The organism is Rhizobium sp. BK418, from assembly GCF_004341105.1.
Classification (GTDB): Bacteria; Pseudomonadota; Alphaproteobacteria; order Rhizobiales; family Rhizobiaceae; genus Rhizobium.
This window is the reverse complement of sequence record NZ_SLZK01000004.1, coordinates 403,326-460,694: the sequence shown is the minus strand read 5'-3', so window position 1 is coordinate 460,694 and position 57,369 is coordinate 403,326. Positions and strand designations below refer to the sequence as shown.

55 protein-coding genes and 1 pseudogene (2 of these 56 running past the window's edge) are annotated in these 57,369 nt (G+C 60.0%); 32 read left to right on the top strand and 24 right to left on the bottom strand.

Features of this window, described 5'->3' with window-relative positions; all coding sequences use genetic code 11:
• Together EV281_RS19050 and EV281_RS19045 are read right to left on the bottom strand one after the other, a co-directional pair.
• Positions 1–144 carry the start of a sugar ABC transporter permease gene (locus EV281_RS19050; RefSeq protein WP_132655113.1) on the bottom strand. 795 nt of this gene lie to the left of the window's left edge, so the window shows 144 of its 939 coding nt (coding positions 1–144); it begins with the start codon at positions 142–144; its stop codon lies off the left edge, out of view.
• Between the two features lie 83 nt (positions 145–227).
• On the bottom strand, positions 228–1,532 hold the full coding sequence (locus EV281_RS19045) for an extracellular solute-binding protein (RefSeq protein ID WP_132655111.1): 1,305 nt from the start codon (positions 1,530–1,532) through the stop codon (positions 228–230).
• Positions 1,533–1,736: 204 nt separating this feature from the next.
• Between EV281_RS19045 and EV281_RS19040 the strand changes: the two genes are divergently transcribed.
• The 6 genes from EV281_RS19040 (at position 1,737) to EV281_RS19015 (ending at position 6,014) form a co-directional block, all read left to right on the top strand.
• On the top strand, positions 1,737–2,936 hold the full coding sequence (locus EV281_RS19040) for an ROK family transcriptional regulator (protein ID WP_132655109.1): 1,200 nt from the start codon (positions 1,737–1,739) through the stop codon (positions 2,934–2,936).
• Between the two features lie 30 nt (positions 2,937–2,966).
• Positions 2,967–4,070: a Gfo/Idh/MocA family oxidoreductase gene (locus tag EV281_RS19035; RefSeq protein WP_132655445.1), complete on the top strand. Its 1,104-nt coding sequence runs from the start codon at positions 2,967–2,969 to the stop codon at positions 4,068–4,070.
• 19 nt (positions 4,071–4,089) lie between these two features.
• Positions 4,090–4,731, top strand: coding sequence for a ThuA domain-containing protein (locus tag EV281_RS19030; RefSeq protein ID WP_132655107.1), 642 nt, complete (start codon positions 4,090–4,092; stop codon positions 4,729–4,731).
• Positions 4,732–4,865: 134 nt separating this feature from the next.
• The gene (locus tag EV281_RS31220; protein WP_165911926.1) at positions 4,866–5,018 is read left to right on the top strand and encodes a hypothetical protein; all 153 of its coding nucleotides are present in this window, start codon (positions 4,866–4,868) and stop codon (positions 5,016–5,018) included.
• Positions 5,019–5,036: 18 nt separating this feature from the next.
• Positions 5,037–5,366: a DUF6665 family protein gene (locus EV281_RS19025; RefSeq protein WP_132655105.1), complete on the top strand. Its 330-nt coding sequence runs from the start codon at positions 5,037–5,039 to the stop codon at positions 5,364–5,366.
• A 282-nt stretch (positions 5,367–5,648) separates the two neighbouring features.
• Positions 5,649–6,014 carry a hypothetical protein gene (locus EV281_RS19015; RefSeq protein WP_245508309.1) on the top strand — a complete coding sequence of 122 codons (366 nt, stop codon included), beginning with the start codon at positions 5,649–5,651 and terminating at the stop codon, positions 6,012–6,014.
• Here the strand turns inward: EV281_RS19015 and EV281_RS19010 are convergent.
• Positions 5,998–7,335: an LLM class flavin-dependent oxidoreductase gene (locus EV281_RS19010; RefSeq protein WP_132655103.1), complete on the bottom strand. Its 1,338-nt coding sequence runs from the start codon at positions 7,333–7,335 to the stop codon at positions 5,998–6,000. The genes EV281_RS19015 and EV281_RS19010 overlap by 17 nt on opposite strands.
• A gap of 299 nt (positions 7,336–7,634) precedes the next feature.
• Between EV281_RS19010 and EV281_RS19005 the strand changes: the two genes are divergently transcribed.
• On the top strand, positions 7,635–8,852 hold the full coding sequence (locus tag EV281_RS19005; RefSeq protein ID WP_132655101.1) for an SfnB family sulfur acquisition oxidoreductase: 1,218 nt from the start codon (positions 7,635–7,637) through the stop codon (positions 8,850–8,852).
• A gap of 66 nt (positions 8,853–8,918) precedes the next feature.
• Here the strand turns inward: EV281_RS19005 and EV281_RS19000 are convergent, their stop codons facing one another.
• Positions 8,919–10,127: an acyl-CoA dehydrogenase family protein gene (locus EV281_RS19000; RefSeq protein WP_132655099.1), complete on the bottom strand. Its 1,209-nt coding sequence runs from the start codon at positions 10,125–10,127 to the stop codon at positions 8,919–8,921.
• A 78-nt stretch (positions 10,128–10,205) separates the two neighbouring features.
• Entirely contained in the window at positions 10,206–11,252 is a 1,047-nt protein-coding gene (locus EV281_RS18995; protein ID WP_132655097.1) for a substrate-binding domain-containing protein, read from the bottom strand.
• A 231-nt stretch (positions 11,253–11,483) separates the two neighbouring features.
• Between EV281_RS18995 and EV281_RS18990 the strand changes: the two genes are divergently transcribed.
• The 9 genes from EV281_RS18990 (at position 11,484) to EV281_RS18950 (ending at position 21,689) form a co-directional block, all read left to right on the top strand.
• A complete protein-coding gene (locus EV281_RS18990; protein ID WP_132655095.1) occupies positions 11,484–12,968 on the top strand; it encodes a sugar ABC transporter ATP-binding protein in 1,485 nt (494 codons plus the stop codon).
• Entirely contained in the window at positions 12,965–14,023 is a 1,059-nt protein-coding gene (locus EV281_RS18985; RefSeq protein WP_132655093.1) for an ABC transporter permease, read from the top strand. The genes EV281_RS18990 and EV281_RS18985 overlap by 4 nt, the downstream gene beginning before the upstream one ends.
• Before the next feature lie 17 nt (positions 14,024–14,040).
• On the top strand, positions 14,041–15,441 hold the full coding sequence (locus EV281_RS18980; RefSeq protein WP_132655091.1) for an LLM class flavin-dependent oxidoreductase: 1,401 nt from the start codon (positions 14,041–14,043) through the stop codon (positions 15,439–15,441).
• 121 nt (positions 15,442–15,562) lie between these two features.
• Positions 15,563–17,173 (top strand): ABC transporter substrate-binding protein, encoded by a 1,611-nt coding sequence (locus tag EV281_RS18975; RefSeq protein ID WP_132655089.1) that lies wholly within the window; start codon positions 15,563–15,565, stop codon positions 17,171–17,173.
• 40 nt (positions 17,174–17,213) lie between these two features.
• Positions 17,214–18,203, top strand: coding sequence for an ABC transporter permease (locus EV281_RS18970; protein ID WP_132655087.1), 990 nt, complete (start codon positions 17,214–17,216; stop codon positions 18,201–18,203).
• Positions 18,200–19,030, top strand: a complete 831-nt coding sequence (locus EV281_RS18965; protein WP_132655085.1) for an ABC transporter permease — start codon at positions 18,200–18,202, stop codon at positions 19,028–19,030. The genes EV281_RS18970 and EV281_RS18965 overlap by 4 nt, the downstream gene beginning before the upstream one ends.
• Positions 19,027–19,809 (top strand): ABC transporter ATP-binding protein, encoded by a 783-nt coding sequence (locus tag EV281_RS18960; RefSeq protein ID WP_132655084.1) that lies wholly within the window; start codon positions 19,027–19,029, stop codon positions 19,807–19,809. The genes EV281_RS18965 and EV281_RS18960 overlap by 4 nt, the downstream gene beginning before the upstream one ends.
• Complete coding sequence (locus tag EV281_RS18955; protein ID WP_132655082.1) at positions 19,806–20,585, top strand: dipeptide/oligopeptide/nickel ABC transporter ATP-binding protein; 780 nt, start codon at positions 19,806–19,808, stop codon at positions 20,583–20,585. Before EV281_RS18960 ends, EV281_RS18955 begins: the two co-directional genes overlap by 4 nt.
• A gap of 12 nt (positions 20,586–20,597) precedes the next feature.
• Positions 20,598–21,689, top strand: coding sequence for an aminotransferase class V-fold PLP-dependent enzyme (locus EV281_RS18950; protein ID WP_132655080.1), 1,092 nt, complete (start codon positions 20,598–20,600; stop codon positions 21,687–21,689).
• A 2-nt stretch (positions 21,690–21,691) separates the two neighbouring features.
• On the opposite strand, the gene EV281_RS31215 is transcribed toward EV281_RS18950, so the two are convergent.
• Positions 21,692–21,859 (bottom strand): hypothetical protein, encoded by a 168-nt coding sequence (locus EV281_RS31215; RefSeq protein WP_165911925.1) that lies wholly within the window; start codon positions 21,857–21,859, stop codon positions 21,692–21,694.
• A gap of 235 nt (positions 21,860–22,094) precedes the next feature.
• On the opposite strand from EV281_RS31215, the gene EV281_RS18945 reads away from it, so the two are divergent.
• Positions 22,095–22,949 (top strand): glycerophosphodiester phosphodiesterase family protein, encoded by an 855-nt coding sequence (locus EV281_RS18945; protein ID WP_132655078.1) that lies wholly within the window; start codon positions 22,095–22,097, stop codon positions 22,947–22,949.
• Here the strand turns inward: EV281_RS18945 and EV281_RS18940 are convergent, their stop codons facing one another.
• From EV281_RS18940 to EV281_RS18875, 15 genes are all read right to left on the bottom strand, one after another.
• Positions 22,950–23,765, bottom strand: coding sequence for an inositol monophosphatase family protein (locus EV281_RS18940; protein ID WP_132655076.1), 816 nt, complete (start codon positions 23,763–23,765; stop codon positions 22,950–22,952).
• Positions 23,765–24,772 (bottom strand): LacI family DNA-binding transcriptional regulator, encoded by a 1,008-nt coding sequence (locus EV281_RS18935; RefSeq protein ID WP_132655074.1) that lies wholly within the window; start codon positions 24,770–24,772, stop codon positions 23,765–23,767. The genes EV281_RS18940 and EV281_RS18935 overlap by 1 nt, the downstream gene beginning before the upstream one ends.
• On the bottom strand, positions 24,756–25,529 hold the full coding sequence (locus EV281_RS18930; protein WP_132655072.1) for a glycerophosphodiester phosphodiesterase: 774 nt from the start codon (positions 25,527–25,529) through the stop codon (positions 24,756–24,758). Before EV281_RS18930 ends, EV281_RS18935 begins: the two co-directional genes overlap by 17 nt.
• A gap of 3 nt (positions 25,530–25,532) precedes the next feature.
• Positions 25,533–26,582 carry an ABC transporter ATP-binding protein gene (locus tag EV281_RS18925; protein WP_132655070.1) on the bottom strand — a complete coding sequence of 350 codons (1,050 nt, stop codon included), beginning with the start codon at positions 26,580–26,582 and terminating at the stop codon, positions 25,533–25,535.
• Entirely contained in the window at positions 26,582–27,424 is an 843-nt protein-coding gene (locus tag EV281_RS18920; RefSeq protein WP_132655068.1) for a carbohydrate ABC transporter permease, read from the bottom strand. The genes EV281_RS18925 and EV281_RS18920 overlap by 1 nt, the downstream gene beginning before the upstream one ends.
• A 2-nt stretch (positions 27,425–27,426) precedes the next feature.
• Positions 27,427–28,728 (bottom strand): sugar ABC transporter permease, encoded by a 1,302-nt coding sequence (locus EV281_RS18915; RefSeq protein ID WP_132655066.1) that lies wholly within the window; start codon positions 28,726–28,728, stop codon positions 27,427–27,429.
• Between the two features lie 67 nt (positions 28,729–28,795).
• Entirely contained in the window at positions 28,796–30,142 is a 1,347-nt protein-coding gene (locus EV281_RS18910; protein WP_132655064.1) for an extracellular solute-binding protein, read from the bottom strand.
• Between the two features lie 514 nt (positions 30,143–30,656).
• Positions 30,657–30,884, bottom strand: coding sequence for a hypothetical protein (locus EV281_RS31720; RefSeq protein WP_245508308.1), 228 nt, complete (start codon positions 30,882–30,884; stop codon positions 30,657–30,659).
• 133 nt (positions 30,885–31,017) lie between these two features.
• The gene (locus EV281_RS31715; RefSeq protein ID WP_245508307.1) at positions 31,018–31,278 is read right to left on the bottom strand and encodes a metallophosphoesterase; all 261 of its coding nucleotides are present in this window, start codon (positions 31,276–31,278) and stop codon (positions 31,018–31,020) included.
• A gap of 217 nt (positions 31,279–31,495) precedes the next feature.
• Positions 31,496–32,395, bottom strand: coding sequence for a sugar phosphate isomerase/epimerase family protein (locus tag EV281_RS18900; RefSeq protein ID WP_132655062.1), 900 nt, complete (start codon positions 32,393–32,395; stop codon positions 31,496–31,498).
• 74 nt (positions 32,396–32,469) lie between these two features.
• Positions 32,470–33,408, bottom strand: coding sequence for an ABC transporter substrate-binding protein (locus EV281_RS18895; protein WP_132655060.1), 939 nt, complete (start codon positions 33,406–33,408; stop codon positions 32,470–32,472).
• Between the two features lie 63 nt (positions 33,409–33,471).
• Positions 33,472–34,455, bottom strand: coding sequence for a ribose ABC transporter permease (locus EV281_RS18890; protein WP_132655058.1), 984 nt, complete (start codon positions 34,453–34,455; stop codon positions 33,472–33,474).
• 32 nt (positions 34,456–34,487) lie between these two features.
• The gene (locus EV281_RS18885; protein ID WP_132655056.1) at positions 34,488–36,032 is read right to left on the bottom strand and encodes a sugar ABC transporter ATP-binding protein; all 1,545 of its coding nucleotides are present in this window, start codon (positions 36,030–36,032) and stop codon (positions 34,488–34,490) included.
• The gene (locus tag EV281_RS18880; protein WP_312862158.1) at positions 36,029–37,270 is read right to left on the bottom strand and encodes a carbohydrate kinase; all 1,242 of its coding nucleotides are present in this window, start codon (positions 37,268–37,270) and stop codon (positions 36,029–36,031) included. Before EV281_RS18880 ends, EV281_RS18885 begins: the two co-directional genes overlap by 4 nt.
• A 161-nt stretch (positions 37,271–37,431) precedes the next feature.
• On the bottom strand, positions 37,432–38,211 hold the full coding sequence (locus EV281_RS18875) for a DeoR/GlpR family DNA-binding transcription regulator (RefSeq protein WP_132655052.1): 780 nt from the start codon (positions 38,209–38,211) through the stop codon (positions 37,432–37,434).
• A gap of 198 nt (positions 38,212–38,409) precedes the next feature.
• Here EV281_RS18875 and EV281_RS18870 point away from each other — a divergent pair, with 198 nt between their 5' ends.
• The 3 genes from EV281_RS18870 to EV281_RS18860 are packed head-to-tail and all read left to right on the top strand — an operon-like array spanning position 38,410 to position 41,619.
• Positions 38,410–39,492 (top strand): class II aldolase/adducin family protein, encoded by a 1,083-nt coding sequence (locus EV281_RS18870; RefSeq protein ID WP_132655050.1) that lies wholly within the window; start codon positions 38,410–38,412, stop codon positions 39,490–39,492.
• Positions 39,489–40,769, top strand: coding sequence for an FGGY-family carbohydrate kinase (locus tag EV281_RS18865; RefSeq protein WP_132655048.1), 1,281 nt, complete (start codon positions 39,489–39,491; stop codon positions 40,767–40,769). Before EV281_RS18870 ends, EV281_RS18865 begins: the two co-directional genes overlap by 4 nt.
• Positions 40,762–41,619, top strand: a complete 858-nt coding sequence (locus tag EV281_RS18860) for a TIGR01459 family HAD-type hydrolase (protein ID WP_132655046.1) — start codon at positions 40,762–40,764, stop codon at positions 41,617–41,619. The genes EV281_RS18865 and EV281_RS18860 overlap by 8 nt, the downstream gene beginning before the upstream one ends.
• Before the next feature lie 394 nt (positions 41,620–42,013).
• Here the strand turns inward: EV281_RS18860 and EV281_RS18850 are convergent, their stop codons facing one another.
• The 3 genes from EV281_RS18850 to EV281_RS18840 are packed head-to-tail and all read right to left on the bottom strand — an operon-like array spanning position 42,014 to position 46,882.
• Positions 42,014–43,135 (bottom strand): ABC transporter permease, encoded by a 1,122-nt coding sequence (locus EV281_RS18850; protein WP_132655443.1) that lies wholly within the window; start codon positions 43,133–43,135, stop codon positions 42,014–42,016.
• Position 43,136: 1 nt separating this feature from the next.
• Positions 43,137–45,857: a ribosome-associated ATPase/putative transporter RbbA gene (rbbA, locus tag EV281_RS18845; protein ID WP_132655044.1), complete on the bottom strand. Its 2,721-nt coding sequence runs from the start codon at positions 45,855–45,857 to the stop codon at positions 43,137–43,139.
• Positions 45,854–46,882: an HlyD family efflux transporter periplasmic adaptor subunit gene (locus EV281_RS18840; protein ID WP_245508306.1), complete on the bottom strand. Its 1,029-nt coding sequence runs from the start codon at positions 46,880–46,882 to the stop codon at positions 45,854–45,856. The genes rbbA and EV281_RS18840 overlap by 4 nt, the downstream gene beginning before the upstream one ends.
• Before the next feature lie 204 nt (positions 46,883–47,086).
• Between EV281_RS18840 and EV281_RS18835 the strand changes: the two are divergent.
• The 12 genes and pseudogenes from EV281_RS18835 to EV281_RS18795 form a co-directional block, all read left to right on the top strand.
• Positions 47,087–47,818: pseudogene (locus EV281_RS18835) on the top strand (NAD(P)H-dependent oxidoreductase).
• Between the two features lie 173 nt (positions 47,819–47,991).
• Positions 47,992–48,084: a hypothetical protein gene (locus tag EV281_RS31710; RefSeq protein WP_245508305.1), complete on the top strand. Its 93-nt coding sequence runs from the start codon at positions 47,992–47,994 to the stop codon at positions 48,082–48,084.
• Positions 48,085–48,126: 42 nt separating this feature from the next.
• Positions 48,127–48,270, top strand: coding sequence for a hypothetical protein (locus EV281_RS31705; RefSeq protein WP_245508304.1), 144 nt, complete (start codon positions 48,127–48,129; stop codon positions 48,268–48,270).
• A 112-nt stretch (positions 48,271–48,382) separates the two neighbouring features.
• Positions 48,383–48,592 carry a hypothetical protein gene (locus tag EV281_RS31700; protein WP_245508322.1) on the top strand — a complete coding sequence of 70 codons (210 nt, stop codon included), beginning with the start codon at positions 48,383–48,385 and terminating at the stop codon, positions 48,590–48,592.
• Positions 48,577–49,002 (top strand): cation-translocating P-type ATPase C-terminal domain-containing protein, encoded by a 426-nt coding sequence (locus EV281_RS31695; protein ID WP_245508321.1) that lies wholly within the window; start codon positions 48,577–48,579, stop codon positions 49,000–49,002. The genes EV281_RS31700 and EV281_RS31695 overlap by 16 nt, the downstream gene beginning before the upstream one ends.
• Before the next feature lie 68 nt (positions 49,003–49,070).
• Positions 49,071–51,692, top strand: coding sequence for a magnesium-translocating P-type ATPase (gene mgtA, locus EV281_RS18825; RefSeq protein WP_132655042.1), 2,622 nt, complete (start codon positions 49,071–49,073; stop codon positions 51,690–51,692).
• 1,519 nt (positions 51,693–53,211) lie between these two features.
• Positions 53,212–53,658, top strand: coding sequence for a pyridoxamine 5'-phosphate oxidase family protein (locus EV281_RS18820; protein WP_132655040.1), 447 nt, complete (start codon positions 53,212–53,214; stop codon positions 53,656–53,658).
• A 50-nt stretch (positions 53,659–53,708) separates the two neighbouring features.
• Positions 53,709–54,038, top strand: coding sequence for a hypothetical protein (locus EV281_RS18815; protein ID WP_132655038.1), 330 nt, complete (start codon positions 53,709–53,711; stop codon positions 54,036–54,038).
• A 209-nt stretch (positions 54,039–54,247) separates the two neighbouring features.
• A complete protein-coding gene (locus EV281_RS18810; RefSeq protein WP_132655036.1) occupies positions 54,248–54,433 on the top strand; it encodes a hypothetical protein in 186 nt (61 codons plus the stop codon).
• A gap of 135 nt (positions 54,434–54,568) precedes the next feature.
• Entirely contained in the window at positions 54,569–55,648 is a 1,080-nt protein-coding gene (adhP, locus tag EV281_RS18805; protein WP_184327556.1) for an alcohol dehydrogenase AdhP, read from the top strand.
• Positions 55,645–56,418: a CBS domain-containing protein gene (locus EV281_RS18800; protein WP_312862157.1), complete on the top strand. Its 774-nt coding sequence runs from the start codon at positions 55,645–55,647 to the stop codon at positions 56,416–56,418. The genes adhP and EV281_RS18800 overlap by 4 nt, the downstream gene beginning before the upstream one ends.
• A gap of 391 nt (positions 56,419–56,809) precedes the next feature.
• Positions 56,810–57,369: the 5' portion of an ABC transporter ATP-binding protein gene (locus tag EV281_RS18795; RefSeq protein ID WP_132655032.1), read on the top strand. 376 nt of this gene lie beyond the right edge of the window; 560 of the gene's 936 nt are visible here — the first part of the coding sequence; its start codon is at positions 56,810–56,812; its stop codon lies off the right edge, out of view.

Genomic DNA, 57,369 nt, shown 5'->3' with positions numbered 1-57,369 from the left:
GAAGAGCGTGAAGAGCACCAGCGCCGGCGGAAGAAAGATTAGAAGCACCGTGAGCCGGTCATGGGCAACCGAACTTTTTCCGTTTGCGGCTCGTCTTGTCTGCCTTGCCGTGGCTGACATAGAGGGGACTGAAATATTGGCCATGGCACCTGCTTTCGTGTCTCGTCGGCGGTCGTGCCGGCGCTCCGAGCTTGGCTGGAGCGCCGGGAAAGCTCTGCGGGCGCGGGTTATTGTTCCAGTTCGAAAGCGTCCTGTATCATCTGGGCGCCGTCCTTGGAATTCATCTGTCCGGAGACGATTTCCACTGACACGTCGTTGACGACGCGACCGACGGCTGCACCGAGATCCTGGTCGAAGAAGTTCTGATGCCAAGTCGAACCCGCGAGCTGTTTTGCCGAGTCGGCTAGCAGCGGGTTGACGACGCCGTCATCCGCGCCGACCGCGACAGGCAGGAGCATACCGGCTTTAGCCATGGCGCGCTCATTGTCCGCATTCGTCAGGAAAGCAAGGAAATCGATCGCTTCCTTGGAGGCCTTTTTGGTGACGGCCCAGCCGTTCAGGCCGCCGAGCGTGTCTGTCGGCTTGCCGGCGCCACCTTCGACCGCCGGGAAGACGAAACGGCCGATATTGTCAGGTGCCAGCCCCTTACCGTCGCCGGCATTCTTACGCTGGTTCGCCTCAGTATTTTCAAAGCCGAGGATCATCGCGGCCTTGCCGTCACCAAACACGCCAAGCGTTTGCGGCCAGGTCGCGCCGAGATAGCCGGGCTGGAACGGTTCGAGCTTGCCGAGTTCGGCGAGGTCGTCGCCAGCCTTGATGATGGCAGGATCGAGGAAACCTTCGCCCTCGCCCTTCTTGGCGGCTTCAAACACCTTCTGACCGCCTTCGCGCATGACGAGGTAGCTCCAATAGAAGTGGATCGGCCATTTCTCGCCGCCGCCGCCCGCAATTGGCACGATTCCGGCCGCCTTGATCTTCTTCACAGCCTCAAGAAAATCGGTCCAGGTCTTGATGTCCTCAGCCTTGACGTTAGCCTTGGCAAACAGTGCCTTATTGTAGAAGAAGCTGACGAGCCCAACCTTGTAAGGGATCGCCCAGGTCTTGCCGTCGAAGGTCAGGCCGTTGACGGAAGCCGGGGTATAGGCGTTGCGCAGCTTGCCGCCATCGGCATCGAGGGCTGCCGTCACATCCTGCAGCGCGCCAGTCTCGGACTGCTGTTTCAAAACGCCGCCGCCCCAGCTGTAAAAGAAGTCCGGCACATCGTCCGATTGCAGCAATGTCGGCAGCTTAGCTTTGAAGGCTTCGTTTTCGAGGAACTGCATCTGGATATCGACATCGGGATGCTGGGCTTCGTATTTTTTGACGATATCCTCCCAGACCGCGACGAATTTCGGGTCGAGTTCGAGATGCAACCATTTGACCACGGTGGCCGCAGAAGCCGCACTTGCTCCTGCCAACAACATGCCGGCAGCAACAGCCATAGACGCGATGCGCCTGCCGCCAAAAACGGCGCTCTTGGACATAAAATTCATGATTTTCCTCCCAGGGGACCTATCCTCACAATTTTTCCCCTATGCGGATTAATTCAACGGAGCTTTTGTCGGATGTCAAGCCAACCGCTGTATTTTTCATCAAATTCGCTTGACAGCTCCGTGTGTTTACCTGCTATTTATTTCGTAACCCGTTAAAAATATTAGGCGGCTTGCCCCAACAGGCCGATTGCCTGGCTGATTTTCATGAAGACTGCAGATCCCGAATTGATGCGTGCGATCAACCGCTTGAACGTGCTCGATACGATCCGGCGCCATGGTCCGATCTCTCGTATCCAGATCAGCGAGCGCACGGAGCTTTCGACCACGACGGTTTCCGCCATCACCGCCTCGCTGCTCGACGACGGACTGATCCTGCCGCGTCATGAGGGCGATATCCGTAATGAGGCCGTGCGAGGAAGGCCTCGCGTGATGCTGGAACTCAACCCCGATGCCGCCCGCGTAGTCGGCGCCAAGATTGCCGCCAGCCGCATGGTTTTCGTCGTCACGAATTTCCGGGGAGACGTGCTCTCCAGGCTGACGCTGCCGATCCGCATCGATCGTCAGCCGATCGCCGTCATCGCCGATCTCGTCGAAGACGGCGTTCGACGTTGTGTCGTCGATATCGGCCTGTCGCTCGATGATATAGACAGCATCTGCCTGGCGCTTCCCGGCGTCATCGAGCACCGCACGGGCTATATCCGCTCAAGCCCGATATTCCGCGAAATCAACGTTGATTTTGCTAAAGAAATGTCTGCCCGCCTGTCCACACCAACGATCATTGAGAGCGATGCACATGCCATCACGCTCGGCCATCACTGGTTCGGCAAGGCCCGCGATCTGGAAGACATGGTGCTGATCTCACTGGAACAGACGCTGGGTCTCGGCGTGCTGCATGACAACCAGCTTTTCCGCGGCGCCGGCGGCCTCAGCCACAATCTCGGCGATCTCGTCCTCGGCATGGGACAACAGGGCGTGGTCCGGCTTTCCAGCCGTGCTGGGGAAAGCGCTATTCTCGGCGAGCGGCAAGCTGATGGACGTTTTGCCGAAGCGGTACGCCTCGGCCGCGGGATGACGCATGTGCAGGCAATGATCCAGGCCGATGACGACCAACTGATCGGTGCAGCAGCACGGGCCGGCGAGGCAGTGGGGCTGACCATCGCCAATATCGTTACCCTCTTTGCACCGCCGCGCGTCATTCTCGTCGGTTCCTCGCTTGCGCTTGGCGAGCCCTTCCTCAACAGTCTGCGAGATGCCTACGCCCTGGCCATCCCGCCATCCCTGCAAGGCGTCAGCGAGCTCGTCTTCGACGATTCCACCGACGACTTCTGGGCACAGGGCGCGGCCGCCGTTGCCCTCTACGAACTCTATGAATCGCCATGGAGCACCACGGGACCGGCGCTCTGAGGCGCAAAACCAGTATTATTGGAGGATATGATGGAAAAAGTCGGTATCGGCATCATTGGATGCGGCAATATTTCGGGCGCCTATCTCAAGGCGATGACATCGGCCTTCCCGATCCTAGATATCCGCGGGCTCGCTGACCTCAACCGCGAACTCGCCGAGGCAAAGGCCGCCGAATTCAACCTTCAGGCTAGGACTGTCGATGAACTTCTCGCCGATTCGAAGGTCGAGATCATCGTCAACCTGACCATTCCGAAGGCCCACGTCGCCGTTGGCCTGCAGGCGCTGGAGGCCGGCAAGCACACCTATTCGGAAAAACCGCTCGGGATTAATTTCGCGGAAGGGAAAAAACTGGCTGATGCCGCCAGGGCCAAGGGCTTGCGCATCGGTGCAGCCCCTGACACGTTCCTCGGCGGCGGTCATCAGACTGCCCGCGCCTTGATCGACGAGGGCGTCATCGGCATTCCAGTCGGCGGTACTGCGACCTTCATGTGCCCGGGGCACGAGCGCTGGCACCCCAACCCGGCTTTCTATTATGAAGTTGGCGGCGGCCCGATGCTCGATATGGGTCCCTACTACATCACCGACCTCGTCAATCTACTCGGGCCGGTCGCCAAGGTTGCAGGCTTCGCGGTCACGCCGCGCAATGAGCGCGTCATCACCAGCGAGCCGCGCAACGGCGAACGCATTCCCGTACATGTTCCGACCCACGTTGCCGGCGTCATGGCGTTTGCCAATGGCGCTGTCGTGCAGATCGGCATGAGCTTCGATGTCGCCGGCCACAAACATGTGCCGCTCGAAGTCTACGGCACCGAAGGCACGTTGATCGTGCCGGATCCCAACCGCTTTGCCGGCCCTGTCGAATACCTGAAGAAGGGCGGCCAGTTCGAGGACCAGCCCGTGACCCTGCCTTACGCCGACGGCAACTACCGCTCTCTTGGCGTCGCCGATCTCGCTCACGCCATCCGGTCGAACCGGCCGCACCGTGCGAACGGCGACTTGGCACTGCATGTGCTCGAAGTGATGGAAGCCTTCCAGAAGGCTTCCGACACCGGCACCACTGTGACACTGACCACAACAACGGAGCGCCCCGCTCCGCTCTCTCAATCCCTCGTCGACGGACTGCTCGGCAAGTAACATTCAGGAGGAATACAGGATGCGTGAAGCACTGATCGTCTGGGGCGGCTGGGCAGGCCATGAACCGGAACAATGCGCCGCAATCATCAAGGGCATACTCGAGGAAGACGGCTTCAAAGTCTATGTCGAACATAGCACGGAAGCCTTTGCCGACCCGTCGATCCACGATCTGAGCCTGATCGTCCCCGTGATCACCATGTCGAAGATTGAGAAGGAAGAGGTCAAGAACCTCGCGGCCGCCGTCGAAAGCGGCGTCGGCATTGCCGGCTATCACGGCGGCGCCGGCGACAGCTTCCGCGAATCGACCGACTATCAGTTCATCATCGGCGGCCAGTGGGTTGCCCATCCCGGCAACATCATCAACTATACGGTCAACATCACCCGGCCGGACGATCCGCTGATGGAGGGAATCTCCGATTTTCCCTATAATTCCGAACAGTATTACATGCATGTCGACCCCTCGAACGAGGTGCTGGCGACAACGACCTTCACCGGCGAACATGCTTATTGGATCGACGGTGTGACCATGCCGGTTGTCTGGAAGCGCAAATACGGCAAGGGCCGCGTGTTCTATTCTTCACTCGGCCATGTCGCCAAGGAATTCGACGTGCCGCAGATGCGCACGATTTTCCGCCGCGGCGCCAACTGGGCGGCTCGCTGATCCGGCTTGACCTAAAAGCTGCCGGTGCCCCGCCGGCAGCTTCGAATAAAAGCGCATATTCGCGCTGCATACGGGTGCCAAAACCCATCTTTATGCGTTACTGCTGTGGGAACAACGAACCGAACAGCAAGACAATGAGCGACAACGTTATCAAGTTTCGCAAGCCGAAGCCCCCGCCGAAAGCACCCAATCCCATGCTCCGCAAGCTGATGATCATCGCAGCCGTGATCATCGTCTTTGCCGCCGCCTGGGCCTATTTTCAGGTCACGGGCACGCCGGCGCCCTAACCAGCGAGGGACAGTCCGATGAGCGTTCGTTTACCGCAATCGTTCAGGCAGTCGTTTTCGCCCGAGGGTGGGGTGAATGCGCTCGAATACGAGATGATGTCGGAGCGCGCGAGCTCCCTCGGGCGCAACGGACTGAAAGTCGAATCGGCGCTGGCCGCTCTCAAAGCCTGGAATCCCGATCGCCATAGTGACGAGCAGCGCGAGACGCTGGTTAACGAGGCCTCCGATGCAGTCTGGGCGCTCTTCGTCCAGCGCGAGATCTGCGGGCTTCGCAACAACAAGGACATTGTCCAGCGCTACGCCATCCCGGGCGAAGTACTGGCAAGGGTCGGTATCATCAGGAAATAGCCGCTCGAGGCGACGCCTCCCGCTGCGCGGCTGACGCAGGATGCAAGGCGGCGAATTCGCGCGCTTCCCTCTCCAACCATTCGCAGAAGAGCGAAGATTTTCGATTTCGCCTCGCGCGACGCAGGGCCACATATTCATGGCCTCTGTCGAGAAAACCATGCGGAGCCATGAGCCGCCCGAAGCGGATATCGTCCGTCACATAGGGCCATGGCACCACACAGACACCAAGCCCGGCATTGGCGGCCTCGTCCTGAGCTGCGATCCCAACGATTTGAGCGCTCCTTGCTGTACGACTATGCGCCCGAGATGATTGCCGTCGAAGCAAGTCGCTATCCGTCCATGCAGACCATTGCCGATGATCTCGGTGGCACCGTCGAGATCTTGCCGGTGCCGATCCCGCTCACCTGTATCGACGGCTTCGGCGAGGCCTCTTACGGACGGCCGGAGCTCATGCTCGATCCAGGCGCTCGGCGCGCGAACTCGGCCTGGAGCTTCGTCGACCCGTCGATCGGCGAACGTTTCGCGGCCGAACTCGACCGAGATCTCCGGGACGGCACTTGGCATGCACGCTATCGGCATCTGCACACGCAAGCTTTCTTCGAAGGATCGCTCCGCCTGATCGTTACCCGGCCTAGCGCTCTGGGCTGAAGAAGCGGTTCTCCGGCCGCGGGAGGCCGAGATGGTCGCGCAACGTCGCGCCTTCGTACTCCCTGCGGAACAGACCACGACGCTGCAGTTCCGGAACCAGGCGCGTAGTGACGTCGTCGAGCCCCTGCGGCAGGTAGGGAAAGACGACGTTGAAGCCGTCGGATCCCTCTTCGTCCAGCCAGCGCTCCATCTCGTCGGCAATGCTTGCGGGCGTGCCGACGAAAGCCAGGCCGGAATAACCGCCGTAACGCTGGGCAAGTTGGCGCACAGTCAGGTTTTCCTCCTGCGCCAGCTTGATGACCTGGGCGCGGCCGGTCTTGCTGGCGTTGGTATCAGGAATATCCTCCGGCAGTGGCGCGTCCGGATCGAAGCCCGAGGCATCGTGGCCGAGCGCGATGGACAGCGAGGCGATGGCGCTGTCGTAATGAACAAGGCTGTCGAGCGCGAGGCGCTTGGCACGCGCCTCCTCGATGCTGTCTCCGATGACGACGAAGGCGGCGGGCAGCATTTTCAGATGGTCGCGATTGCGGCCGACGGCCTCCATCCGCCCCTTGATATCGGCGTACAGAACCTTGCCGCCGGCAAGATCACGCGGCGAACAGAAAACCACTTCCGCCGTTTCGGCAGCAAGTTGGCGGCCTGGATCCGATTGACCGGCCTGCACGATGACAGGCCAACCCTGGACCGGACGGGCGATATTCAACGGCCCGCGCACGCTCAGTTCCTCGCCCTTATGGTTCAGCACATGCATTTTGTCGGGATCGAAATAAATTCCGCTCTCGCGATCGCGGATGAAGGCATCGTCGGCAAAACTATCCCAGAGGCCAGTGACGACGTCGTAGAATTCGCGCGCCCGCTTGTAACGCTCGCCATGCTCGACATGCTCGTCGAGACCGAAATTGAGGGCGGCATCGGGATTGGACGTCGTCACGATGTTCCAGGCGGCACGGCCATTGCTGATATGGTCCAGCGACGCGAAGCGTCGGGCGATGTGATAGGGCTCGTCGAAAGTCGTCGAGGCTGTCGCCGCAAGCCCTATCCTCTCGGTGACGGCGGCAAGCGCCGAAAGCAGCGTGAAGGGCTCGAAAGAGGTCACCGTATGGCTGCGCTGCAGCGCCTCAACCGGCATGTTGAGCACCGCCAGATGATCCGCCATGAAGAAGGCGTCGAATTTCGCGGCCTCAAGCTTCTGCGCGAAGGACTTGAGATGGGCGAAATTGAAATTGGCGTCCGGATAGGAACCGGGATAACGCCATGCGCCGGTGTGCAGGCTGACGGGACGCATAAAAGCGCCGAGGCGCAACTGCCGTGAACGGGTCATGTTTTCCTCATGGATCGGGGCGAAGCGGCAGCCCGCCCTCTGCTGAACGCTGATGCCGGAATGACGTATCCGTCTTCGATTACGTAGGTGTTGACGCACGCCAATTCGAGATGGGCTGCGGCAATTCCGCCACGGAGCTGGTCAGGTCTGGGCGGTCCAATGGGCCGTGAGGTTAGCGGCTAGGCTGAGGCTTGGATAAGCAAGCACTTTTTATTTTCTATGGCATCTATAGAATTTATAATCTTACCTCTCGCTTCGATTTCTTTCACCCATAAACTCGTCAGAACCTGGAGAAATCGATGATAACAGTGCTTAGGCAACAAGACCCGATCCGGCCTGTGGCCGCCCGCATCGCCAGCGACGCGGAAGCGCTTGAAACCGCGCGCAGGCTTGCCGCTCAGTTTGCCGCCACAGCAGCCGCACGCGACGCAGAACGCAGATTGCCCTTTGCAGAACTTGATGAACTGGCGCAGTCGGGCCTGCTAGCGATTGCCGTCCCCGCACAATATGGCGGGCTCGATGTTTCGAATGCTATACTGGCCGAAGTAACGGCGATCCTGGCGGAAGCCGACGGCTCAATCGGCCAAATCCCGCAGAACCATTTCTATATTTTGGAAGCGCTGCGCACCGATGGCAGCGAGGAGCAGAAGCGGTATTTCTTCGGCCGGGCGCTCGTCGGAGACCGGTTCGGCAATGCGCTTTCCGAGCGCGGCACCAAGACGGTCGGCCATTACAATACCCGCATCGTCCGAGACGGCCCCGGCTATCGGATTAGCGGCACCAAATATTATTCAACCGGCGTGCTATTTGCCGATTGGGTCACTGTCTTCGCACTCGACGAAGAGGATCGGCTGGTCATGGCCTTTGTGCCGAAGGGTACCGAAGGCGTCGAGATCGTCGATGACTGGGATGGCTTTGGACAGCGAACGACGGGCAGTGGCACGACGATCCTCAACAATGTCTACGTCCATGCCGATTCCGTCGTCCACCATCACAAGGGCTTCGAGCGTCCAACCACGATCGGCTCTGTCGGGCAGATCGTCCATGCCGGCATCGATCTCGGCATTGCACGCGCCGCTTTCGCTGAGACGCTGGAATTCGTGCGCGCCAAGTCCCGTCCCTGGATGGACAGCGGTGTTGAACGCGCCACCGACGATCCGCTGACGATTTCGAAGGTCGGTCAGATTGCCATCCGGCTTCAGGCTGCGGCGGCACTGCTTGAGCGCGCCGGCGGCAAGGTCGACGCAGCACAGATCGAAACGACGGAAGCGACCGTGGTCGAGGCCACGCTTGCGGTCGCCGCCGCCAAGGTGCTGACGACAGAGATTGCGATCGAAGCGACCAATACCCTGTTCGAGCTTGCCGGAACATCCTCGGTCAAGGCCGGACTCAATCTCGACCGGCACTGGCGCAATGCACGCACCCATACGCTGCACGATCCCGTGCGCTGGAAATATCATGTTGTCGGCAACTACCACCTGAATCGGGTGATACCGCCGAAGAACGGCGCGCTCTGAATCCTCTCCTCAGAGCTAAGAACCCCCTTTCCGATGACGGAAATGGGGTTGCCTTTCGGGCAGATCTCAGCTGTAGAGGCTCACTTCAGGGATCGTGTCGTTCAGCACAAACTCCCCGACTTCCTTGGCCTTGTAAAAGACGGGGTCGTGCAGCGTGTGGGTGCGGACGTTGCGCCAGAAACGGTCGAAGCGATATTTCTCCGCCGTGGAGCGCGCGCCGGTCAGTTCGAAGACGCGGGAGGTGATATCGAGCGAGACATGGGTGGCGTGCACCTTGGCAGCATAGGCCTCCGCCGCTGCCTCGCCGCGCTCTCGGGCCGTGACAGCGTGACCTTTTGCAAGCCCGGCCTGAACAGCGGCGGCCGCGACATCTGCCAAGGCAGCGGAGGCTTTCAGCGCGGCGATGAACTCACCCACACGTTCGAGGATATAGGGATCATCGGCGGCGCGCTCGACACCTGATGTAACCCAGGGACGCGTCGTCGTGCGCACATAATCGACTGCGGCCTGGATCGCGCCCTCCGCCGAGCCGAGATAGAAATTGACGAAGACAAGCTGAATGAGCGGTGTATTGAAAGTGGAAAGCACCGGCGGGGCGGCATCTGGGGCAGCCGGGGCGCCGACGAAATCTTCTTCGTAGACAGGAAAATCATGAAACTCGACGCTGCCGCTGTCGGAGAGCCGCTGACCGAAATTATCCCAGTCGTCATTTGCCTGATAGCCCGGCCGATTGGTTGGCACGGCGAAACCGACAATCTTGTCGCCGAGCGTCGCATTGGCATTGATATAGTCGGAGACATGGGCGGCGGTGGAGAAAGACTTGCGTCCATTCAGCACATAGCCGTTACCACGACGGGTGAGAACAAGACCCGGATCGCGCGGATTGACGGCAGCGCCCCAATATAGGTTCCTGGAAACCGTATCTGAACCTAGCGCCTGGGCGCGGGTTTCATCGAGTGCCCAGTAGATGTACTGGCTGTTGACATAGTGATAGCCGAGAAGTTGACCGATAGAGCTTTCGCCGCGTGCCAGTATGCGCACCAGCCGCAAGCCATCGACCCAATCCAGCCCGCCACCGCCGATCTTTTGATCATGCAGGGCATTCAGCAGGCCGGCATTCTTCAGCTTGACGATCTCGGCAAGCGGCGGGCGGCCTTCGCGGTCGAGTTCGGCGGCACGCGTGAAAAGATCGGATGAGATTTCTTCGGCGCGGGCAAAGAGGTCCTCTCGCGTCGTGCTGCGATTGGTCGCGAAGACGACATTGGACTGACTCATGGGTCGAAACTCCGTTTTCCTGGAAAATGGGGCCGGCGGGGGCCGCACAACCCCCGCCGGAAGATCGAGGCAGGCAGCCTAGAAAAGCTTGTCCGGGATCCAGCTCGCGGTTGCCGCGTCGCTTGTGCTGAAGGCTGGGATTTTCTGCGCCAGTTCCTCGATCGTCTTCACGCCGGCAGCGCGCAGGCTTTCCTGCGTTAGCAGCGTCGGCTTGACCGTGATCTGATGGGGGATCTCCTCACCGCCAATCTGGAGAGCTGCAGCACGCACGGAAACCGCGCCGACGACGGCAGGATTGGTCGCGACGGTGGCGACCCAGGGGCTGCCCTCTTCGGTGATCTCCTGAATGTCAGCTGTCGAGACGTCAGCCGAATAGATCTTCAGCTTGCTCGCGATGCCAAGGTCGTTGGCGGCGAGCTTCACGCCGCGGGCAAATTCGTCGTAGGGGGCGAAGACGACGCTGATATCGGGATTGGCGGTCAGCGCGGCCTTGGCCTGATCAGCGGTCGACGTCGCGGTCGTATCGCTGACATTGCCGAAACGGGCCTTCTCGACGACGCCGGAATTCTCCGACTTGAACTTTTCCCAGACCTCGTTGCGGCGATCGAGCGGTGCAAAGCCTGCGACATAGACATAGCCGGAATTGAAGCTGTTGCCGTTATCCTTCACCACCTGCTCCAGCGCGCGCTCGGCAAGCTCGTGATCGCTCTGCTCCACCTGCGGCACTTTGGGATTGTTGAGATTGACGTCGAAAGCGACGACCTTGATGCCCTTGTCCAGTGCCTGTTGGACGACATCGCCGAGAGATTCCGGCAGACCATGATCAACAACGATACCGGCGACCCCGAGATTGATTGCCTGCAGGATCTGCTCGCGCTGTTCGGCGGCATCCTGCCGGCCGGGGAAGACACGCAGGTCGATATCCAGTGCCTTGGCCTGGGCTTCCGCACCGGCCTGATAGGCCTGGAAGAAGTCACCCGCAGAAATATAGCTGATCAGAGCCACTTTGACGCCGCCCTTGTCGAAGGGCGCGGGAGCGCCGTTGAGGCCGGCGGCAAAAGAAGGCTGATGAAGAAGAAAGGAGATTGCGGCTGCGGAGAGCGCCAAGCGTGCGAGGGATTTCATCGTCGCGATCCTCTAGTCAATCGGAAGCGTCGTCTGACAGGTTGGCAGTTCCTCGCGACGCATGACTATTAGATATAAAATCTACCTTTTTAGTAGATTAAATGATCCGATTTTTCTCGTTTGGAGAGATTCTTTATTCCCGACCTGCGTGCCATCGGCAAAGGCTTGCCTCGAAAATCGGCCAATCCGCGAGCCAATATGGCGGCTCCAACGCAGACCCGGATTTGCCTGATGCCGCTCCTTCAAGTCGAAAACATCACCCGCAGCTTCGGGTCGACGCGTGCGCTTTCGGGTGCGCATTTCACTGTGGAACGCGGCGAGATCGTCGCTTTGATGGGCGCCAATGGCGCGGGCAAATCGACGCTGGTGAAGATTCTGTCAGGCGCGCTTGCCGCCGATAGCGGCGCGATCAGGCTGAAAGGCCAGCCTTTCTCGCCGAAGACGCCATCCGAAGCAGCGAAGGCCGGCGTTGTCACTGTGCATCAATCGACCGATCTTGTCGCAGCGGCGGGACTGGCAGTGGCCGATGCGCTTCTTCTGCATCGCTTTGCCGAACGGAGCACACCCTTCTTCCTCTCGCGCGCAAGCGTGCGGCGTAAAGCGCGCGCCGTGCTCGATGCGGCCGGTTTCTCCCTACCACTCGACAGGGACTTCGGCGATCTGTCCGCAGCCGACCGCCAACTTGTGGCGATCGCCCGCGCGCTGGCGAACAAGGCTGAACTGCTGATCCTCGACGAACCGACTGCAAGCCTTTCGGCTGAAGAGAGCCGACGTCTGTTCAACATCCTGCTCGCCCTTCGGGCTCAAGGCCTTGCGATCCTCTATATCTCCCACAGGACTGGCGATCTCGAAGCGATCGCCGACAAGGCGCTTGTCATGCGCGGTGGTCGTGTCGTCGGCAGCTTCACCCGGCCCATCGATTTTTCCAGCGCCATCGAAACGATGATCGGCCGCAGGCTGGAGGCGGCAAGGCCCGACACACGCCCGGTGACCGGCCCTGCCGTTTTCGAGATGCGAGGCATCCGCCTTCGGCCCGCAAGCCCGTCCTTCGATCTGACACTGCACGAGGGCGAAGTCGTCGCCATCACCGGAGTGCTCGGCGCCGGCAAGAGCCGCCTCCTCTCGGCGATCTTCGGCGTCAGGAACCTTGTTGCCGGCGAAATGCTGCTCGACGGCAAGCCGTATCGGCCGAAATCGCCGGCCGAGGCGATTGCCGCCGGTGTCGCCATGGCCGCGGAGGATCGTCACCGCTCTTCCCTGATGCCGCCTGCCTGGCCCGGCAACTCACTGGCCGCCGCCATCAGCCTGCCGCATCTTGCCAAATGGTATCCGCACGGCTTCCTTTTCGGTGACAGAGAGCGACGTGAAGCCGAGGAGGCCATTACCCGCCTGGGCATCAAGGCATCCGGTCCATTCGCCTCCGTCTGGACATTGTCGGGCGGCAACCAGCAGAAGGCGGTGATCGCCCGCTGGGAATCGGAGCCCAGCCGACTGCTACTGCTCGACGAACCCTTCCAGGGCGTCGACGTCGGTGCCCGCCACGATATCATCCGCGCAATCCGCGCTCGTCCTGACCGGGCCGCGCTGATTGCCACCTCCGATCCCGAAGAGGCCTACGAGGTCGCCGACCGTATTCTGACCATCGACCACCACACGCTACGGCCCGACGTCATCGACATCACCTCTTCCTCCGCCCCACAGGGAACTTCCGTATGACGACCATCGATGACGAGGCGCTGCCAAAGCCAGGTGCCGCGCCGGAAAGCCAAGGCCTCGACAATCGCACCCTGGCCATTGGCAGATTCCTGCGCGCTGGTGCAGTCTTCATCCTGCTCGGCCTCATGATCATCGGTTTCACCGTTGCCGAACCGGCCTTCATCAATATCGGCAACCTGATGAGCATTCTGCAGGCTGTCTCTGTCGTCGCCATACTCGGTGCCGGCATCACCGTGACGCTTGCCGTCGGCGGCTTCGACCTGTCGATCGGTGCGGTCGCCGCCTCCAGCGTGATGGCTGCAAGCTATGCCATGATCGTCTGGCACTTCGATGCTTTCGCCACCGTACCACTGGTGCTCGCTTTCGGCGCCGCCATTGGGCTCGTCAATGCCTTCCTGATCGTGCGCCTGCGTGTGCCTGATCTGCTCGCCACGCTCGCCATGATGTTCCTGCTATCAGGCCTGCAGCTCATTCCTACCGCCGGGCGCTCTATTTCGTCGGGCTTGGTGCTGCCCGACGGCTTCAAGGCGACCGGCGCCTATGACCCGGCCTTCCTGCTGATCGGCCGCTACAGCCTGTTCGCCACCCTGCCCGTTTCTGTCGTCCTGATGGCAGTCGTCGCCATCGTCCTCTTCGTTCTGACCGAGCGCACCCGTATCGGTCGGCTGCTCTTTTCGACCGGCGGCAACGAAGTGGCAACGCGGCTTGCCGGCGCGTCTACGACACGGCTGAAGACGCTCGCCTATGTCATCTCGGGGACCCTGGCCGCCCTTGGCGGTATCGTCATCGCCGCCCGCGTCGGACGTGGCGATGTCTCCTCCGGCGGTTCTCTGCTGATGGATTCGGTTGCTGCAGCGCTGATTGGCTTTGCCGTCCTTAACCTACGCCGGCCGAATGTGCTCGGCACGGTGGCCGGCGCCGTCTTCGTCGGTGTCCTGCTCAACGGCCTGACCATGCTGAATGCGCCTTATTACACACAGGATTTCGTCAAGGGCGCCGTGCTCGTCGGAGCGCTGGCGCTAACCTACGGCCTCGGCCGCAACGTCGATCGCTAGTTCTCAAGGAAAACAATATGACCCGTGAAATCAGGCTCAACGCCTTCGACATGAATTGCGTCGGACACCAGTCGCCGGGGCTATGGCGACATCCGCGCGATAAATCCTGGACATATAAGGATCTGGATTACTGGGTGCATTTGGCAAAGACGCTGGAACGCGGCAAGTTCGACGGTCTCTTCATCGCCGACGTGCTTGGTGTCTATGATGTGCTGTACGGCAGTGTCGATGCGGCGCTGCGCCATTCGGCACAAGTGCCAGTCAACGACCCGCTGCAGCTGATCCCGACCATGGCCTATGAGACCGAGCATCTCGGTTTCGGGCTGACGGCCTCGCTCTCCTTCGAGCATCCCTATACGTTTGCACGGCGCATCTCGACGCTCGATCACCTGACCAAGGGCCGCGTCGGCTGGAATATCGTCACCTCCTACCTCAACAGCGGCGCGCTCAATATCGGTCAGGCCGCACAAACCAACCATGACGACCGCTATGATCTCGCCGATGAATATCTCGAGGTCTGCTACAAGCTCTGGGAAGGAAGCTGGGAGGACGATGCCGTCGTCCGCGACCGAGAAACAGGCATCTTCACGCATCCGGAAAAGGTTCATCCGATCAATCATTCCGGCAAATATTTCACGGTTCCCGGCATTCACCTGAGCGAGCCCTCGCCGCAGCGCACCCCGGTGCTCTACCAGGCCGGCGCCTCCAGCCGCGGCAAGGACTTTGCCGGTGCGCATGCCGAATGCATCTTTGTGGCAGCACCTTCCAAGGCTGTATTGAAGCGCTATGTCGCGAATGTTCGCCAGGCCGCCGAACGGCTCGGCCGCAATCCGCGGGAAATCCTCGCCTTCAACCTGCAAACCGTCGTGCTCGGCGAGACCGATACCGAGGCGCAGCGCAAGTTCAACGAATATCGCGAGTACGCGTCCTTCGAAGGTGCGCTGACGCTGATCTCCGGCTGGACGGGCATCGACTTCGGCCAGTTCGGCCCCGACGAAGTCTTGCGCCATCGTTATACGAATGCGGTGCAATCGGCCGTCGAAACCTTCACGACCATCGATCCGGGCAAGGAATGGACGGTGCGCGAAATGGCGGACTGGGTGGGCGTCGGCGGCTTCGGCCCGGTCTTTGTCGGCTCGCCGTCGACGGTCGCCGACCTGATGCAGGAATGGGTCGAGGATACCGATGTCGACGGCTTCAATCTTGCCTATGCGGTGACGCCCGAGAGCTTCGAAGATACCGTCGATTTGCTCGTGCCGGAACTGCAGAAGCGCGGCGTCTATAAGACCGAATACCGGGAAGGCACGCTGCGCGAAAAACTCGGTAGTGCAGGACCGCGACTCGTTGCGCCGCATCCGGGAGCGGCCTATCGCAATCTCGGCGCCGACGTGCCCCGGCTCGCCATCGGCGGCCGCTGAAAAATAATGGCTGGGTGACAAGAAATATCTCGCCCGGCCATCCTGTTCGAATTTAATTCCTGTCACAATTACCGTTTCAACTCGAATATGGGCTATTGAATTTTCAAGGATTGGAGGGGGTATGACTTTCACAGATATCTCTCGGCGCAGCCTGCTGAAGAGCACGGCACTGCTGCTTGGCTCAACCGCACTGTCGCGCATTACTCTGGCCCAGGACGTGCCGGCCGGCGGGCGCCTGATCGTCGCGGCCGACTCCGAGCCGAAGAATCTTAACCCCGCCATTGTTGCCTCGAACGGTGTCTTCTTCGTCTCGAGCAAGGTCATCGAACCGCTCGCCGAAGCCTCCTATGAAGGCGCGGACGGACTGGCACCGCGTCTTGCCACGTCTTGGGAAGGCTCACCCGACGGACTCTCGGTCACCTTCAAACTGCGCGAAAACGCCACCTGGCATGACGGCAAGCCCTTCACCTCCGCCGACGTCGCCTTCTCCGCACTCAACGTCTGGAAGCCGCTTCAGAATCTCGGCCGGCTCGTTTTCGCTAATCTGCAAGCGGTCGATACGCCCGATGACCACACGGCGATCTTCCGCTTTTCGAAGCCGACGCCCTTCCAGCTCATCCGCAATGCGCTTCCCGCCGTCACGAGCGTCGTCGCCAAACATATTTTCGAGGGCACCGACATCGCCAAGAACCCGGCCAATAATACACTCATCGGCACCGGGCCCTTCAAGTTCGCCGAATACAAGCCGGGCGAATACTACCGGCTGACGCGCAACGAAAATTACTGGCACAAGGGTGAGCCGAAGCTTAACGAAATCGTCTACCGTGTGCTGCCGGATCGTGAATCGGCGGGTGCCGCCCTCGAAGCCGAGGAGATCCATCTCGCCGCCTTCTCGGCAGTGCCGCTTGCCGATCTCGACCGGATTTCCAAGGTCAACGGCATCAAGGTGATCTCCAAGGGCTATGAAGCTCTGACCTATCAGCTCATCATTGAGATCAATCATCGCCGCAAGGAACTCTCGGATTTGAGAGTCCGTCAGGCCCTCGCGCATGCCATCGACAAGAAATTCGTCGTCGACACGATCTTCCTCGGTTACGCAACGGAATCGACCGGCCCAATCCCCAAGAATTCCAAGGAATTCTACACGGCGGACGTCGCGAATTATAATTTCGACGTGCAGGCAGCAAACGATCTCCTGGACCAGGGCGGTTATACGAGAGGACCCGACGGCAATCGTTTTCAGCTCAAGCTGCGGCCGGCGCCTTATTTCAACGAAACACGCCAGTTCGGCGATTATCTGCGCCAGGCGCTTGCCGTCGTCGGTATCGATGCCGTCATCGTCAATGCCGATGCGGCTGCGCACCAAAAGGCGGTCTATACCGACCATGATTTCGACATTGCGGTGGGTCCTCCAGTCTTCCGTGGCGATCCGGCGATCTCAACCACCATCTTGGTTCAGTCCGGAACGCCCGACGGCGTGCCTTTCTCAAACCAGGGTGGTTATGTCAGCGCCGAACTCGACAAGATCATAGAGCAGGCTTCTGAAACGGTGGATACGGCTGCGCGCACCGATCTGTATTACAAGTTCCAGGAGCTCGTGGTGGCCGAACTGCCTCTGATCAATGTCGCTGAATGGGGCTTCATCACGGTCGCCCGCGACACCGTGCTGAACGTCTCCGACAATCCGCGCTGGGCGGTCTCGAACTGGGGCGATACTGCGCTGCAATCGTGATAGGCTCGAAGGCGGATTTCCCTCAGAGGCCTTGTCCGGCGTGAAACGTGCACTCATCCTCCTGAGACGCAGGATCATCAGCAGCATTCCGGTGCTGATGATCGTTGTCATCTTCAGCTTCTTCCTGCTGGAATCCGCCTCCGGCGATGCCGTCGACGCCTATATCGGCGCGATCGGCGGCGGCGATGCAGCTCTCATCAAATCGCTACGGGAGAGTTACGGCCTCGATCAATCCGTCTTTGCCCGTCTGTGGCTTTATCTTTCGGCGCTCGTTCATCTCGACCTCGGCTGGTCGGTGGCATTCAACCGGCCAGTGCGGGATCTCATCGCCGAGCGGCTGCCGAACACGCTGCTTCTGATGGGAAGTGCAACGGCGCTCGCCTTCGGGCTCGGCTCGGCGCTCGGCATCCTCGCCGGTGCAAGGCCAGGAAGTCTGCGCGACCGTATTCTCTCGATCGGGTCGCTGATCATCTATGCCGTTCCGAGCTTTTGGCTGGGACTGGTGCTCAGTATCCTTTTCTCGGTCAAGCTGCGCTGGCTGCCGATCGCCGGCATCGAGACCATTGCTTCCGGCAAATCAGGGCTTTCGCGCGTTCTCGACATCGTAGAACATCTTGTCCTACCGGTCGGGGCGCTGGCCTTCATCTATCTGGCCCTGTTTCTGCGTGTCATGCGCTCCGGCATGGCGGAAGCCTGGAAGCTCGATTTCGTGCTGTTTGCTCGGGCGAAGGGCCTGTCGCGCAGCCGCATCGTGCTTCGCCATGTGGCGCGCAATGCGCTCTTACCGCTCGTCACCATGCTGGGCCTGCAGTCCGCAGCCATGCTCGGCGGCAGCGTGGTGATCGAGAGCGTCTTTGCCATTCCTGGTTTCGGCAGGCTGGCGCAAGAGGCCGTTAACGGCCGTGATGCGCCGCTCTTGATGGGCATCATCGTCACGAGCGCCGTTCTCGTCATCTGTGTCAATTTCATCGTCGACCTCGTTTACGCGGCGCTTGATCCGCGCATTGGCGCGTCGGAGGGCCGCGCATGACCTGGCTCAGGCGTCTCCTTTGCACCCCTGAGGGGACGATCGGCCTGGTCATTCTGGCGGTTCTACTTATTGTCGGCCTGCTCGCCCCCATAATATCGCCGGGAGATCCGCTGCGGATTGCCGGCCGGGCGTTGCTTTCGCCCTTCTCCGATCGCAGCCTGCCGCTCGGCACGGACCGGCTTGGTCGCGATGTACTCGCCGGCCTGCTCTATGGCGCGCGGACTTCGCTTGCCGTCGGCATTGCCGCGGCTCTCTCCGCCATGGTGCTTGGCCTCTGTGTCGGCATGGCCGCGGGTTTTGCCGGCGGGGCGGTCGACGAGGCACTGATGCGAGTGGTCGACGCCTTTCAAATCGTTCCGGGCTTTCTGCTGGCGCTCGCCTTCGTCAGCATCATCGGCGTATCGACGCCGGTCGTCGTTTTCGCCATTGCGCTCGGCAGCTGGGCCGATCCGGCACGCCTGACGCGGGCGCAGGTCTTGTCGATCCGCGAGCGGGATTATGTCGCGGCCGCGCGCGTGATCGGCATGCATCCGGCCGAGATCGCCTTTAAGGAAATCCTGCCGAACGCCCTGCCGCCGGTCCTGGCGCTATCGGCCACCATCGTCGCCGGCGCGATCCTCACAGAAGCTGCCCTTTCCTTTCTCGGCCTCGGCAATCCCAACCTTGCCACTTGGGGCTCGATGATTGCCGAGGGCCGTAGCGTGTTGCGTTCCGCCGCCTATCTTTCGGTTCTGCCTGGCCTGGCGCTGGCGGCCACCGTGCTCGGCGTCCACCTCTTCAGCGAAGGCCTGACTAAGTCACTTGGTTCCGAAGGAGGCGCGCGATGAGCCCGCCATTTTGCAGCGTGAGAAACCTTTCGGTCCGCTACGGACGGGAGGCTGCTCTGAAAGCCATCGACCTCGATATTATCAGGGGTGAGAGGCTGGCGATCATAGGCGAGAGCGGTTCGGGCAAAAGCACGCTTGCCCAGGCCCTTGCCAGCCTTTTGCCGGAGCAGGCCCAGGTCGAAGGCGAAATAGCATGGCCGGTACTCGGCCATGCTCCGCTCCCCGGCCGCGATTTCGGCTTTATTTTTCAGGATCCCGGCACCAGCCTCAATCCGGTGCTGACCATTGGTGAACAGGTTGCCGAAGTCGCCAAAAGACATCTCCGCCTCGACTGGCGGCAAGCCTACGCCCATGCCGAAGAACTTCTGGGCCGGGTGCGACTACCACAGCCCGCAAGCGCCATGCGCGCTTTCCCCCATCAACTGTCGGGCGGCCAGCGACAGCGTGTGGCGATTGCAGCTGCTGTTGCGGCAAGGCCCGCTTTCCTGATCGCCGACGAGGCGACTAGTGCACTCGACGTGGTGGTCCAGGCCGAAATCGTCCATTTACTTGATGGGTTGGTGCGTGAAGAAGGCATGACACTGCTCTTCATCACCCATGATATCGCGCTCGCCTCCGGTTTCGTCGATCGCATCGCGGTCTTCCACAATGGAGAACGGATCGAGACGGGTCCCGTCCGGTCGGTTCTGTCGTCACCGGTGGAGAACTATACCGCCGCCCTTATTGCCAGCCATCGCGATCTTTCCACGCCGCCGCTGATCGCGCAGGTGGCCTCATGAGCGAGCTTCTGACTATCGACGGATTGTCGAAAGCCTATTTCACCGCCGGTCGGCAGGTTGCCGCTCTCGACAATGTTTCACTAGGAATTGCAGCAGGCGAGACGTTGGGACTGGTCGGCGCTTCGGGCAGCGGAAAATCGACTTTGTCGCGCGTGCTCCTGCGCTTGATGCAGCCTGATTCCGGTTGCATCCGCTTTGAAGGGGAAGATTGGCTCTCACTTCGCGGCGCCGAACTGCGGCGCCGACGAGCGCGCATGCAGTTGGTGTTTCAGGATACACTCGGCGCTTTCAATCCTCTCGCCACTGTGGCCTCGGGTCTGAGCGACCCGCTACGCATCCACGGCATTGCCGACCGCAAGCAACGGCAAGCAGAAATCATCACGCTGCTCGAACGTGTCGGTCTCCCCGCCGCCTTTGCTTCACGCCCCGTTCACACGCTTTCGGGAGGGCAGCGCCAGCGCGTTGCCATTGCCCGAGCCGTTGCCACAAGGCCATCGCTGCTGGTGCTCGATGAGGCCGTTTCCGCGCTTGACGTCACCATTCGCGGCCGCATTCTCGAACTGCTGGTCGCGCTGCAGCGAGAGCGCGGCCTTGCCTATCTCTTCATATCCCACGACCTCGCCGTGGTGCGGGCGATCTCGCATCGCATCGCCATCATGGATGCCGGCCGCGTTGTCGAGGAAGGACCGGCAGCCGATGTGGTCACGGCACCGCGATCCGATGCGGCCCGCCGGCTCATCGCAGCCGTGCCGCGTCTCGTGACCGAACCCGTTTGAAGGAACCCGCCCATGACCGAGGTCTGGAACCCGCTTTATGGTGCGCCGGTCTATCCGGCCAAACGTTACGCCACCCTCGCCCGCCGTATCGGCGCCGCCCTAAAGACGGACAACGACGTGCTGCTGGTGCAAGCCGAAGCCGTCGTAGCGCTTGAAGCGGTCGCGACTAGCCTTGCCAGGCCCGGCCTTTCGGCGCTGAACATCGTTACCAGCCCCTATGGCGGCTGGTTCGGGCAATGGCTGCGGCGGGGCGGCGCTAACGTCATCGATGTCACCGCCCAACCAGGCCTGCCGATAGAGGCCGAGACGATTGCAGCAGCGCTGGATGCCAATCCCGGTATCCATGTACTGGCGCTCGTTCACGCGGAATCGGCAAGCGGCATCCTCAATCCCCTGCCTGAGATTATCACCCTGGCACGGGGGCGGGGCATTGTAACGGTGGTCGATGCGGTGGCGTCCGTCGGCGGTCATCGACTCGATGTCGATGGATTGGGCATCGATATAGCCGTCATCGGCCCTCAGAAGGCGCTTGGAGGACCCGCCGGTGTCTCCGCCTTGTCGGTCAGCCCGTGCGCCTGGGGGCTGATCCTGCGTGACGACGCCCCGCGCGATTCAATCCTGTCGCTCGCCGACCTGAAAGCCTGGCTGGATGGCGGCCGCGGCGCCCTTCCCGGAACGCCCGCGCCGCTGGAATTCTTCGCACTCGAGGCAGCACTCGACCGGGTCGAGGCGGAGAATATCGAACAGACCATCGCGCGTCACGAGAAGGCCGCTTCCGCGAGCCGGGCCGGTTTGTTGGCGCTGGGAGCAAGCCTTTGGGTACCCGCCGAACAGGCTTCAAACCTGGTGACCACCGTCTCCGTACCGGCAGGCATGGAACCCGCTTTCATCATCCGCTTTGCAGCGGGGCTGGGCGTTGAGTTGACAGCCGGTGTCGGCACCGAGCTGTCGCATCTCATCCGATTGAATCATACGGGCCAACGAGCGACGTTCCAGATCGTCCTCGCAGGTGTCGTGGCCTACGGCGAGGCCCTGCGGCAGGCCGGTTTGCCTGCGGATATCGGCGCCGCCTCGGAGGCGGTCGCCAAGGCTTATAACGGCTAAACTCAATACCAGGAGAGTGGCGTCGGCTGCCAGAAGAACAGTTCTTCTTCCCGCAGACTGCGCATTCGGCTTTCGGAATCCTCTGCCATTACGCGGGCAGATGTATCAAACACCGGCTGCTCGTGGCCTCGGAAGAACCTGACAAGGAACGTTTTGAATGCCGCAAACATACGCCGCCTCCTGGAAAACCGCGTGGTCATTTTCGCATGGATCGCGCACCCAGGATATATTGTCTACAAAAATAGTATTCTAAATTACGCGCCTGCACTGCATCAAGATGCCGCCGGAAGAACGACCTGTGAAAAGGCTTCATCTGGGCTTGGACCAGGTTTGCGAACTCCTCTTGAGAATCAAGCATTTTCCAATGCACGAAGGGTCCAACACAAATATGCCGAGGATGACGAAATGTCGGATGCACGCGGACTTCAGATCGTGCTCGAGGGTCATGCAACCCTGCTGAAATGGCACCGGCTGCGCCGACGCATGGCCGATCCGCTGTTTTCGGCGGAGGTAATGGCGGAAGGCTTCAAGGCCGGCGCCTCGATGGAGCTGGACCTCAGGGTGCGCGCCGATGGTGGTTTCGTCGTGCTGCATGACGAGGAGCTGGAAGGCGAGACGACGGGGCATGGCCTCATTGCCGAAAAGAGCCTTGCTGAGCTGCGCGGCCTGCGCATGAAGGACGGCGATCGTCCCCTCCTCTACAGCGAAGATCTGGCCGCCATGCTGCAATCGGCCCATCCGGACGCGTTGCTGCAGTTCGATATGAAGGACGATTACGAAGCAATCGGTCAAAAAGGCATCGCTCATCTGGCCGAACACCTGCAGCGGATTTCCGCTTCCGTCATCGTTAGCGCCGGCAGTCTGGAGCTGATCCTGGCTGTCAAGGAGAAGCTGCCGCATCTGCGCCGCGGCATCGACCCCACCGACAAGCTCGGCAATATCTATAGGGCCGAAGGCTGGAAAGCGGTCGAAAGGGAACTGCTTGCCGATCTGCGCGGCCCGACAGAACCGGAAACCATCTACCTCTACTGGCCGATGCTGCGTGACGCCGCAAAGGCAGGTTTCGACATGATTGCGCTTTGCCACAGCGAAGGCAAACAGGTCGATGCCTGGACCTTCACGTTGAAGGATCCCGACGGCGGTTTCAGCGATGCCGAATGGGCGAATTTCTCGGCGCTTATGGCGTTGAAACCCGATCAGGTCACCACGGACGAAGCCCCTGCAACCGAGCAGGCATGGCTAAAACGCATGGCGGGCTGATCAACCCGCCAATCCCTCGAATTCGATGAGGAAGGCGAATTCCTCGGCCAAGCCTGGCGAATAGGCGATAACGGGACCACCATTCTCCAGCAGCCTTGCGACAGGCGGTATGGCGACCTTGGCACCGGCCTCGGCAGCGATCAGCGCGCCCGCCAGCATATCCCAGGCATTGAGATGCCGTTCGTAGAAAAGATCGGAAACACCTTCCGCCACACGCACGAGATCGATTGCTGCCGCACCCATGCGGCGATAATCCATTCCGCGCTCATAAAGCCGCTTGGACAGCGCCGCATAGTCGTCAAAACTCGTCTTGCGCGAATGGCCAAGCACGACAATCGCATTGGAGGGATCAGTGGTCGGAGCAGCCTGGATCGCCTGGCTCTCCTTGAAGGCGCCCTTGCCGCGGATCGCGGAAAAGACCTGATCGTTGGCCGCGTCATAGACCACGCCAATCTCCACCTTGCCATCAACGACCAATGCGATGGAGACGCCCCAGTGGCGGAAGCCCCTGATATAATTGGTCGTGCCGTCGATGGGATCAACGACCCATGTGCCAGCCGAGCCGGACTGTCCGCCGGTTTCCTCGCCCATGAACGTATCATCGGGAAAGCGCGCCAGCAGTGCTTCACGGATCGCCTGTTCTGCCTGCTTGTCCGCAATAGTAACGAAATCCTGCAACCCCTTGTTTTCGACGCGCAGCGCGCCCGGATTTCCTTCACGTCTGAAACGCGCGGCCTCGCGTCCAACCCTGCGGGCCACGTCGATTGCGACTTCCGCCCGTGCGGTCAAGGCGGAGGCGTCGAATGCGGAATTCATCAAGTAGTCCTTCTTTTTATCAGCGTCACGGGGGTAAATTCGACGCGGGCCGTCATATCCGGTTCGGCCATCCTGCTCATCAGCAGATCGACCGCCTGTTCGGCCTGGAAATCGCACGGCTGACGAATGGTCGTGATGTCGTAAGCGGCCCAGCCTGCCTGAGGGATGTCATCATGGCCGACGATGCGCAGCGGCGGCTGATCCGCGCGACCGAGCCCCTTCATGATGCGGTCGATTACGCCACAGGCCATATAGTCGTTGGCACAGAACAGGCCGTCGATACCGAGGGAGGTAAGCCCGGCGGCTGCGTCGTAGCCGCTCTGATAGTCGTTGATTTTCACCTCGATCATACGTGGTTCGAGCCCGAGCTGCCGACAGGCCGTCATGAATGCCTCGCTTCGTCGCCTTGCCGTGTAGGAAATGGCGGGCGCTGCCATGACCGCCGGCGCCTTGACGCCGCTTTCGATCAGATGCGTGGCGGCGAGGTGACCGGCCATCCGATCGTCGGAGATGATGCGGTCGACGAAGGGAATATCATCGCCCTTGTTGATCAGGACGATCGGTACCCCCTCGGCCGCACATTGCTCGCAGATTTCCGTTGGCGGAGCGTCCGACGTCACGATGACACCGGAGACAGCGTAATGCAGCAACTGGCCAATGACGGTCGAGGTGTCGGCTTCTTTCGAGGTTGGCAGCAGGATCGGACGGAAGTTGCGGGCAATCAGCACGCGCGCCAGATTCTCGATCTGCAGCGTACGGAACGGGTTGTCGAGACCGGCGGCGACAAGGCCGACGAGATCGGAGCGCTTGTTGGTAAGGCTGCGGGCTAGATAGTTCACCCGGTAGCCGAGTTCCTTGGCCGCCTGATAGACCTTTTCGCGCGTCTTTGGCGAAACGCTGGCATCCGGCGTGAAGGCGCGCGAGACCGCTGCACGCGAAACGCCTGCGACACGCGCCACGTCGAAGGACGTAACCTTTCTCGGCCCCTTGTTATCCTTGTCTGCCATGACCTTCATCTCCCGCGGCCGGGCGCATCAGATCGGGCAGGTCCGTACAGATGCCAAGTACCGGAAGTTTCATAATGCCGGAAAGGATAGCCGGCCGCTCCTCGTGCCACAGGACGATCTCGCGGCCCCCGTCGAAAGTGCGCTGCATCAGCTCTTCGCTTACAAGATCCTGCGGCCGTTCGCCGGCTCGTTCCCAGCAGAGATGCAGGATGTCGGCTCCAGCCTCGTCACCCGCCGCATGGGGATCATGTCCGACGCGGATCAGGACCGAGAGCGGATAGTCGCAGCCAGCTTCGCGAAGCTCACGCACCTGTGCAGTATCGAAGGAGCCGAGGCAGGCAAAGCGCTGATTCTTTTCAGCTAAGTGCTGCCAGCACAGCAGCCCGGTACCTGGTGCCTTGAGCTCGATGTAGAGTCCCGTATTGGTCCGCCTCCCGAGCGCCGCGACCGCCTCGAAGGTCGGAACATTGACGCCTTCCAGGACAGCAAGCTCAGCCGCCGTCATCTCCGAAATACGGCAGTCGATGCCGAAGACTCGCTCGAGGTGATCATCGTGCGAGACCACGACCACGCCATCTTTGGTGAGCTGGGTATCAAGCTCCCACATTTCCGTGCCGAGCTCGGCGGCACGCTGGAAGGCTTCGAGCGTGTTTTCCCGCTCATGACCGCTTGCGCCGCGATGGCCGATGCAGAAAGGCAACGTTCCCTTGCCGGAGGGCCAGCCATACCGTTCGAAGAAAGACGAAAAATCACGCATCGTTCAAAGCCTCCGGCCCTCTTCGTCGAAGACGAACACGCCCTTACTGTCGATCGCCCACTGCACCTCGTCCCCAATGGTGATGTCATTGCGGACCGGTTGGATGGAGCGCAGCAGCGAACCACCCGAGAGCTGCACGTCGTAGAGGTTTTCGCGACCCTGCGTTTCGGCGAAGGTGACCTTGCCGGAAACGGCGATATCGCCAGCAGGATTGAAATGCTCGGGGCGCACGCCGAGCGTCAGCTTGGTGCCCTCGGCAGCCGTGACCGATATCGGCACACGGATCTCGCTTTCCGGCATGGCAAAAGCACCGTCCTTCATGACGCCGCGCAGGAACGTGATCGGCGGATTGCCGAGAAAGCCGGCGACAAAGGAGGTTCGCGGGTCGTTGTACATTTCGGCCGGCGTAGCGATCTGCACGATCTCGCCTTCCTTCATGATAGCGATACGGTCGCACATGCTCATTGCTTCCACCTGATCGTGGGTGACGAGGATGGCGGTGATGCCGGTCTCACGCTGGATACGGCGAATTTCCGAACGCATTTCGAGGCGAAGCTTCGCGTCGAGATTGGCGAGCGGCTCGTCGAGCAGCAACACGTCCGGCTTGCGGATGAGCGCGCGAGCAAGGGCCACACGCTGCTGCTGACCGCCTGAAAGCTGCGCTGGCCGGCGCTCCATCAGGTTGCCGATCTGCACGAGACGGGAAATGCGCTCGACCTCCTTGCGGATCTCGGCTGCATTGACACCCTTCACCTTTAGGGGAAAGCCGATATTCTCGGCCACCGTCATATGCGGATAGAGCGCGTAGGACTGGAAGACGACGCCGACATTGCGCATCTGGCTCGGCAGGTCGGTGACATCGCGCTCGCCGAACAGGATGCGACCGCCCGTCGGCCGGTGGATACCGCAGATGGCAAAAAGCGTTGTCGACTTGCCGCAGCCGGAAGGGCCAAGCAGCGCCAGCATCTCGCCGCTGCCGACTTCGAGCTTCATGTTCTCGATGACCTTGGTGGAGCCGAAGCTCTTCGAAAAATTGTCGAGGAGGATGCGCATCAGCCTTTGCTCCCGCCGCCATAGATGTTCATGAGATATTTGTGGAAGAGTGCATAGACGATCAGAACCGGGATGACATAGAACACCCCGACCGCCTTGAACATGTTGAAATCGTAGTTGTTATCGTCGCCGAGGAAGCCGGCGAGATAGACTGATAGCACCTGGACCTGATTGCCGGGAGCGAGAACCTGCGGCAGGATAAATTCACCCCAGCCCGACAGGAACGAGAAGAGTGCAAGCGCCATTATGCCGGGGCCGACCTGTGGCAGCACGAGGCTGCGCCAGACACGAAAGCGAGAAGCGCCATCGACGACACCGGCCATTTCGATTTCCCAGGGTACGGTGTCGTAAAAACCCTTCATCAGCCAGATGCCGAGCGGCAGATCAATCGCCGCTTTCACCAGGATCACGCCGATCAGCGAATTGTAGAGGCCGATCATCTGCAACACGATGAAAATTGAGATGATGAGCGTCACCGACGGAAAGGCATGCAGCACCATGACGCCGGCGAGGAAAAATCCCCGCGCCGGGACGTTGAGCCGCGACAGCACATAGCCTGCCATCGACGAGACGATGACGACGACGCTCGTGGTGCTGGCGGCGAAAAGCAGCGTGTTGAGCGTCACGACCCAGATATTCGGCTTCCCCTCGGTCGTCTGCCAGAGGAAGCGCCACGGCTGGAGGGTGAAGCCTGACGGCAAGAGCGAGCCCACCTGCTTCACCGTTACCGTGTCGACGAAGAAATACGCATACATCAGGAGCAGTGGCAGGCTGAGGACCGCCAGCGTGGCAATGACCGGCCAACTGCTGAAATTCGCGGAAGGTTGCGCTTTCTCGGTCATGGTCAGTCCTCAATCAGCGGCTTGGCGACAAGCGTGCCGTAGTTGAAGATGCGCAGATAGATCAGCGACAACGTCACGCCGATGACGACCAGCACGAGGGCCATGGCCGCACCCAGCCCATATTCGAGGTTGCCGGCATAGTTGTTGAGCGCCGTATGATAGGCCGCGAGTGCCCAGATCTCCGTCGCCCTGCCGGGTCCGCCATTCGTCGAAAGCAGGATTTCGTTGAACGAGGCAAGAAGCGAGAGCGTCTGGTAGCAGGTGACGAAGAGGATCGGCCAGCGCATCTGCGGCAGGACGATGTAGCGGATTTGCTGCCAGCGTGATGCGCCGTCGACTTCGCTTGCGTAGAACTGGCTCTTCGGAATGGCCTTCATCGCCGACGAGAAGACCAGCATGCCCATGGAGGCGCCGATGAAGCCATTGATCATGACAACGAAGACCCAGGCATTGAAGGCGTTGTCGAGCAGGTAATTCTTCGGTGGATAGCCGAATTTGCCCATCAACGTGGAAATGAAGCCGGTATCCCAGGCCAGCCACTTCCAGAGCATCACATAGATGACGACGGGCGTGATGCGCGGCAGCAGCCAGACGCCACGGAAAAAGGACGCGGTTGCGGCCGGCATATAATGGGTCCAGATGGCAAGCAGCAGCGCGTAACCGACGTTGAAGATCATCAGCACCAGCGCGACATAGAGCACGGTGTTGAGAAGAACGCGGGCCATATCCGGTGAGGAGGCCATGCGCGAGAAATTATCCGTCGTCCAAGTCCAGCCGGTATATGTTGCCTTCGCCACGGTATCCTTCTGCTCCGGCGTCAGCTTGAAGCCGAGCGCATCGAGCGCGGAGAAAAGCTGGTCCCTGCTGTCGAAGCGCGCATTGACGACCGAGCGGTTGAACTGGTCAGAGATCTGTTTGACATCACGCGTCGAGGGACGGTCCTTCAGGTCCTTGATCATGCGCTCGATTTCGCGGCGCGACGGGAAGACCTCACCCATATGTTTTTCGCGCAATTCCGAGACGATGCCGGAGGAAAGATTGAGACCCTCGACCGCCTTGAGCCCGCCCTCGTCGATCGTATATCGCGGTTCACCGAGCAAATCGGCAATATCGGGCATGGTGGATCTGAGCGTGATCAGCGAATTCGGCGCGACCTGATAGACGCCGCCGGAAATACTGGTTGCGGTCGTCATGTTCGTCATCGAGAAGACGGCCGTCAGAACGACCGGCAAAAGGAAGAACAGGATGATCATGATCGCCGCAGGCGAAATCATCACCAGCCCGAGCGTTCTGGACGATCTCATGGAAGTCCCCTCTTGGACGACGGACCGGGAGGCAGCGCATGGCCGCCCCCCGGCAGGTACGTCGATCTTAGCGGATGACGATCTTGTCGCCGAGCGTGCTCTTCAGCTCGCTCTCGGCATCGTTTACGGCAGCGTCGACAGCCTTGGCGCCCGTCCAGGACGCTTCAAGGTTCTTCCACATGATGTTCCAGTAGGTGCCGAAGTCGGAATTGTTCGGCATCGCATTGGCGTAGGGCAGCAGGCGTTCGGTTGCTTCGCGAGCCCAGCGGTCGGCGGCGTAGAAATCGACAGCCGCTTCGGACTTGGAGACGCCGAGGTGAGCCGACTTGATCGCATGCAGCGCGTTGATGCGCGGCTCGGAAGCAATCGTGATCAGCTGGGCGGCGATCTGAGTGTCTTCATCGCTGTGGCCAGCCGTCAGCAGGTAGACGAGCGGGTGCGTCAGCGTGTTGGCCTTGCCGCCTTCGCCGGCCGGGATTAGCGTGAAGACGATGTTGCCGAAGAAGTCCTTCAGACCTTCCTGATTGACCATGCGGGCATAGTGCCAGGTGCCGGCGTCCCAGATACCGGCCTTGCCGGAGGAGACTTCCTTCCACCACTGGTCGCCCGGCATGCCGATATGGTTCTTCTTGGTGACGCCCGATGCAACGGCGTCTGCGAAGAACTGATAGGTGCGCTTCATGGAAGCCTTGTCGAAAACGAGCTTGCCGTTTTCTTCCATGACGCCGCCGAAGGAGGTGTAGAACTGCCAGTAATCAGGACCGTTGCTGGTACGCGGATAGAAGCCGTAGCCGGGCTGCACGAGGCCCTTGTCCTGCATCTTCTTGGCGTCTTCGAGCAGGTTCTTCATCGTGTACTTGCCGTCCTTGACGTTCTGCGGCAGCGCGTCAAGGTCAGCATCGCTGTAGCCGATCGCCTTCATATGCGGCTTCCAGAACAGCATCGGGCGGGATTCGGCGTCCTGCGGGATACCGTAGACCGAACCATTGTAGGAGGCGATCTGCATCAGGTTTTCGTAGATGTCGTTCAATGGCCAGGAATCGAGGTCGACATAGTCTTCGACCGGAACGATAAGGCCGGCCTGCGACCAGGGAGCGATATCTTCATGGCCGCTGACGACGATGTTCGGAGCCTTCTTAGCTTCGGCGGCAAGCGTCAGAGCCTGCTTGAAATCGTCCCAGCCGGAATAAGGGGTCTTTTCTACAATGATCTTCAGATCTTCGCCCTTCAGCGCAGCTTCGCGCTGAAGCTGCTGGGCAGCGATCTCAATGGCATCGAGGCGATAAACGTCGTTCGGACCGGTGCCGCCGGCCCAGACGCTGATGTGAACGTCCTTGGCAAGTGCGAATGCGGAGGTCGAGGCCAGAATAGCGGCCGCTATGGTAAGCGATTTCAGTGTCGGCAAAATGGTCATCTTCTTCGTCTCCCCAAAGAGCAGTGTGAGGCCTCTTGACGGGTCATCACTGGTGTTGATGGCCGTTCCGCAAGCCCCACGAAAAACGTGGCGTATCTCGCTCTAGGGGGCGAACGTAACGACCGAATGACAAAATTGAGCACGTGTGCAAAATTATTATGACAATGTTCTCGGCGCGGTCAATTGCCAACGGAAAAGTGCAGGAGATATCTGCGAATGTCCCAAATATTGCAAAACGGCCGAGATCAATAAGGGAATATTTTCCCAATCTAAATCAATGCATCATATAAAGTTAATATTATTTCGCGTTTAACACGAGATTTTATTCATTGAAGAACAACGCATATTTTCGAGCGACAAATATGAGTGTGAAGTCTCTTCATTCGTCTGGAATGCTTGGATTATATTTGAATCATCTTTCTGGTGGCGCCGAAATGCCCATCTTAACTGGAGGCGCCGCACCTGGAAGAAAGCGATCATGATCCTTGGTCGGGTTTCCGACACTGAATTTCTATCAGCGGCGGTGGTAGCTGTCGGGTGTTTTCCGTCGCCGATACTCGGTCGAGCCGTGGATCTCGCTGTCGATGATCGTCGCGAGTTCGTCCAAGGCACCCGGCCGCGCATCCAGGCGTGTGGGCGCGACCGGCGACGTAACGACTTTCTCGATCCAGACATTCCCGATGACCGCGCCGTGCGTCTCGAGCTCGGTGCGAGAAGGTCGGCGTCTCGCCGGATGCGCCATGCGAGTTCGGCGGCCCCGCTTACGGCCAACTAGATGGTCGGCGGACACTACGGAAGAAAGGCGCTCCAATGAGCTTTTGGCCTCGAGGACCACATCGATTGGCGGAGGTCGGACGCTTGCGGCTTGGCAAAACTCAGCCGTGTATGGCGACGGGGAATCCACCGGGAGCGCGGTCGATGGCAATGGTTTCAGCTAAGGAACCGAACACTTTGACGGAGTCCGGCATGACTAGCTCGGCGGTGATTTTGGAAAGCGCATCATGGTTGCCGCGTATTATAAACGCCCTGATACCTGCCTCGTGCAAACGCGCACGCTGCTCGGCTAGGAACCTCGCGCTCTTCATCGACGTCTGATCGCCATCGTAGAGATCGCCGGCGATGACCGACCCGCCCACCTGTTCTTCAAGACACAGATCGATGATGCGTACTACGACTGTCGGGTCGCCGATCCGATCAGCTCGAAAAGATCTTCGTAACGCTTACAAATTGGCGAGCCAGTCCTTATTCTCGTTTTGTTCCAGGAATCCCCAAGAAGTTGGACGGTAATGAATGCAGGCAAGGGCTTCGCGGTCTGGTGCTTTGCCCCTGCTCGATATTATTTGTTCGACAACTCTATGCTGATGGCGCTTGAGCATTCTTGACGAGCTCGGCTTTGAGCCGCGCGGTTTCCAAGCCGAGTTCAATGAACTGGCGTGCATGCCGAGCCAACGCAACATTATCGTCCCAGAGATTTCGCCAGATCGCCGTCTTCAACGACAAGTCTTTGTCAACGATAGCCGTTGAGAAGGATTCGAACGTGACGTAGTCGTCCCATCCGATGGCGATCAAAGCATCGAAGATCGCGGCAAAATCGATGTTGCCGGTCCCAAGAAATCCGCGATGGCTTTCACCGATGTGGACATAGCCGATTTTATCGGCGGCATTGCGTATTGCCAATCCGACGTCAGCTTCCTCAATGTTCATGTGGAAGGTGTCGAGATGCAGAAAGACGTTCGAAGCACCTGTGTCGTTGATGTAGGCCAGACCTTGGGCTGCCGTATTGAGCATATTGCTTTCGAAACGGTTGACGATCTCGAGATTGAGGGTCACGCCTGCTTCCCTTGCGCGATCGGCGACGCGTGAAAGCGTGCTGACGCTGGTATCCCATGCCTTGCGAGATAATGCGCGCTCCTGTTTTCCGTGCGAGGAACTCAAGATGCCGGCGAGTTTTGTGCCACCAAGATCGCGGACGAGCGCAACCGCTCTGTCCAATATGGCCTCACCGTTGGCGACCACCGCCGGATTATTGCTGGAGATGTCGCCATCAGCCGGCAGGCCCATGCTCACTGCGACATCGAGATCCAGTTCCCGGATGCGAGACGAGAGCCACTTCACGTCGACCAGCTTGGGATCGAGATATGAAAACTCCACGAGCTTGAAGCCGAGTTCATGCGATCTCGCAAGCGTGCGCTCAAGCTCGTCGCGAGACGAGCCAGCGCTCCAAACGAAAGAGTGGACGCCGATTTTGGACATGGCTCTAAATCCTATTCCATTGAAGAAAGGGCTCGCCGAGCCTGACAGCACCGGCGAGCTCCCGGGAGGAAACGTTAGCGAGCTGCGGTCCAGCCCTTGTAGTCCTTGACGTTGTCAGCCGTGATGAGCTTCGGGTCGAGAAGCACGGTGTTTTCCGCCGGTTTCTTGCCGTTCAGAACGTCGACAGCCATCTTGAGCGCGTCGCCGGCCATGACGTAGGGGTCTTGGGAAGCTGATGCCTTGATCATCGAATTGCCGCTTGCGAGCGACTTTTCAATGTCCGGAGCACCGTCGACGGCGGTGATGAAGAACTCGTTGCGGTTCAGCTGCTTGGCGGCAAGTTCCGCACCGATGCCAGTCGGGTCGTTGATGGCGAAGACGGCGTCAATCTTGTCGAAGCGCGTCAGCAGGCCCTGCATGACGGCAAGACCGCCATCGCGCGAACCCTGACCGTTCTGGTCGTCGGACAGGATCTTGATGTCCGGGCTCTTCGCCAGCACGTTCTTGCAACCCTGGACGCGGTCGAGGATCGATGAAGAAGCAGGCCCGTTGATGATGACGACGTTACCCTTACCCTTGAGCTGATCGACGATGTACTGGCACGCCTCTTCACCAGCCTTGATGTTGTTCGTCATGACGGTGACGTCAGCGCCAGGGGCCGAAACGTCGAAGGCGGCGACGATAACGCCGGCAGCCTGGGCCTTCTTGACGGCAGGGGCGATTGCCTTGGCATCGACGGCGTTCAACATGATGATGTCAACGCCAGCAGCGATGAAGCTGTCGATCTGCGAAACCTGCTTATTGAGGTCGTAGTCGGCCGAGACCGAGGTGACCTGAACGTTCGGATTGATTTCCTTGGCGCGATCCTCGATGCCCTTGATGGTCGCAACGAAGAACGGGTTGCCAAGCAGACCGACGGAAATGCCGATCTTCTGAAGGTCCTTGGCGGCTGCCGGCATTGCAATTGCTGCGGCCAGAGCAGTCGCTGCGAGCAGTTTCGAAATCATGCGCATATTTTCCTCCTTATGGCGCTTCCTGCGCCTGTTATCCGGCAACCCGGTTCCTCCAGCCACACTTTAGGTGCGGCTAAGTCCTTTCAGCCTGTAGCGGTCGAGCGCCACGGCAACGATGATGACAAGTCCCTTGATGATGTACTGCCAGATGTCCGAAACACCGACGAGGATGAGGCCGTTGGACAGCACCGCGATGATGAGGGCTCCGATGAGGGTGCCCCAGATCGAACCGACACCGCCGACAAAGCTGGTGCCGCCCAGAATAACAGCGGCGATGGCATCAAGTTCGTACGATTGGCCAAGCTGCAGGCCGTTTGCGGCATACAGGCGAGCCGCCGACATCACGCCCCCAAGCCCTGAGAGCAGACCCGACATCGAGTAGACGAAGAGCAGCACCAGCGGAACCTTGATGCCCGTAAGGCGCGCTGCCTCCACGTTTCCGCCGACAGCATAGATCCAAGTCCCCAATACCGTGCGCTTCAGGATGAACCACGAGATCAGGATTGTCGCCAGAGCGATGATCGCGAGCCATGGGACGCCGAAGAAACTGCCATTTCCGATGAAGTCGAACGGCAGGTCGGGATTGAAAACCGTCGTGTCATTGCCAAGCAGTCGGGCGATGCCGCGCATCGCGGTCAGTGAGCCGAGCGTGACGATGAAGGGCGGAAGCTTGAGCGCAGAAATGATTGTTCCGTTGACAACACCGCAAGCGAGACCGACGCCGATCGCAGCCGGAATGCCCAGCATGCCGATGTCCGGCCAGAGAGACACGATCACGCCCACCATAGCCGAGGCAGCAAGGATGGAGCCTACCGAGAGATCGATGCCGCCCGTCAGGATGACGAACGTCATTCCGGCGGCCAGGACAGTGTTGATCGATGCCTGCTGCATGACGATCGACAGGTTGTTGACGCTTAAAAAGCGACCGCTCAACAGGTGAAAGCCGATGGCCAGTATGACGAGCACGGGCAACATACCGAGCGCGGTGAGCGTCGATCTGAATTTTGCCTTGCCCGCGTTCGGCTGGTCGGTTGATGTCGAGGTCATATCTTTAATCCCGTCGTCTTTGTTATCCGGCTTCAGGCGACTTTCGATGCCGATCCGGTGGAGAAGGCCATGATGGCTTCCTGGCTGATTGGCTGATTGGGCGTCGCCAGCACTTCGCCCGCGATCCGGCCTTCGCGCATGACGAGGACGCGATCGGCGATGCCGATGATCTCCGGCAAGTCGCTCGAGATCACCACGATCGCTATGCCTGCCTGAGCGAGTTCGTCGATTATCCGGTAAATCTCGGACTTCGCCCCCACGTCGACGCCGCGTGTCGGTTCGTCGAAAATGATGACCTTGGGCTTCGTTTCGAGGAGACGAGCGATCAGTGCCTTCTGCTGGTTTCCACCCGACAGCGCGCCGACATTGATGCTTGCGCTCAATGTGCGAATGGAAAGTGATTTTATGGCACGGGCCGCACGCTCCCGGGCGGCGGCGAAATTGAGGATACCGCCGGGGCCGGCGTCTTTGCCGATAACGCCGATGTTGATGTTCTCGTTGATCGTCATATCGAGGAAAAGTCCGAGACCTTTCCTGTCTTCGGTGAGATACGCGATCCCGGCTTCCATCGCGTCGCGAGGACCACTGATGGCGAGCTCTTTGCCTTCGAGGGACACAGTGCCGGTCGTTTTATGGTCCGCACCGAAAATAAGACGCGCCAGCTCCGTCCGTCCGGATCCGACCAGACCGGCGATACCAAGGACTTCACCTGCCTTTGCATCGAATGAACACCCGAGAACCCGGCGACCGTCACCGATATCTGTCACGGAGAGGACGGTTTTGGCCCCGTGAAGCGCCGTACGGTGTTCCTTCTTGTAGAAGGTCGAGAGATCGCGACCGACCATCATGGAGACCAGTCGGTCGGCCGATAGCTGTTCACGCTCGAGCGTGCCCACGTAAGCACTGTCCCGCAGGACGCTGACGCGATCTGCGAGCGCGTAGATTTCCTCCATCCTGTGACTGATATAGATGACGGCGATGCCCCGTGCCTTGAGGCCCGCGATGACCTCGAACAGGCGCTCCGTCTCCCTTGAAGTCAGTGAAGTGGTCGGCTCGTCCATGACGATGATCTTCGCATTGGTGGTGAGTGCTCGGGCAATTTCCACCATCTGACGTTCGCCCAGCGAGAGCGTCGCCACGAGCTGCGCCGGACCGAACGTCGTGCCCAGTTGCTTGAGGATTGGCTCGGCACGGGCGCGTGCCGCAGCCTTGTCGACGACGCCATAGCGTGATGGCTCGGCACCCAGGAACATGTTCTGGGCAACCGTCAGGTTTGGGGCGAGCGACAGTTCCTGGTAAATGACCGATATGCCGTTTGCCTTGGCCTTGATCGGATCTCCCGCCACGATGGGCGTTCCCTCAACGAGTACGGCGCCGCCAGGATCCGCGACATAGGCCCCGGACAAAACCTTCATCAGGGTCGATTTGCCAGCCCCGTTCTCTCCCATCAACGCGTGGACTTCTCCCGGATAGACCGTCAGCGAAACATTGGTGAGCGCCTTTGTGCTCGCGAACGTCTTGCTGATATTACGCATCTCCAGAACGGGTACGCGCATTTCGGTGTTTGCCGCGCTCATGCGTGGAACTCCTTCCTTGGCTGCGTCGCTTCCGGTTCGTCAATCTCAGCCATCGCCTTCCACGCGTCGCGGTAGGCCTCGAGGCCAAAGAGCCCAGACGGCGCAACTTGTCTTGTTTCATTCGCGAAGGTTTTTTGACCAAGGGTGTCGAGAACAAGTGCCGCAGCCCCAAATGCACTGCCTTCAGCGGTCGGGCTGGTGAAGACCGGCTGTTCAGGACGCAGCTGTGCAAGTATCTCGGCAAAAAAGCCTGTCTTAACCAGGCCCCCGTCTATGACGATCGCGTTCTCGGATCGAATGAGATCGAGAGACAGACTGGTCATGAGAACCACGTAGAGAAGCGCAACTGCCGCCCTCTCCTCGCCTTCGACCTCCGGTCCCACGAACCGGCCTTCGAAGCCCTGCATCGGCCCGCCCGGCGCGAACGACGGCAATGCGAACACGCCTTTTGCCATCACGCGTGATAGTGCTTCGAGGCTGATCGGCTTGTTCCAGCCGCCGCTTGCAATATCGTACTCTCTGCCGCCCATGAACCGGATTGTCGGCGCTGGCCTGCCGTCGACCGTTACGTTCGCCAGCATGTCCCGATGCTCGTCCAGCGCATCGAAGGGGCACGCCGAATTGAAAATCACCACCCAAGTGCCGGTCGATACAAGGGTGAAATCCTCGAAGCCGACAGAACGATAATAGTAGAGCGCCGAATTGCTGTCGTGCACACCATTGTGGACCACGACCGAGAGTGCAGCCCCCTCGTCCGAAACGCCCTCCCAGCGGCCCAAGGCAGCCCCCGCTTTTTCGAAATCGGGCATCTTCTCACGCCATCCTCGGCTGTCGACAAGACTGCTGAAATCGCCGAGCAGGGGTGCCCACAAGTGAGAGTGGCAGCCGATATAGGAGACTTCCGAGACCTTGCGACCAGAGAATTTCCACGACCAGAACTGCGGATAGGAAAGAACAGCATCGGCGCAGTTTAGCGCCTCGGGCTTGACGGCCTCCAGCCACAGCATGTGCCGCCCGTAGTTGAAACCCAGCGGCAGCTTTGGAGAGTATGTCTCTAAGAAGGGAGGGATAGATAGCTCGATCCGATCTGCCAGCGACGGAGGAGGTTCCTGTTCATAGTCGAGGATCGGATGGACGAGGTGATCCTGCTCGACGAGCGCAAATGTGCAGCCATGACCGGAGAAGATGACGTGTCCGACCGAATGGTTTTCGACCGCACGCGTGAGCGAGGTCTTCATCCATTCGTAGAGAGCCTCGTCGTCGAGTACGCGAAAACCCTCGTACTCGACCCACAACGGCTTTGTTCGCGTTTCCGAGAGTACGGACCCGTCTGTATCGAAGATAAATAGTTTCGAATTGGTCTTGCCGAGATCGAAGACCGCGATCGCGTTTGATGGCGTCATGCCTGACCTCCCACCGTCGCGATCATTATCGTAACACCCGCATCCTCAAGCATCTTTGCTCCGACATCCGAGAGTCCGTCGTCGATGACGATCGTGCCGATACGCGAAAGCGGGAGGACGACATTGCGCGGTTGGATCGAGAGCTTGCGGCTATCTGCCAGAACGACGATTTCGTCTGCACAACTGCTCAACTCCCCAATCGCTTTCGTCAACAACGGGTGCGATTCAAGAAGCCCCTCGCTGCTGATACCCTGGGTCCCTACGAAAAATCGTGAGGCGAAGAAGTCGGGCGCGCCCGCTGACGCGTCGTGGATAATTCCCGGCTCGCGGTACAGCACCCCGCCCGCCAAAGTCAGATGGCAAGTCCCATGCTCGCCGACATATGCGGCCAGGGGCATGGAATTTGTGTAGAGGCGGACGTTGCGGCGAGCCAATTTCAGACCGAGTTGATAGCAGGTCGATCCGGCGTGCACGATAATCGAATCTCCATCCCGCACCAGCCCCGCGGCGGTTTCGGCGATCGCACGCTTGGCATCGACCGCTATGTCGCGGTTCTCGTCATAGGGACGAGCGGAAAGGCGCGCCGTGGTCGACGGCTCGTTCGCGGAAATCCCGCCGTAAACCTTCCGGGCGACCCCAATCTCGTGAAGCTTGTCGATATCCCTCCGTATCGTCGCAGGAGAGACCCCAAGTCGCTCCTGCAAATCGCGAACCGACGCAAAGGGCCGTTCGCGAAGCATCTCGGCGATCAGACGGTGGCGATCGGAATCGTTCAAAGCGGGCCTCCAACGACGCTTCTCCCTCAGCGTCTATGACGAACTATAATCATATCAGCGGAAAGATCGCAACACTAGATGAAGGGAAATCTTCATCATTGACGATCTGCAATCACATTTATAGGATCGCGCAAAAGTTCGCTCACGCCTTCACCCCGGACAAGGAGGCGACCGTCAGGGCAACAGGAGGGAGACGACATGACCAAACCGGACCTCAGGGACACCGAGCTATTCAGAGACTTCCTCCGGCTCTCCAGTCAGATCGGCAGCGATATCCTCAAGACGCAGGGCGCAGGCGGTAATACGTCCATCAAGAGCGACGGCGTCATGTGGGTAAAGGCATCGGGCACGTGGCTTTCCAGGGCGGGTGCTGAAGACATCATGGTCCCGGTTGTGGTTGATCCGCTGATCGCGGCCCTGCGCGAAGGCGATCCGCGGGCCGAGAAATCCACCGATTTCGTCGTTTCCGAATTGAATTCCAGTGGACTTCGGCCATCGATCGAGACCAGCTTTCACGCGGCGCTCAAAAATCGAGTCGTCGCACACTATCATTGCGTCAATGCGATCGCTCTGGCTGTCCTTGAGGACCGCGAGGCAGAGTTGTCTGCGCGCATGAGCGCTGTTTCCGACCTCACCTGGGCGACAATACCGTACAGGCGTCCGGGGACGCCGCTCGCCAGGGAAATCGAGAAAGCGGCCGCATCGATGCCCGATATCCTGATCCTGTTCAATCACGGCATCATCGTGTGCGGCAGCACGGTGGAGGAAGTAGCCGATCGGATCCACCGTGTCACGAAGGCGCTTTCATGTCCCTCGCGGAATAATGGTTCCCCCGACATCGATGCGCTGGAGCGGATCGCGAAGAATTCCGGTTATCACCCGGCCCGCGAATGGGAAAGCCATGCCGTGGCACTTTCGGAGGCCAATCGGAGGATCGCACTCGGCGGATCACTCTATCCGGACCACGTCATTTTCCTTGGAACCGAGATCGGTGTGCTCTCGGAGGGGCAAAGTGCTGCCGACCTCGAAGCTACGTCGCATCGGGAAGGTCGCGAAGCGCCGAAAATGCTAATCGTCCAAGACAAGGGAATACTCTTGTCGAGCACGCTCACTGCGGGTGGCGAGGTTATGGCCCGCTGCCTGGCGGAGGTAGTGAGCCGAATCCCGGAAGAGGCTTCGGTCGTGTATCTCTCGAACGACGACGAATACCAATTGACGCACTGGGAAGCGGAGCAATATCGACAGGCGCTAGACCGAGGCTCGGAAAGGCGGAACGCGTGAGCGCGGAAAAAAGTCAGGCCGCTGCAATCGGAATCGATATCGGAACGTCCGGCGCTCGGGCCTCGGCTATCGACCGTGCGGGCAACCCAGTCGGCTTCGCCTCCGCACCGTTCGCGTCGCCCGACGAGATGCGTCAGCCTGTATGCTGGTGGAACAGGGTAGAAGAGGCAGTCGAGCGTCTCGCCAAAACAACGGAGCTCAGCTCAATCGAAGGCGTCGCCGTCGACGGGACCTCCGGAACAGTTCTCTCGCTTGATCGTGCCGGCGAGCCGACGGGCCAGGCCCTCATGTACAATGATCCCTGCCCGGATGCTGCAATCGTCGACAGCATAGCAAAGGAGGCCCCGGCGGGCAGCGCGGCGGTCGGGGCAAACTCGGGACTGGCCCGGGCAATCTATTTGTCGCGCCTCGACGGCGCTCACTCAGTCGTCCATCAAGCCGACTGGATCTTGATGAAATTGGGCTGTCCAGGGCGCGTCAGCGACGAAAACAACGCGCTTAAGACTGGTTTCGATCTGGAAGTGGAACGCTGGCCGGATTGGATCGAAGTGGCGGGAATGGACGTATCCAGGTTGCCTCTCGTCTATCGCGCAGGCGAGAGGATAACACCGGTAGGAGGATTCCTCCGGAAGGTGGGCCTGCCCAGTTCAGCCTGGTTTCACGCGGGCACGACTGACGGGTGCGCTTCGTTTCTGGCTACGGGAGCGTCGACCATAGGCGACGCTGTGACTGCATTGGGGTCGACGATCGTTCTCAAATTGGCGTCGCACGCTCCTATCAACGCGCCGGAGTACGGCATATATTCGCATCGCGTCGGCCGGTTCTGGCTTGCTGGCGGCGCTTCCAACAGCGGTGGAAACGTCGTGCGCGCCTTGATCGGTGACGACCGGCTGGACGAACTCACAAAGAAGATCGATCCAGGCCGCAAACTGGGTCTCGATTTCTATCCTCTCCTCCGCCCGGGTGAACGTTTCCCGATCAACGATCCGCAATATCCACCCCGGCTTACGCCGCGACCCGCCGACGACAGTGATTTCTTTCAGGCTATCCTCGAGGGCATGACGGAGATTGAACGACTGGGATACCAGCGATTGCGCGAACTGGGGGCGCCAGCGCTCGCGAGCCTTCGAACGGTAGGCGGGGGAGCGCGCAATCAAGTGTGGACCGCAATGAGGGCCCGAGCCATGGGTATCGAGACTCTGGCCGCGAGATCGGTGGAGGCGGCTGTTGGTACGGCCGCTTTGGTTCTCTCTAGGTTGGGCAACGCCAATGCCTAAGGTCATGCCGATCACGCTGTCTCGGTTGATTCAGGGATACGACATCTTCTTCGTCGATCAATTCGGAGTTCTAAGGGATGACGCCGGCCCATACGAGGGCGCTATCGCGGCCTTGGCCGAAGTCGCGTCGGCAGGCAAAAAAATGGTCATCCTGTCGAACTCCGGCCGAAGCGGCGAATACAACGCCGAGCGCCTCGTCAAGCTCGGCTTCTCGCCGGGAAGCTTCGACTTCTTTGTCACATCCGGAGACGTGGCGTTCGACGTTCTGTCGCGGCCCGAAAACGCCCCCAGGAAAAAAGCGAGATGCCTGACGATCTCCAGTGGTGGGGACAGCAATCTTGCCGATCGTCTAGGACTGGTTCCCACGCACACCGCGTTCGACGCCGACATTGTCATTATCTCCGGCAGCGAAGCCGAACGTATACCTATGGACGACTACCGCGAAATATTGCGTCCAGCGGCGGGACGAGGCGTCCCCTGCTACTGCACCAACCCCGACATCCATAAATTGAACAATGGTTCCATTGCTCCGGGAGCAGGAAGTATTGCCAAGCTCTACGAGAGCATGGGTGGGCCGGTAACCTGGCTCGGAAAACCCTATCCAGAAATCTACGAACATGCATTGAGGCTCGTAGGCATCACCGACCGTCGCCGGGTCGTCTGCATCGGCGACAGCATCGATCACGATATTTTGGGTGCAAAGTCAGCTGGCCTGGATTCGGTTCTCGTGCGCACAGGGATTCTTGCCGACGTCAACGAAGAGCAACTTGAAGATCTCTGCGAACGGGCGCGTGCCTACCCAACGCATATCCTGCAACGATTTGGATTGCAGGCTAGCTGCGACATCTAGAGGCAACCGGATACTAACCGATTGACCCGTGTCGGGCGCCTGGATCGGCACACGGCCAATCGGCCGGTTGCATACGCTAAGGAAATGCCGTGCTGCCCGCAACAGCAATCCGTCAAACCGGATTGCACCAAAGGGTGCCCGCTGGCCTTGGTTTGCACGACCTCGATATTCGCATACGCCCCTGACAGCCATGGCTGGTCTTTCGCGAGCTCCTGGCTCTCCCATCGCTACGACCTGATGCCGGCGTCGCAACTGACGTCGGGATTCGTCTTCACCCTTCCGTTGAACTTCGTAAGGGATGATGACCCGCCCGGCGGCCATAACATCGACCTAAAGAAGTCGCGCAACCAAATCCGTTTTGGCAGACGATCTTTTGTTTTTGGAGGAATAGCTCTTAGCGGACATCCGCCAATGTCTGACGGAAACGGACGAGGGCTATCGTGAAGAAAAGCATACCGATCATCCCGAGAACGACAGCCTGTTGCCAGACCGAATCCCAACCGGCGCCGCGATAAAGGATTGCCTGCGACAACGAAACGAAATGCGGTGTGGGTGAGATTATCATCACGTATTGCAGCCAGAGCGGCATGCTGTCCATCGGGGTCGTGCTGCCGGAAAGCAGATTCATCGTGATGAGAATCGGCATCGAAATAAGGCCAAACTGCGCCATGGAACTCGAGGCTGTCGCAATCAGGATGCCGAGCCAGGTGACGGAGAACTGGTAAAGCAGTGCGCAGAAGACGAAGAGGCCGATCGAACCGGCGATCGGCACCGAAAGCAGCCGCTCGACTACGACTGTGAGCGACAACACCGCTGCGAGGACGATGACCAGGCCGTTCGCCCAGACTTTCGACATCATGATCTCCGCCGGTGTGACAGGCATGACGAGTAGGTGTTCGATCGTGCCATGCTCCCGCTCGCGGATCAGCGCCGCACCGGTCAGGATAACCGATAGCATCGTCACATTGTTGATGACCTGCATAACCGCCGTGAACCACGTCGACTGAAGATTGGGATTGAAGCGTGCGCTGACGACGAGGTTGATCGACGCCGCGGCTACTCTGTTCGGCAGCGCCGTTTCCACCTCTCGCAAGATGATATTCTGGATATAGGAGGCGCCGTTGCCGGCCTGGGACATAGCTGTCGCGTCGATATCGAGCTGCAGCGATGGCCGACGGCCGCCAATCGCGTCCTCCTCGAATTTCGGGGGGATTTCGAGGACGAAGACGAAGTGGCCCGCATTCATCGCCGCATCCACCTCATCGGCGCCGATCAGCACTGGCTCCTTGAAAAAGGGCTTCAGCATCGCATCCCGCAGCCGCATAGACAGCATCGAGCGGTCCTCGTCGATGACGGCGACCGAGGCATTCTCGACCTCCAGCTTGGCACCGGTCGAGACCGTGTAGACGGCAATCGTGAACGTGTAGACGATGAGGACCATCATCACGGGATCGGCCTTCAGGCTATAGAGTTCCTTGATACCGAGACGGAAGATCCGGTTGAGCTTGCCCCACATGTCAGGCACTCCTTTTCCTGAGTGCGACAAGCGCCGCGCCGACGTATGCGACACCGAAGCCGGCAAGGGCAACCAGGTTTGGCCAGAGTTCGGCAATGCCGAGCCCCTTAGTGATGATGCCGACGCTCAAAGGTTGATACCAGGCCGAGGGAAAGAGCAGCCCCATGAACCGCCCGCCGCCGGAGAGTGATGAAACCGGCACCATCAACCCGGAAAAATTCACTGCCGGGATGGTGGCAACAATCGCCGTCGCGAAGATCGCCGCCACCTGGCTGCGCACAAAACTCGACACGACGAGGCCGAAAGCCGTGGTTGAAAGGATATAGAGGATCGAACCGGCTGCGAGCAGGCCAACAGAGCCCTTGACGGGCACGCCAAAGACGAACCGCATCATCAGCAGGAGCATCAGGAAGCTGACGAAGGCTATCGCCACATAGGGAAGCTGCTTGCCGAGCAAGAACTCGATGCGGGTGACAGGCGTCGCCTGAAAATTGGCGATCGAGCCGGTCTCCTTCTCCTTGACGATACCGAGCGCCGTCATGATCGCCGGGATCAAGACGAGCATAAGCATGATGACGCTCGGGACGACCGCATTTGCACTCTTGAAATCCTGATTATAGCGGAAGCGGCTTTCGATATCGACGGGATAGGATGAAACGGACCGGCCGGTCCGCCGTGCCGAGGCATCGGCAAGATAGGAAGAGACGAGACCATTGACATAACCTCGCGCCGTCTCGGCACGGAACGGCATGGCCCCGTCGAGCCATACGGAGACTTCCGGCGTCTCCTGCCGCATCAGGTCGCGGCCGAAATCGGGCGGGATCTCGATCGCCACCATCAGCTCGCCGCTTTGCAACCGGTCCTGAAGTTCCCCGGATGAGGTGATCAGCGGCCGCTCCTGGAAGTAGCGCGAGCCCTGCAGGCTCTCTACCAGCTGCCGGCTTTCCGCCGACTGGTCCTGGTCGTAGACGGCAAAAGGCAAATGCTCGACATCGAAGGAAATGCCATATCCAAAAGTGATCATCAGCAGGGCTGGCCCGAGCAGTGCAAAAATGAGCCGCGCCCGGTCGCGCAGGATCTCCAGCGTCTCACGCCGCGCATAGGCCCACAGCCGGCGGAGATCGAAGCGCCGGGCGGGCCGGGCGGTCTCTCCGGCAAGCGCCATATCCCCGGCGCCGGCATCGGTGCCCTCGCCCATTCCAGCTTCGGTCAGTACCTCGATGAAGGTTTCCTCCAACGTCGCCTTGCCGCGCTCGGCGCAGAGTTCTGCCGGGCTGCCGATCGCCAGCACTTTGCCGGCATGCATCAGCGAAATGCGGTCACAGCGCTCGGCCTCATTCATGAAATGCGTCGACAGAAAAATGGTCACACCGTCGAACCGTGACAGCGTGATCAGCGAACGCCAGAAAACATCTCGAGCCACCGGATCGACGCCGGACGTCGGCTCGTCCAGGATCAGAATCTCCGGTTTGTGGATGACGGCCGCTGCGAGCTGCAGGCGCTGGCGCATGCCGAGCGGCAGATCCTCCGGCCGCTGGTCGGCGACGTCTGCAAGATCGTATTCGGCAAGCATCTCGGCAACCCGCGGCCCGATCTCACTGGGAGGCAGGGCGAAAAGACGGGCATGCAGCATCAGGTTCTGGCGTACCGTCAGCTCGCCATAGAGAGAAAAAGCCTGCGACATGTAACCGACGCGCTTGCGGGTGTCGATATCGGCGGCCTTCAGCTGTTGGCCGAACAGCCTCGCCTTGCCCTCGCTTGGCGGCAACAGCCCCGTCAACATCTTCATCGTCGTGCTCTTGCCGCTGCCGTTGGAGCCGAGAAAACCGAAAATCTCGCCTTTTGGAATCCGAAAGCTGACATGATCGACGGCAACGAAATCGCCGAAGCGGCAGGTCAGCCCTTCCGCCTCAATCGCGGGCGGCTCGTCGACGATGACGGGTGGCGTCACGGTTAGCGGGCTCAGGTTCGTCCTGCTGGCATTCGGCATCAGCACTGTGAAAGCTGCTTCGAGGGTCTTTTGACCTGCGTGCCGCATGATCTCCATGGGACTTCCGGTGGCAATCAGCTTGCCTGCGTGCAACGCGGCAAGCCAGTCGAAGCGCTTGGCCTCTTCCATGTAGGCGGTGGCGACGATGACGCTCATCTGCGGCCGCCGCTCGCGGATGCGATCGATAAGTTCCCAGAACTGGCGGCGCGAGAGCGGATCGATGCCGGTCGTCGGCTCGTCGAGGATCAGGAGATCGGGATCGTGCAGCAGCGAGGCGCAGATGCCGAGTTTCTGCTTCATGCCACCTGAGAGTTTGCCGGCCGGTCTGTCGCGGAACGGCAGGAGCCCGGTCATGCGCAGCAGCTCGTCCATGCGCTGCCGGCGCTGCTGCCCGCCCTGCCCGAAGAGGCGACCGAAGAAATCGAGGTTTTCGGCAACGCTGAGCGTCGGGTAGAGGTTGCGCCCAAGGCCCTGCGGCATGAAAGCGATGCGGCCGCAGACGGCGCGGCGATGGCGCGCTGCGGCCATCTCGGCGCCAAGCACCTCGATCTTCCCTTGCTGGATGCGGGTGATGCCCGCTGCAAGGCCGAGCAGGGTTGACTTGCCGACGCCGTCGGGTCCGATCAATCCGGCCATACAGCCGGCGGGGATGGTAAGATCGACGGCATCGAGCGCGACCTGATGACCGTAATGGTGCGTCACCGCCGTAAGGCGAACGGCGGGCTCCTTCATTGCGGCAGCTTCACTTGCAGCTCGGGCGGCCAACCTGCCGCGGAGTCAGTGCGGACATAGCCAATCCCCCTCACACCGGTCTTGACGCGCGATTCATACCCCTTGAGCAGGTCCGGCGAGATCCTGAGCTTCACCCGGAAAACCAGCTTTTCGCGCTCGTCCTGCGTCTCGACCGTCTTCGGCGTGAATTGCGCCTCCGACGCGACGAAGGAAACGGTTGCGGGGACGACATATTGCGGCGCCGGATCGAAGATGATCCGGGCTTCGTCGCCAATCGCCAGACGGCCGGCAGCACTTGCCGGCAGGAAGATTGTCATGGAAACGTCAGAGAGGTCGAGCAGCGTCGCTACCGGCGCACCGGCTGCGACCACCTCCCCGGTCTGCGCCAGCTTGTACTCGACACGGCCGCGGCGTGGTGCCTTTAGCACGGCATCATCGAGCAGCGACTGAATTCGCACGACCTCGGCTCTCGCAGCCTCGGTCGCAGCTTCCGCCTCGTCGCGGCTCGCCACTGCCGCCCGCTCGGCAGCTTCTGCGACATTGAGCTGGCTGCGCCGCAACTCGAACTGTTGCTTGGTGCCGCTGCCCGTATCGCTCATCGACTGCGCGCGCTGGAGCTCCTGGCGAGCAAGCGTCAACTCGCTCTCACGTTGTGCAATCGAGGCCGCGGCTTCGACCTGGCTCGTCTCGCTGCGGCGTACCTGTGCCTTGGCACCTGCAAGCTGGGCATCGAGATCGGCTGTATCGAGCCGGGCGATTGGGGCGCCGGCATCGATAATATCACCCTCATTGACGAGGACCTCGGCGAGGCGGCCGGCGAACTTTGCCGAAATCAGGATCTGCTGGGCTTCGATGCGGCCGTTGGACATGGAAACGTTTGCCGGCAGGCGCTGGCCCGTCATCTTGTTCCACAAGGCCTCAAAGCGGCTGGCAACGGCCGGAGCGCCATCTTGAGCCAGGAGGGGCGGACTGGAGCCGAGAACGATCGCGGCCGAAATCAAAATAGCAAGCTGTTGCCTTCTCAAGACTGGGCCTCCGATCGAATATTGCGGCTCTTGTCCATGCCGCCCTTTTACCGGCAGTTCCCGTGTCCATCCTTGACTTACGTCATGTTCGAGTATCCGCATTAGCCCGTCCCTGCGACCACATCTGCGGTGTTCGGCATTCGACCCGATGCTCGAAATCTCGTTGAACAGCTTGCCGCCAGGCGGCCTCAGGTTCGGACCATCATGGCCGATATCCGGCAACGCATCCTGCGATCCGGCAGCAAGCAGAGTGCTGGGAATTGCGGTTCATTACGATGGGTCAATGCACGCCAATGCACCATGATCAGGATCCCGTCGAACGCCGACGTTTGCGAAGAGGCCGGAGCAATCATGCCGCAGCATATATTGATCATCGACGCTCATCCTGACGGCCATAAGCGCCATTTCTGCGGCGCACTGGCCGATGCCTATGCCAAGAGTGCTGCGGATGCCGGCTATATTCTGCGCCGGCTCGATATCTCGAAACTCGATTTTCCCGTTCTGCGCTCGCGGGAAGCCTTCGAGAGCCCCAGCCCGCCCGAAGGGCTGATCGCTGCGGCGGAGGCGGTGGCATGGGCATAACACATTGTCATCGTCTTTCCGCCCCGGCTCGGCACCATGCCGGCTCTGCTCAAAGCCTTTCTCGAACAGGTCATCCGCCCTGGCATCGCCTTCGAATATCTGGCAAACGGCGGAACGAAGATGCTGCTTTCCGGCTGTTCGGCCCGCATCATCGTAACCATGAGCATGCCGACGCTTGTCTATCGCGTCTGGTTCGGTACCCATGGCGTGAAGTGCCTGAGCCAAAGCATTCTGAATTTTGCCGGCATCCGCCCCGTGCGTTACAGTTTCTCCGGCCTCATCCAGCGGACGGATGACGCGAGGCGCAGGCGCTTTCTCACGGAAGTCGAAACGTTGGGGCGTAAGGGGATTTGAGGGAGGGATGCGAAGCGCGCGCGACAACCGGCGCGTCTTCGCTCCGCTGATCGGGCCCGTTTGACGAAAATCAAGGTGGGCTGAACCGACATGCCGCCCTTATGGGGCATGAATGAGGTGGTCAAATCCACCACGACCCGGCGGGCCTCTCGCAACCCGAGGCGGAGGCGCTGTTGCGCCTGCATGATCGCAACGAATTGCCGAAACCGACGGCGCCCGGCTTCCTCGTCGTCTTCGCTTACCAGTTCCTCAGTCCGCTGATCTAAATCCTCGTCTGCGCTGCAGTCGTATCCGCCTTTGTCAGCGGTGTGAAGGACGCGGTCTTCATCACCGTCGTTCTCGTCCTCAACGGCGTGATGGGCGCTTTCCAGGAATATTCGGCCGGCAAGGCAGCCGCTGTCCTGCGCGACCTCGAACAGCCGGTCGCACAGGTGATCCGCGATGGCGCGTAGCAGGCGGTTGCCGCAGCCGCGCTCGTGCCCGGCGATCTTGTCGTACTGGGGTCCGGTGGACGCGCGCCAGCCGATCTCAAGCTTCTTGCGACTTGCAATGTGGCGAATCCTAGTGACCGGCGAATCCGCACCGGTTCACAAATCGGCAAACGGCAACGGCGCCTCACAAGTCTTTGCCGCAAGCATGATCGTGCGCGGGCGCGGTCGAGGGCTCGTCACGGCGACTGGCTCGGCCACCGAGCTGGGCACCCCGAAAGAGCCGAAGGTGACGAGTTCCGCCGTCCGCCCCGAAAACCCTGCGAGCCGATCCTCGACGCTTTGATGCTGCGGCGCGTGCTGGTTTCGACCCTTGTCATGGGACTTGGCGGCTTTTCCGTCTTCTATTGGCTGCTGCAGAACGGCTATTCCGACGCAGCCGCGCGTAACCCGCTGCTCCTGCTCTTCGTGCTGTTCGAGAACGTCCAGACCTGCAACAGCCGCTCAGAGCGCCAATCGCTGTTCAAGCAGGGGTTCGGCGGCAATCTGCCGCTTCTCATGGCCGTGCTTGCTGCACAGGCGATCCATATTTTGGCCATGCACATGCCGATCCTCAGCGGCATCCTCCTTTTACAACCTGTTTCCTTCAACGAATGGATGGCGCTTCTGACATTGGCATGCATGCTCCTCGTCGTTTCGGAGACCGACAAGTGGTGGAACGCGCGCAGGACGAGATTGCAGGCTTCGCCACCCTAAATTGACGTCGGTCAATGTCGCAGTCTCTCGGCAAAGCAAGCTGTTCTGGCGATCCAGGGAGTATCGACATGGACAATTTCGCTGAATCCGGCACTGCATCCACTAGTCAGGAGGCAAGCACTCGGCGACCTTACTGGGCTCGGTCGCCTGAGGAGCTTTTCGAGGAGCTCAAGTCGCAATCCTCCGGACTGACATCGGCGGAAACGGGAGCACGGCTGCAGGTATACGGGACAAATACCGTCAATGCCGCAAGCGGTGCCGGTGCGTTCCGCACACTGCTCAAACAATTCGTCAGTCCCCTCGTCCTGATCCTGATCTTTGCCGCCGTGGTTGCTGCAGGTGTCGGGGAGATGCATGATGCACTGATCATCAGCTGCATCGTGCTTGCAAGCAGTCTGCTCGGCTTCACCCAGGAGTATGGAGCAAGTCGCGCCGTCGAATCTCTGCGAAAAAGCATATCGCTCTCGGCGAACGTATTGCGAAACGGCGCCGAAGAGGCGGTACCCGCCGAAGCGCTCGTGCCCGGCGACGTCATTCGTCTTTCGGCAGGCAGTCTCGTCCCGGCCGATGCGGTGATTCTGACCTCCCGCGATCTGAATGTCAGCGAGGCGGCGCTGACCGGCGAAACCTTTCCGGTCGCAAAGGCGCCTGGCATCTCGCCGCCGGACGCACCGATCGGCGCCCGTCTGAACTGCGTTTTCACCGGCACGTCCGTGCGCAGCGGCACGACGACGGCTCTTGTAACGGCTACCGGAAGCCGGACCGAATTTGCGGCGATTGCCGATGCGGTCACGCGCCAATTGCCGGAGACAGAATTCTCCCGCGGCATTCGCCGCTTCGGCTATTTGATGACACGGATCATGGTGGTGATCGTCCTCGTCGTTTTCGTTGCCAATCTCCTTCTGCAGCGGCCGCTGGTCGACTCGCTGCTGTTTTCGCTGGCGCTCGCCGTCGGCCTGACGCCGGAGCTGCTGCCGGCAATCATCAGTGTCACGCTGGCGCGAGGTGCCCGGGTGATGGCTAGGCAAGGCGTCATCATTCGCCGCCTGGAGGCGATGGAAAATCTCGGCAGTATGGACCTGCTTTGCACCGACAAGACAGGGACGCTGACGGAAGGAACAATCCAGCTCAGCGGGTGCGTCGACATTGACGGGGAGGCGTCCGGCCGGGTGCGGCTGCTCGCGTCCCTCAATGCCCGCCTGCAGACTGGCCTGAAAAACCCTCTCGACGATGCGATCCTTGCATCGGGTCATGCCACGGACGAGATGGCGCACTATCGCAAGGTAGACGAAATTCCCTACGACTTTGCCCGCAAGCGACTTTCCGTCGTCACTGAAGGGGAAGAAGGGACCGACCTCATCTGCAAGGGCGCCGTCACCAATGTCCTCGCCGCCTGCACATTGGCCAAGGCCGGCGCAATGACACGACCGCTTGACGCGCCGTTGCGCGACGCCATCGACAAACGGTACCAAAAATGGAGCGAGGACGGCATCCGGGTGATCGCCATCGCCACCCGCCGTTTCCCATCAAAAAAAACAGGGTTCGGTAAGAAGGACGAGGTCGGACTTTGCCTGGAGGGTTTCCTGTTGTTCCTCGATCCGCCAAAAGCTGGCGTTGAGGAGATTCTTACAGGCTTGAAGCGCCGCGGCATCCACATCAAGATCGTTTCCGGCGACAATCGTTACGTCGTCCGGCATCTGGCTGAGACCATCGGCCTGAAATCGACCCATCTCCTGACCGGGAGCGAAATCGCCACCATGAGCACTGATGCGCTTTTTGCCCGGGCGCAGAAGACCGATCTTTTCGTCGAGATCGATCCCAATCAGAAGGAGCGCATCATAAAGGCGCTGCGGCGCGCTCGCCATGTGGTCGGCTATCTCGGCGATGGCATCAATGATGCACCGGCGCTGCACGAGGCCGATGTCGGCATATCCGTCGACAGCGCCGTCGATGTCGCCCGCGAGGCGGCCGATATCGTGCTCTTGCGCCGTGACCTGGACGTGTTGGCGCGCGGTATTGACGACGGCAGACGTACTTTCGCCAATACCCTGAAATACATCTCGATCGCCACCAGTGCCAATTTCGGCAACATGACGAGCATGGCGGTCGCCTCTCTTTTCTTGCCCTTCCTGCCGCTGCTCGCCAAACAGATCCTGCTCAACAATCTTCTGGCCGACGTGCCCTCCATGGCAATTGCCACGGACCGCGTCGAACATGCCGACGTGCTGCGCCCGCAGCGATGGAATATTGCCGCTATCGAGCGCTTCATGCTCTGCTTCGGCCCGATCAGCTCGCTCTTCGATTTCCTGACCATCGGTTTTCTGATGCTCCTCATGAGGGCGACGACCGACGAGTTTCGCACCGGCTGGTTCGTGGAATCCTTGATCACGCAACTTGCAACCATGCTGATCGTGCGCACCGCTGCCGCAAGCTGGAAGAGCCGGCCAAGCCGGCTGCTCTTTGGCACGACGATATCCGTCGGCATTGTTGCCATTGCCCTGCCTTACCTGCCATTCGCCGGTGCTTTCGGGTTCGTACCCCTTCCGCCGCTCCTGCTCAGCGGCCTCATCGGCATTTCACTCGCCTTCGCCGTCATCCTCGAAATTGCCAAGCGCTTTTTCTTCCACCGGCGCAGCGACAAACAGGCCTCGGCGCGACGGGCCAGTGGCCATAGGTCACCGACAGCATGAAGCCGATCCCTGCAGGTATCCATTGCAGCCACTCAAAGATCAGCATTTGGATGGCTTGGAGAAGCTGGCTAGGCCCGCCATCCGCAAGGACGGAATCCTGATCTCGTGGCGTTGGGTGCCCGCCGCAATGCGCTGTTGACTGGCCTGTCGAAGACCACATCGTCACTCCTCTTCTGCTCAAGAGAAATCCGGCGGAGCGAATCCTAAAGACTGGTACTGGTATGAACAAGCCTCGAACAACGGCGGCCAAGCCCGAGATCGCCGGCCGCGCAGGACTGACAACGGTGTCATGGAAACCCGTCGCATCGACCGACAGTCAAGCCTAGGCAATCCTCGTTCAGGTGGATTGCGCGGCACGCCTGTTCAATTCGCTTGACCGATCCCCTTTCTTGAACGTGATCTCGATCCCGAGCGCTTCATCGTCGAGTGGGCGTTGGAGGCTCCTCGCAGGGCTCCCTTGGAGAGCGCAATTCAAATCTCCGGTTGACGGACCGGGCCATTAAAAAAGCAGGAATTGTGTCAGGCCATTCGGCACGATTCGAGGAGCGCGTCGCTCAATCAGCACGAGTGTTGCGCGAACTGTTGCGGGAAGGCCGACGCCAGTTCCCTGTGGGCGCCCCGGTGCTCGGTCTTAGCATCACCGCAAGCCAAGTGCTCATCAATACACTCGGCCAAATCGGATGCGCTTTGCGCGCAAGTTATCGGAAGACGGTTGCTGGCGCGCGGCCAAGGAAGCGTTAGGCCCGGCCGAGGCCAAGGGCGAGGAGGGAAAGATTGCGGTAATCGGCCCGGCACAAGACCCGCAACTCATGTGCACACGGCGAGCGCTACTATTGCTCAACGGAGCGATCGTCGGAACGGCACTTTCGCAGTTTCATACGCGGTGCAGGCAACAAGTATTGCCAGTTTGCCCACAACGTCGGCCGATTTGTGTCGGCGGCGCAGAGGGTGCTAGGTCAACCCTGCAAAAGAGGGTCTCGCCGCGATAATTAAGCGAATGTGAACGACTTTCTGACCCAGAGACCATTACTTCTTGATTTAGCTCAAGGCGAGGCATTTGCACCGGATCATCATCATGTTTCCGTTTGATGGTGCTTTGGACCGAGCTATGCCTAGAAGAGAGACCAACCGGCTGGGCGGGCCATCCGCCTATGCGATCCCGTCCTTGAATGAAGTTGACGGGAGATTGCTTGTTACTCGCGTTGTGGCAGCCGTGTCGCTTGAGAGGCTTCTCAGGCAATATGACGCACGGCGCCGGGCTCTTTATCTGGCAGCGCTGCGACGAGCAATCGAAAGAAAAGCTAGACACGCAAAGTTCACAGATGCTGAAGCCGCGGCGACATCGAAATACGCTGATTGTCTCCTGGAGGAAACGATTGCGCGGACCAGCAGAAACTCTTCCACCGGCGACAACCGCTAATGGGGTAACAGGGACGTCGGGTTAGATGCAGATCTTCGGTTAGAGCATCAAGGGCGAACATCCAGCTGATCGATTGCCGAGAAATATAAGGTGATTTAGATGAACGTTGAACGAATGTCCTACCAAGAGTGTATCGCCCTCGTAAAACGGCAATGGCTTGCACGTCTCGCCTGTTCGGACGACAACATCCCGTATGTCATCCCCGTCCAGTATTCCTACTTTGACGACAGGCTTTATGTTTTCACTCTGCCGGGTAAGAAGCTGGAGATCATGAGACGTAACCCTAATGTCTGCCTTGAGGTCGATCAACTGAAAAGCAGGCATTCCTGGAGTAGCGTCGTTATCGACTCGCGTTTCACAGATCTCAGCGGGGAGGCGTCAAGTGAAGAAAAGGATCGAGCGTGGGCATTGCTTTCAAAGCGCAGCGATTGGTGGCAGCCGGGCGCCCTGAAACCAGGCGGCAAGTCTGCAGGCGACAACCCGAATACGCACATCTTCTTCGCGCTGGAAATTATTGATCTGAGCGGACGAAAGGCTCAAGGCTAGCGTGTCAACCTGGCGCAAATGGCAAAGCAGTGATCATATGGAGTTCAGCCGTGTCGAAAGCAAAGAGTCCCAGATCTACTCAGCTCACAGAGGTGAAAGAGCCATCAACCGTAGAAATTCTTGGTCAGCTCCTGATCCTTGAGACAGTGGCAGCGAGCGCAACGACCAGACTGCTGCGCTTCCACGACAGCGATGAAAAGCCACAACTGATCCGTCAAATTCTCGACGAAATCGACGACAATTGCCGCAGGAAAGGGCTTCGTCTTCGCGATGTATTGGACGCGCAAGAGTTTGCCAAGAACTTAATTTGCGACGCCCAAGCCGAAGCAGATCGTCTCGACAGTATAAAACACGCGCACCTCAAGCGCAGCCAACATTAGAATTATCAAAAGGTTAAGCCAAAGCGAATAGGTCCCATGACAGAGCCCGCTGTTGTAAAGGAGCGGCGAGACGGTCGGCGTCACCCATAAAGCACGACGAAAGGCGGAGCTCAGCACTTTCGGATTGGCAGTCTCAGAAGGTCGCGTCGAACCGCGCCGCGATTTGAAAGACATCCATCAGAAGCGTTTGCGATCCCCGGATGGACAGCATGCCGCTACGGCTGCAATACGCGATGGTAATCTCACCCACACCGCATTTCGTTTCATTCTCGGAGGCAAAGTTCTATCACGGCGCCGGTTGGGATGCGGTCTGGCAACAGACTGTCGTTCTCGGGATGATCGGCATGCTTTTCTTCATGATAGCTCTTGTTCCGGTTCCGCCGCGCGCTGACTGATGCCCGAAAGGTGCCACTGCGCAGATAAAAGATCGCCGGCCGACACGGATTTGGCGGCCGACTTGCTCTAGGTCAATGTTCTGGCCGCCCGGCGCGTCATCATCCCTACCAAGTTCAACTGAAGGGGTGAAGATCATGACGGGCAAGATGATGAAGGCGGCGGTCGTGCGCGAATTCGGTCGGCCGCTGGCGATCGAGTGCGTGCCGGTGCCGGTTCCCGGTCCAGGCGAAATCCTGGTGAAGGTCGTGGCCTGCGGCGTCTGCCACACGGACCTGCACGCGGCGGACGGTGACTGGCCGGTGAAGCCCAAACCGCCGTTTATTCCCGGACACGAAGCTGCCGGTATCGTCGCAGCGCTTGGTCCCGGCGTCACTGAATTCAAGGAAGGCGATCCCGTCGGCGTCGCATGGCTGCATGACGCCTGCCTTCGGTGTGAATACTGCGAGACCGGATGGGAGACCCTTTGCGAGCATCAGCATAACACCGGTTACAGCTGCAACGGCGGCTTTGCCGAATATGTGATCGCATCCGCGGCCTTCGCTGCCCGACTGCCGAACAGAACTGATTTTGCGGAGATTGCACCAATTCTCTGCGCAGGCGTGACGACCTACAAAGGCTTGAGAGAAACAGAGGCACGTCCAGGCGAATGGGTGGCTGTGTCGGGGGTTGGCGGCCTCGGTCACGTCGCGATCCAGTATGCAAAGGCTATGGGATTTAAGGTTGTCGCCCTCGACATTTCGGCTGCCAAGCTCGATCTTGCTCGCCAGGTCGGCGCCGATCTCGCGCTCAACGCTTTGGCCGAAGAGACGGTCGAAAAGGTTGTGAAGACCACAAGCGGCGGAGCACACGGCGTCCTGGTCACGGCCGTTTCGCCGCCCGCCTTTTCACAAGCGTTGCGCCTGGTTCGGAGAAAGGGCACCATAAGTCTTGTCGGCCTGCCGCCGGGCGATTTTGCAACGCCGATATTCGAGGTCGTGCTGAAGCGGATCACAGTGCGCGGCTCCATCGTCGGAACTCGTCGGGATCTGGACGAGGCGCTTGCCTTCGCAGCCGACGGCAGGGTGCGAGCCGACATCAGGAAAGCACCGCTTGATGACATCAACACCATCTTCGCTGCTCTGAAAGAGGGGGCAATCGAGGGCCGAATGGTTCTCGACATTGGCGGCGCAGCCCCGGCAGAGACGAAGCGACGGGATGAAGGCGCTACCGTTTGACCCAGGCCGCGGGGACTTGCCACATCTTGTCTAAAGGAGACAAGCCGATGAATGTTCGATCCGTCATGACCTCCGCGCCAATCATGGTTGCGCCCTCTACCTCGGTTCTGGACGCCGCGAAGCTCATGCTGGACAACCGCATCAGCGGCCTTCCGGTAGTTGATGAGAAGGGCGGGGTCGTCGGCGTCGTCAGCGACGGGGATTTCCTGCGCCGCGGCGAACTCGAGACTGAGCGCAGCCGCCCCTGGCTGCTCGACTGGCTGACAAGCCCCCGTAAATTGGCCGATGAATATGTTCATGCGCACGGTCGGTGCATTGAAGAGGTCATGTCGTCAACCCCCGTGACGATTCCGCCGGAGGCTACAATTTCCGACGCCGTTTCATTGATGGAAAAGCACGATATCAAAAGGCTCCCTGTGATCTCGGGCGGCCATCTTGTCGGGATCCTGTCCCGTTCGGATTTGTTGCGGGCGCTTTCGCAGTTGCTGCCGAAGACATTCGTCGACTTCGGCGATACGGAACTTCAGGCGGCCGTCGAGGCGGCTCTCTCAAGTCGGAGCTGGACCGCCAATGGCTTCATCCGCTGTCACGTGAAGGACGGGGTTGCGCAATTGTCTGGTACGATTTTCGATGAGCGCGAACGCCTCGCAGCCAAGGTTCTTATCGAGAATATCAAAGGCATCAAATGGTCGACGTTTTGTCGTGGATCGAGCCGCACCTCGGGATGTTATTCCTCCGCCTGGCCGTCGATCCGAAGATACGTGAGGTGATCACGATGACAGGCGCCGAAATGGAGACTGCGTAGCCGGCGGCATCAAAACGGACGCGCGCTTACGAGAGCAACGAGCGATCGCGCGTACCGCCTCTTTTTCTCCGACAGCTTGCAGTGCCGGTCGGAACGAGGAGGCGCAGAAGGTTCGGCACCGCAACCCCGAAGCGGCATTCGTCCTAGCGCAGGCCCATTCTTCCCGGAGGAACTATTGCGACGGCTCCTATTAATCATTCTGTTTTTGATGACGGCCAGTGTGCTCGGTATCCTCTGGGTCAAGAACTTCGTCGACCGAACCCGGCCGCCAGCGCTACACGTGTCGCGCTTGGAAATGGAAGATCGACGAAACCGGGGCTCAATCCATCACTTCGCAACGAATGGCTGCTTGGACAATGCCTCGTAACCTCTTCGGTTTCGTGTTTCTCATCGGCCGCCGACACCAGCTTGCGTTGGCTGGGCTCTCGGCATTGCTGTTTCTTGCTGGAACCGCGCCACTGGAAATCCAGCGGCGTGTCATCAACGCCGCGACAGAGGGAGCCAGGTTCGAAACGATCACGCTTCTTGTCGTCTCCTATCTCGGCATCGTACTGCTTGAAGGAATGACCAAGCTCGGTCTCAACCTTTATCGCGGCTGGATAGGTGAGGTGGCAATTCGATGGCTGCGTATGTCGGTGCTCTTGGCCTCGGAGGGGTCGCGTCAGCTTCGCGCAGACGCGCTCGCCGAAGGGGTGCAGCTTTCGATCGTTCTTGCCGAAGCTGAACCGGTCGGCGGTTTCGTCGGCACAAGCATTTCGGAACCATTGCTGCAGACAGGGATTCTCGCAGCGGTCGGTGGCTACATGATCTTCCTCCAGCCCCCGATGGCGCTTGCCGTGGCCGCCGTCTTCCTGCCGCAGGTTGGCTTTGTGCCTCTCATGCAGTCGGCAATCAACCGGTTGGTCGCAAACAAGAT

Bases quoted from the DNA above. Each gene is read 5' to 3' on its own strand.
- EV281_RS19045 (WP_132655111.1), bottom strand. From the start codon at position 1,532: ATGAATTTTATGTCCAAGAGCGCCGTTTTTGGCGGCAGGCGCATCGCG.
- EV281_RS19040 (WP_132655109.1), top strand. From the start codon at position 1,737: ATGAAGACTGCAGATCCCGAATTGATGCGTGCGATCAACCGCTTGAAC.
- EV281_RS19035 (WP_132655445.1), top strand. From the start codon at position 2,967: ATGGAAAAAGTCGGTATCGGCATCATTGGATGCGGCAATATTTCGGGC.
- EV281_RS19030 (WP_132655107.1), top strand. From the start codon at position 4,090: ATGCGTGAAGCACTGATCGTCTGGGGCGGCTGGGCAGGCCATGAACCG.
- EV281_RS31220 (WP_165911926.1), top strand. From the start codon at position 4,866: ATGAGCGACAACGTTATCAAGTTTCGCAAGCCGAAGCCCCCGCCGAAA.
- EV281_RS19025 (WP_132655105.1), top strand. From the start codon at position 5,037: ATGAGCGTTCGTTTACCGCAATCGTTCAGGCAGTCGTTTTCGCCCGAG.
- EV281_RS19010 (WP_132655103.1), bottom strand. From the start codon at position 7,335: ATGACCCGTTCACGGCAGTTGCGCCTCGGCGCTTTTATGCGTCCCGTC.
- EV281_RS19005 (WP_132655101.1), top strand. From the start codon at position 7,635: ATGATAACAGTGCTTAGGCAACAAGACCCGATCCGGCCTGTGGCCGCC.
- EV281_RS19000 (WP_132655099.1), bottom strand. From the start codon at position 10,127: ATGAGTCAGTCCAATGTCGTCTTCGCGACCAATCGCAGCACGACGCGA.
- EV281_RS18995 (WP_132655097.1), bottom strand. From the start codon at position 11,252: ATGAAATCCCTCGCACGCTTGGCGCTCTCCGCAGCCGCAATCTCCTTT.
- EV281_RS18990 (WP_132655095.1), top strand. From the start codon at position 11,484: ATGCCGCTCCTTCAAGTCGAAAACATCACCCGCAGCTTCGGGTCGACG.
- EV281_RS18985 (WP_132655093.1), top strand. From the start codon at position 12,965: ATGACGACCATCGATGACGAGGCGCTGCCAAAGCCAGGTGCCGCGCCG.
- EV281_RS18980 (WP_132655091.1), top strand. From the start codon at position 14,041: ATGACCCGTGAAATCAGGCTCAACGCCTTCGACATGAATTGCGTCGGA.
- EV281_RS18975 (WP_132655089.1), top strand. From the start codon at position 15,563: ATGACTTTCACAGATATCTCTCGGCGCAGCCTGCTGAAGAGCACGGCA.
- EV281_RS18965 (WP_132655085.1), top strand. From the start codon at position 18,200: ATGACCTGGCTCAGGCGTCTCCTTTGCACCCCTGAGGGGACGATCGGC.
- EV281_RS18960 (WP_132655084.1), top strand. From the start codon at position 19,027: ATGAGCCCGCCATTTTGCAGCGTGAGAAACCTTTCGGTCCGCTACGGA.
- EV281_RS18955 (WP_132655082.1), top strand. From the start codon at position 19,806: ATGAGCGAGCTTCTGACTATCGACGGATTGTCGAAAGCCTATTTCACC.
- EV281_RS18950 (WP_132655080.1), top strand. From the start codon at position 20,598: ATGACCGAGGTCTGGAACCCGCTTTATGGTGCGCCGGTCTATCCGGCC.
- EV281_RS31215 (WP_165911925.1), bottom strand. From the start codon at position 21,859: ATGTTTGCGGCATTCAAAACGTTCCTTGTCAGGTTCTTCCGAGGCCAC.
- EV281_RS18945 (WP_132655078.1), top strand. From the start codon at position 22,095: ATGTCGGATGCACGCGGACTTCAGATCGTGCTCGAGGGTCATGCAACC.
- EV281_RS18940 (WP_132655076.1), bottom strand. From the start codon at position 23,765: ATGAATTCCGCATTCGACGCCTCCGCCTTGACCGCACGGGCGGAAGTC.
- EV281_RS18935 (WP_132655074.1), bottom strand. From the start codon at position 24,772: ATGGCAGACAAGGATAACAAGGGGCCGAGAAAGGTTACGTCCTTCGAC.
- EV281_RS18930 (WP_132655072.1), bottom strand. From the start codon at position 25,529: ATGCGTGATTTTTCGTCTTTCTTCGAACGGTATGGCTGGCCCTCCGGC.
- EV281_RS18925 (WP_132655070.1), bottom strand. From the start codon at position 26,582: ATGCGCATCCTCCTCGACAATTTTTCGAAGAGCTTCGGCTCCACCAAG.
- EV281_RS18920 (WP_132655068.1), bottom strand. From the start codon at position 27,424: ATGACCGAGAAAGCGCAACCTTCCGCGAATTTCAGCAGTTGGCCGGTC.
- EV281_RS18915 (WP_132655066.1), bottom strand. From the start codon at position 28,728: ATGAGATCGTCCAGAACGCTCGGGCTGGTGATGATTTCGCCTGCGGCG.
- EV281_RS18910 (WP_132655064.1), bottom strand. From the start codon at position 30,142: ATGACCATTTTGCCGACACTGAAATCGCTTACCATAGCGGCCGCTATT.
- EV281_RS31720 (WP_245508308.1), bottom strand. From the start codon at position 30,884: ATGGCGCATCCGGCGAGACGCCGACCTTCTCGCACCGAGCTCGAGACG.
- EV281_RS18900 (WP_132655062.1), bottom strand. From the start codon at position 32,395: ATGTCCAAAATCGGCGTCCACTCTTTCGTTTGGAGCGCTGGCTCGTCT.
- EV281_RS18895 (WP_132655060.1), bottom strand. From the start codon at position 33,408: ATGCGCATGATTTCGAAACTGCTCGCAGCGACTGCTCTGGCCGCAGCA.
- EV281_RS18890 (WP_132655058.1), bottom strand. From the start codon at position 34,455: ATGACCTCGACATCAACCGACCAGCCGAACGCGGGCAAGGCAAAATTC.
- EV281_RS18885 (WP_132655056.1), bottom strand. From the start codon at position 36,032: ATGAGCGCGGCAAACACCGAAATGCGCGTACCCGTTCTGGAGATGCGT.
- EV281_RS18880 (WP_312862158.1), bottom strand. From the start codon at position 37,270: ATGAAGACCTCGCTCACGCGTGCGGTCGAAAACCATTCGGTCGGACAC.
- EV281_RS18870 (WP_132655050.1), top strand. From the start codon at position 38,410: ATGACCAAACCGGACCTCAGGGACACCGAGCTATTCAGAGACTTCCTC.
- EV281_RS18860 (WP_132655046.1), top strand. From the start codon at position 40,762: ATGCCTAAGGTCATGCCGATCACGCTGTCTCGGTTGATTCAGGGATAC.
- EV281_RS18850 (WP_132655443.1), bottom strand. From the start codon at position 43,135: ATGTGGGGCAAGCTCAACCGGATCTTCCGTCTCGGTATCAAGGAACTC.
- rbbA (WP_132655044.1), bottom strand. From the start codon at position 45,857: ATGAAGGAGCCCGCCGTTCGCCTTACGGCGGTGACGCACCATTACGGT.
- mgtA (WP_132655042.1), top strand. From the start codon at position 49,071: ATGGACAATTTCGCTGAATCCGGCACTGCATCCACTAGTCAGGAGGCA.
- EV281_RS18820 (WP_132655040.1), top strand. From the start codon at position 53,212: ATGAACGTTGAACGAATGTCCTACCAAGAGTGTATCGCCCTCGTAAAA.
- EV281_RS18810 (WP_132655036.1), top strand. From the start codon at position 54,248: ATGCCGCTACGGCTGCAATACGCGATGGTAATCTCACCCACACCGCAT.
- adhP (WP_184327556.1), top strand. From the start codon at position 54,569: ATGACGGGCAAGATGATGAAGGCGGCGGTCGTGCGCGAATTCGGTCGG.